The organism is Sphingomonas sp. F9_3S_D5_B_2 (assembly GCF_054263715.1).
In genome coordinates this window covers 958310-1013479 of sequence record NZ_JBSZFB010000001.1, presented here as the reverse complement: position 1 = coordinate 1013479, position 55170 = coordinate 958310, and the positions used below count along the sequence as shown (strand labels likewise).

Sequence of the window (55170 nt, the reverse complement as noted above, 5' to 3'; positions counted from 1 at the left end):
CGGCGGCATCGGCAGTTCGGTGATCCCGGCGCTTGCGGGTGCCGGCGTGGGCCGACTGACGATCATCGATGACGACATGGTCGAGGTCGGCAACCTGCACCGGCAGCCGTTATTTCGGGAGCGGGACGCCGGCTATTCCAAAGCTGACCTGGCGTTGCAGTTCGTACATCGTCTCAACCATCACGTCGAAGCCACTCCAGTGCAGGCGCGAATTGCGCCGGACAATGCATCACAGCTGCTCGCCGGTTACGATCTCGTCATCGACGGAACGGATAATTTCGCGACCCGGCTGGCAGTGAGCGATGCGTCCGTTGCACTGGGCATTCCACTGCTGTCGGCCGCCGCAGTGCAGTTCCAGGGACAGGTCGGGCTGTTCCGGGGCAAGCCGTGCTACCGATGCTTTGTCGGCGATGCATTCGACGCTGACGACTGCGACAATTGTGCCGAGCTTGGCGTCCTTGGCGCGCTGACCGCAACCGTCGGCAGCTTCGCGGCGCTGCTGGCGATCAACGCGATCGTTGGGGTGGGCGAGGACCAGGCGGGGCAGCTCCACCTGTTCGATGGCGAAAAGTTGAGCTGGCGTGCGATCCGCATCCCGCCGGATCCCGGCTGTCGAGCTTGCGGTTCAGCCTAGTGCTTCGGCGACCCGTTCGATCAGCCGGCGCGCGACCTCGTCCTTCGAAGCCTCCGGCCAATCCTCGGCCCCGTCGCCAGTAATCAGGTGCACGCGGTTGCGCGTACCACCCATGACATCGCCCGATACGTCGTTGGCGACGATCCAGTCGGCACGTTTGGTCTGACGCTTCGCCGTGGCATGCTCGACGACCTTGTCCGTTTCAGCAGCGAAGCCGATCAGCAGGCCGGGGCGCAACTCGCTCGCGCCAAGCTCGGCAAGGATGTCGCGGGTGGCCACGAAGCGCAGCTGAGGCGGACCTGCGCCCTTTTTCAGCTTGGTCGGGGAAGGCACCACCCGCCAGTCGGCGACCGCCGCAACGAGGATGGCTGCGTCCGCGGGAAGTGACGCCATGACGGCATCCGCCATCTGCTCGGCTGTCTCGACGCCAATGCGGGTCACTTGGGCGGGTGTGTCGAGCGAGACAGGCCCGGCCACAAGGGTTACGCGCGCGCCAAGCTGCGCGGCTGCTGCGGCGATCGCGAAGCCCTGTCGCCCCGACGAGCGGTTCGCGATCACCCGCACAGGATCGATCGGCTCATGCGTCGGCCCGGCGGTGACGAGGATGTGCTTGCCCTGGAGCCTCACTTGCCCGGCAGGAACCCGTTCGCCGTCAACCATTCGACGATCGCCTGCGGCTCTGGGAGGCGGCCGGGGCCGTACTCGCCGCACGCCATCTCGCCCTCTGCGGGTTCGATCACCTTGATGCCGTCGGCGAGGAGTTGCTGGACGTTGCGGCGGGTCGCGGCGTGCTGCCACATACGCACGTTCATCGCTGGGGCGACGATGACGGGCTTGTCGGTTGCAAGCAGGAGTGTGGTCGCGAGACCGTCCGCGATGCCGCCGGCCATCTTCGCGAGAAGATCAGCGGTGGCCGGACAGACCAGCACGACGTCCGCAGCACGCGACAGCTGGATGTGGCCGATCTCGACTTCGTCCTTGAGCTCCCACAGGGAGGTGTGGACCTGACTTTCCGCGAGCGTGCCGAGGCTCATGGCGGTGACGAAATGCTCGCCACCTTCGGTCAGGACCGGCGTGACCGAATGGCCTTCCTTCTTCAGCAGGCGGACCAGCTCGAGCGACTTGTACGCCGCAATCCCGCCGCCCATGATGAGGAGCACGCGTGTCATGGCTCAGCCTTGCCGCGCATCGGCCAGGAAGTCGAGAGCAGGCACAAAGGCGTGACCTGAGTGTTCAACAGCCATGATGCTCCGCAACTTCATCGAAGCCGCCGAGGAGCGGCTGATCGCCGTTGACGCGGCATCGCAGGAATTCTTCCAACCCTACACCGATGCCGCACCGATGAAGGTGCTGGACGTGGTCAGCAAGCTTGGCGACCAGCCGGAGCTTCGCGCCATCGCAAGTGCGATCGTGCTTGCCGGCGTGGCAGCGGACAGTGACCGCATGGTCCGCGCCGGAGCACGGATGTTGATCGCGCACGAGACGGCAACGCTGGCCAAGAAGGCTTTGAAAACGAACGTCGATCGTACGCGCCCGCGAAGTGCAGACACGCGCCGGCAGAAGAAGCCGCGCAAGGGGAAGCATACGACCAAGGAGCTGACGAGCTTTCCATCAGGGCATACCGCAGGCTCGATCGCCGTCGCTCGGGCCTTCTCTCGTGAGTATCCCGAGTATGGCGCGGCGGCGCTTGCTGTCGCGGGGCTGATCGGAGCCCTTCAGGTGCCTCGCTCGGCACATTACCCAAGCGATGTCGCGGCAGGACTGGCGATCGGACTGGCGGCGGAAGCGGCGACCAACTTCCTGTGGGATCTGGCGCGAATGAACGAACGCAGCCGCGGCAAGCGCTAGAGGAAGAGCGCCATAGCTGCGGCGCCGACAGCGAGCCCGCCGACACCCATTGCAACGTAGCCGCCCCAGTTGCGGTGCTCGATCACGGCGACCTCGGGCAGCGGCGGCGCGGGCGGGGCGGCGCCGAGCGGCGGGTAGTAATCGTCAATTCGTTCAATGAGCTCCGGGATTTTCTTGAATGCGCGCACCAGCTCGATCAGGCGGTCGGCATAATAGGCTTCGGGGCCAAGCTCGGATCGGATCCACTCGCGAAGGAATGGCTCGGCGGTCTCCCACATGTTGATGTCGGGGTCGAGCGCAGTGGCCACGCCTTCGTTCATCACCATGGTCTTTTGCAGCAGCAGCAGGTGCGGCTGCGTCGGCATGTCGAAATCGCGGGTGATCGAGAACAGGCTCTCGAGCATGCGGCCGACGGAGATGTCCTTGACGGGAAGGCCGCGGATCGGCTCGCCGGCGGCCCGGAGTGCGGTCGCGAATTCGTCGACATTGTGGTGGGCGGGGACGTACTGTGCCTCGAAGTGAATCTCGGCGACGCGGCGATAGTTGCCGGTGATCAGCCCGTAGAGGATCTCTGCGAGCCAAAGACGGGCGCGACGGTCGACGCGGCCCATGATGCCGAAGTCGATCGCGGCGATGCGCCCGTCCGGGAGTGCGAAGAGATTGCCGTGGTGAAGGTCGGCGTGGAAGAAGCCATCGATCACCGCCTGACGAAGGAACGCGCGGACGAGGATGGCGGCTAGCGTCTTGCAGTCCTGGCCGGCCTCGATCAGCGCCTCGCGATCGTTGAGCTTCACGCCATTCAGCCACTCGAGGGTGAGCACCCGGCGCGCGGTGCGGCGCCAGTCGATCTCGGGGATGTAGTAGCCGGGCTCGGCGACCATGTTCTCGCGAAGCTCGGAGGCCGAGGCGGCTTCGCGCTGGAGGTCGAGTTCGCGGGCGGTCCACTGCCGGAAGTGGGCGACGACCAGGCGCGGGCGGAGGCGTTGAGCCTCGCCGCCGTAGCGCTCGACGTGGGCGGCGGCCCATTCGTAAGTCTCGAGTGCTCGGGCGAATTCGTCCTCAATGCCCGGACGGAGCACCTTTACGGCGACTTCGCGGCCGTCAGTCGTGACGGCGTGATGGACCTGGGCGATCGAGGCGGCCCCGACCGGCTCTTCGTCGAAGCGGGCGAACAGGCTTTCCAGGGGCGCGCCGAAAGAGGTCTCGATGGTGTGGCGGATAGCGGCAAAGGGGGCCGGCGGCAGATCGTCCTGGAGCTGCGAGAGGTTGGCGGCGGCGCGCTCCCCCACGAGGTCCGGCCGCGTCGACAGCACCTGGCCGAGCTTCACTGCCGCTGGCCCGATCGCGACGAGCGCAGCAGCGTAGTCGGGCGTCGCCGGCCTGCGCGCGCCGAAGCGGGCGATGCGGGCGAGGCGGCGCACGGGCGCCGGAGTCATCGGGTCTTCCTCGATGCCCCGAAGCGCGCCGTGCCGCGCTAGCGTCCGGCCCCATTTCAGGAGCCGCCACAGGTGAGTGACGGAGGCCGTCAAACGAGGATGCCCCGGTTGGACCTGACGGGCTCGAGGCGCGCCATCAGATCTTCCACCCGCTCCAGATGCTCACCAGACCCCCCAGCATGGGCTCAACGGCGGCTCGGACGAAGCCCGTTTCGGCGATCAAGCGGCGGAAAGCTTCCGGCTTCGGGAAACGGCGGATGCTTTCGACCAGATAGCGATAGCTCTCCTCGTCGTCGGCGACGAACTTGCCGATGCGCGGGATGACGTTCGACGAATAGGCTTCGTATAGTTCGGCGAAGCCCGGCCAGTCGCTTGTCGAGAATTCCATGCAGTAGAAGCGTCCGCCTCGCTTGAGGATGCGGTGAGCCTCCCGCAGGGCGGCGGGGATGTCCGTCACGTTGCGGATGCCGAACACGATCGTGTAGCCGTCGAACGTCGCTTCGGAGAAGGTGAGCGCTTCAGCGTTCTCCACCTGCCATTGCAGGTTGCTGAGCTCGCGAGTTGCCGCGCGCTGCCTGCCGACCTCCAGCATATCGGCGTTGATGTCGGCCACGGTCACGTGAGCGCCCCTTGCGGCCATCCGGAAGGCGACGTCGCCGGTGCCGCCTGCCATATCGAGGATGTCCTCGCCGGCACGCGGCTTCACGCGGGCGACAAAGCGGTTCTTCCAAAGCCGGTGCATGCCGCCGGACATCAGGTCGTTCATCACGTCGTAGCGGCGCGCGACCGAGCTGAAGACCTCGCCGACGCGGCGGGTCTTTTCCTCGGGAGTGACGAGCCGATCGCCGAAATTCACTTGGGATTGCATGGCGCCGCGCTCTAGCGGGCTTGGGCGTCCTCCGCCATATCAGCCGCATGCCCGAGCTTCCCGAAGTCGAGACCACTGTTCAGGGCCTGGCGCGAGTGCTGGACGGGAAGCGGATTGCAAGGGTCGAGCTTCGGCGAGCCGATCTCAGGCGCGCCATGCCGGAGGACCTGGGGCAGCGGCTGACCGGCTGCCGCGTGGTCGGCCTTCGCCGCCGCGCCAAATACGGCCTGGTCGACACCGACCGCGGTGACACGCTGGTCTTCCACCTCGGCATGTCCGGCCGGTGGCGCGTCGATCCGACCGAGCTGGAGAAGCACGATCACTTCGTCATCGAGACGGAGGAAGGCCGCAGGGTCGCGCTCAACGATCCGCGTCGGTTCGGTTCGCTGGACCTCGTGCCTAGCGACGAACTCGACGCATGGCCGGCCTTCGCCGCGCTCGGGCCGGAGCCCCTCGAGATCAACGCGCAGGAACTGCGGGCGCGGCTTGCCGGCAGGAAGGCGCCGATCAAGGCGATGCTGCTCGACCAGGGCGTCATTGCCGGGCTGGGCAACATCTATGTCTGCGAGGCCCTGCACCGGTCCCGCATTCACCCGGCGCGGGCTGGGGGAAGCATTTCGCTGCCCCGCCTCGAACGACTGGCCACAGCAATCCGGGAAGTTCTTGCGGAGGCCATCAGCGCCGGCGGCTCCACGCTCCGCGACTTCGCCAGTCCGGATGGGGAACTCGGCTATTTCTCCAAGCTGTTCGCAGTGTATGACCGAGAAGGCGTTGCGTGCGCTTGTGGCGGCACCGTCAAGCGAATGGTCCAAGGTGGCCGCTCGACCTTCTATTGTCCTCGTTGCCAGCGCTAGCGGAATGGCCTCGGAAGTGTTGACGTTCCAGGCGGCTCAACATATGGGAACGCCCGTGCCGGCGCGGCCGTTTGGTTTCGCGCCGCTTTTTCATTGAGAACCGGGCTTCAAGGCTCGATCTGGATAACGAGGACTTTCATGGCGAATACGCCGCAAGCCAAGAAGCGCATCCGCCGGAACGATCGCCGGTCCGTCATCAACCATTCGCGTATCAGCCGCATCCGGACCTTCATCAAGGCCGTCGAGTCGGCGATCGCGTCGGGCGACAAGAGTCAGGCCGCCGAGGCGCTGAAGCTTGCCCAGCCCGAGCTGTTCCGCGGTGTCGCCCGCGGCGTGATCCCCAAGAACACGGCGTCGCGCAAGATGTCGCGCCTCTCCAAGCGTGTCGCTTCGCTCGGCTGATTGCCGCGCCAATTTGGGACAAAGAAACGGGCTGCCGGGCGACCGGTGGCCCGTTGTCATTTGAAACTGTTCAAAAAATGCAGCGAATCCGGCGATTCGCCGCGAGCGGATCTGGCGCGAGTTCCAGTAAATGGCAGTTTTGAGCCACTTTCAACGGCATTCCCTCGCTTTCCGCTGTCAAGGGCCATTATTTCATTTCTGTGAAAAACAGCACTTGAAAGCTGCCGCCCAGACTTTCAGAAACGTTCTTCCGGGGCGCGAAACCGCGCCGGGGGCAAGAGAGAAATGGAGCTTTTGACGCCGCGACTCGCAGTTCGGCGGATGGCGAAGTTTTGTCTCGTGCATGGGGGTTGATTGAAGGGAGGCGCTGGCCAGTGCAGGGCAGAGGGGCCAATTCGTCTGTTGATTTCGGGACGTCGCCGCAGGTGGCGCCGATCGAGGCTGCTTGGGAGTCGATCCGCAGCGGTCTCCGCCGCGATCTCGGTGCGCGCACGTTCGACGGCTGGCTAAAGCCGGCGGAGCTTGGCGGTTTCGATCCCGACACCGGCGCACTCGACGTCGTCATGCCGAGCCAGTTTATGGCGGACTGGGTCCGATCCCACTTCGGCGACCGGCTCGTGATGGCATGGAAGACCGTTCTTCCGATCGTACGCGATGTCCGGATCATCGCCACTGCGGATGCACCGCGGCCGGCACCGCTGCTGATCCTCGACGAAAGCCCGCTTCCGTCCGAGCGTGACCCGGCCGCTCCGAATTTCGACCCGCGCTACCGCTTCGAGACATTCATAGTCGGCAAGGCCAACGAGGTGGCGGCAACCGCGGCGCGGACGCTTGCGACGTCGCCGACGGTCGGGTTCAACCCGCTGTTCATCCACGGCGGCACAGGCCGCGGCAAGACGCACCTGCTGCACGCCATCGGGCACACGTTCTGCGCCCACAATCGTGGCTCTCGCGTGGTCTCGATGTCGGCCGAGAAGTTCATGGTCGAGTTCATCCGCGCCCTGAAAGAGAACGACACGATCGGCTTCAAGCAGCGTCTGCGGAACGCCGACCTGCTACTGATCGATGACGTCCAGTTCATCGCTGGCAAGGACTCCACCCAGGAAGAATTCTTCCACACCATGAACGAGATCATCGGTGCCGGACGACGGCTGGTGATCACGTCCGACCGTGCTCCGCAGGATCTGGATGGCATTGCCCCGCGCATCCTGTCGCGGCTGTCTTGGGGCCTCGTCGCCGACATCAACCCCGCCGACTACGAGCTTCGCTTCAACATCATCCTCGCCAAGCTGGAGGCGCTCCCGGGCGTCGAGATGCCGCGCAACGTCGTCGATTTCCTCGCCCGGCGCGTGACCTCGTCCATCCGTGAGCTCGAAGGCGCGCTCAACCGGATCGGCGCCTATGCGCTGATGACCGGGCGCACGATCGACGTTGCCTTCGTCGAGGAAGTGCTCGCCAACGTCCTTCGCGCCAACCAGCGCCGCATTTCGATCGACGAAATCCAGACTCAGGTCGCCGAGCACTACAGGATCCGCAAGGCGGAAATGACGTCCGCCCGGCGGGCCCGCGAAGTCGCCCGTCCGCGGCAAGTCGCGATGTACCTGTCCAAGCAACTGACGCCCAAGTCGCTGCCGGATATTGGCCGTCGTTTCGGCGGCCGCGATCACACGACGGTCATCCATGCCGTTCGCCAGATCGAGAAATTGCGCGCGAGCGACGCCGAACTCGACGCGGACATTCGCCTCCTAACCCGGCAGCTGGAAGGCTAAGCTAGCCCTTAAGCCATGCCAACGCGAACTTCAGGGCGGCCACGCCCCAGATGACCAGCGCGGCATCGAACAGCAGGGCGAATACTGCCGCAACCGCCGCGATGATCACCAGGATCCCGTCCCGGTAGATGAGGCCCAGCCCGAACAGCACGATCGCCAGCGCCGGAGCATTGTGAATCATCAGGATTGGTAGGGCGGCAACGAGCCCGAGCAGGAAGCAAGCGCTGCCGATGACGCGCATCGCGGCAGCGCCGGTCAATTGCGGCAGGCGCGGCTTTAAGACGCGCTCCACGCGTGCCTCGAACCAGCCCATCTTGTCGACGAGCCGCTGAAGCTCCTCTTTCGTGACGCCGCGCTGGTCCAGGCGGCGAGGAAACCACGGCGCCGGGCGCCCGAAGACCATCTGGGCCGAGACGAGCAGAATCGGCAGAGCGATGATCGTGCTGGTACCCGGCGGAAGTGGCATCACGTTGATCGCAGCGAAGATCAGCAGCAGCCCGCCCCACACCCGCGAGTGAAGCTGCCGGGCAAGCTCCGAGAAGCTGATCCGGTCGTCGCCGGCATCGGCTGCAATCTCCGCCAGCCGCTCCGACAGCGCGAGAGGGCGGCCTTCCGCCATTTGGGTCCGCTCTGTCGTCACGGACAAGCTAGCGGGTGAGGCCGACGGCCGACTTCGCGGCTGCGAGCACCGGCGCGCCGATCGCCTCCGCTCGTGCGGCGCCGTCAGCCAGAATGCGGTCGAGCTCGGCGGGGTCGCTGCGAAGACCGTCCAACCGGGCGCGAATGGGCGAAAGCAGGGCGACCAGCGCATCGGCAAGCACCGGCTTGAACGCACCGAATCCATGGCCTGCGAACCGGGAGAGCACCTGTTCGACGCTCTCGCCGCTGACCGCAGCCAGGATGCCGACGAGGTTCTGCGCCTCGGGCCGGCCGTCCAGTGCGTCCGGGTTGTCCGGCAGCGGCTCGGGATCTGTCTTGGCCTTGCGGATCTTCTGGGCGACGTCGTCGTCGCTGTCCGTCAGGTTGACCCGGCTCATGTCCGAAGGATCGGACTTCGACATTTTGGCGCGCCCGTCGCGAAGGCTCATCACGCGCGCCGCCGTGCCGCCGCCGATGAATGGCTCCGGGACCACGAACAGGTCGGTGTCGTAATCCGTGTTGAACTTCAGCGCGATGTCGCGGGTGAGCTCGATATGCTGCTTTTGATCTTCGCCCACAGGGACGTGGGTCGCCTGGTAGAGCAGGATGTCCGCTGCCTGCAGCACCGGGTAATCGAAAAGCGCGACCGACGCGCCCTCCCGGTTCTTGCCGGCCTTGTCCTTCCACTGCGTCATCCGGTTGAGCCAGCCTATGCGCGCAGTGCCGTTGAGGATCCAGCACAGCTCCGAATGCGCCGGCACGGCGCTTTGCGGAAACAGCACTGAGCGCTTGGGATCGATGCCGCTGGCGATCAGTGCCGCGGCCATCTCGCGCACGCTCGCGCGGCGCTCGTCGGGAACCATATACTCGGACAGGGAGTGCAGATCGGCAAGGAAGAAGAGGCATTCCGCTTCGTCCTGCATCCGCACCCAGCGCAGAATGGCGCCAAGCAGGTTGCCGAGGTGAAGCCCGCCTGTCGGCTGGATACCGGAAAGTACTCGTGTGGACGGCGTGGTGGTCATGCGTCGCGCGCGCCTCGTCTAATCAGGAGCTTGAGATCGTTGAGCACGAACGCGCCCGTCAAGAAGCAGGCGACCGCATAGACAACAGCGCCGCCGCCAACCAGCACCAGAAGCGCCGAATAGCGCTGCCAGAGGTGACCGGTCAGCCAGGGATCGAGCAAGCGATCGAACGCGAAGATCGCTGCCCCCATCAGCACGGCCGCGAGCGCAAGACGCGGGAGGCGGCGCTTCAACTGCGCGTCGGCAATGAAGTGGCCGCGCCTGCGAAGCGTCGCATAGAGCAGCCAAACGTTCGCAGTGGACGAGAGCGCGGTGGCAAGCGGCGGGCCGACGTGGCCGTAGCCGAACCGGCCCAGCAGCGGAATCAGGATGATGTTGGCGACCAAGTTCACGCCGACCGACTGAATGGCGTAGCGGACCGGGGTGCGGGTATCGTGCCGGGCGTAGTAGCCGGGCGTGAGCACCTTCACGAGAACGTAGGACGGCAAGCCGATCGAGAAGCCGGCAAGTGCCCACGAGCACTTGACCGTGTCGGTGGCGTCGAAATGACCATATTGGAAGAGCCCGCGGACGATCGGCTCGGCCGCGACGACGAGCGCCACCATGGCGGGCAGCGTCAGGAACAGCGCCAGTTCCATGCCGCGGTTCTGTGTGTCCATCGCCTTGGCGTCCTCGCCCGCGCTCAGCAAACGCGAGACGGTGGGGAGCAGGATGGTGCCGAGGCCGATCCCGATCATGCCGAGCGGCAGCTGGTTCACGCGGTCGGCGTAGTAGATGTAGGAGATTGAGCCTTCGCCGAGCAGGTAGCCGGAGAGGGCGGTCGAGACGACGAGGTTGAGCTGGACGGCTCCGGCACCGACCGCAGCGGGCAGAATCAGCTTCATGAGCCGCTTCAGCTCGGGGTCGAGGTGCGGCATGCGGGGGCGGAGCGACACGCCGGCGCTGCGGCAGGCGAGAAACAGCCAGCCCAGCTGCAGGACACCACCGACCGGCACCGCGATTGCCTGCGCTCGCGCCGTCTGGTCGGGCGCGCCGTGGAAAATCAGAAGGCCAAGGACCATCGCCACGTTGAGGAGGATGGGTGCCGCTGCGTTGATCCAGAACTTGTCGAGCGAGTTGAGGATTCCGCCGAGCAGCGACGCCAGGCAGATCAGCATCAGATAGGGGATCGTGATGCGGCTGAGCTGCACTGCGAACGCGAATTGTTCGTGCGTCGGGTGCTGCTTGTGAAAGCCGAGGCCCGAGAGGACCCAGGTCAGCGGCCATGCTGCGAGCAGCATCACGACCGTCATGGCCATCAGGAAGGCGAACAGAACGGAGAGCGCGCGCTCCGCGAAGTCGAGTGCTGCCGCACGCTCGCCGTTGCTCTCGGCGAGCTTGCGGTTGAACATCGGGATGAAGGCCGAAGAGAAGGCGCCCTCCGCGAAGAAGGCGCGGAACATGTTCGGCAGGCGGAACGCCACCAGGAAGGCGTCTGAGGCGAAGTTGGCGCCGACGTAGCGGGCCTGCAGCGAGTCGCGGACAAGCGCGAGGATGCGGCTGGCAAGGGTGAGCCCGCCGACCGATCCCAGCGAACGGGCGAGGTTCATCGGCTTAGTCGCGCGGGAAGCGTGAGCACGTCACACGTCCCGCGGTTCGTCCTCGCTTCACGCGTTGCCTAGCGGAGCCGCTCCGGGATCGCCGCCACCGAGCTGGCCCTGTGCCGCTTCGGCCTGGGCAACATAAGCGGCGGCGAAGTCGATCGGCTCGAGCAGGAGCGGGGGAGAGCCGGCATTCGTCACGGCTTCGGCGATGATCTGGCGCGCGAACGGGAAGAGGAGGCGCGGGGCTTCGATCAGAAGCACCGGTCCAAGCGCATCCTCGGGGATGTTGCGCGCGCCAAACAGACCCGAATAGGTGAGGTCGACGACGAAGTGGACGCCGCTTTCCGAACGCGCCGTCACCTCGATCTTGAGTCCGACTTCGTGGACGTCGTCAGAGAACTTCTGCGCGTTCAGGTTGAACTGGACGTCGAGGCTTGGCTGGGTCTGCCACTGGAAGACCTGCGGCGCGTTCGGATTCTCGATCGAGAGATCCTTTATGTATTGCGCCAGGACGCTGAACTCGGGAGCCGTCTCGGAAGCGCCTGAGCCGTTGCCGGCGGTTCCTGAATCCTGCTCAGCCATTCGTCGAAATCCTTTGCGAGTTTACGGGTCGTTTTTTGAGGAGCCGCGTGGAGCGGGCCGCGCCGGCGGGCGACTAGCAGTCGCACAAATGGGGCGCAATGGCGGGCTGGTGCGTTGGACCGATTGGAATCTTTGCGTCTCGCGCACTATGTTCGCTACAAGTATCGAGAGATTGGAAATCGAAGCTTGGCCGTGATCGTCATCCTCGCGCTGGTCGCCCTCTTCATCGGGCTGCGCCTATACAGCGTTCTCGGTGAGCGCACCGGGCACGAACAGCAGCCGATTCTGAAGCCCGCCGACTCCGACGCAAGGGTCGAGCCACGGCCTGCTCCGTCGGCAGTCCCGCAGACCGTTTCGCAGGATCCCGCCGACCTGGCATACCTGCCGACGGCGGGGCCTGGTGTTCGGGCTGTGCTTGCCGCCGACCCGACGTTCGACGTCGCCCGCTTCCTGGAAGGCGCCAAGGCTGCGTACCGGATGGTTCTCGAGGCCTTCTGGAAAGGCGATCTCGACGCGCTGCGGGGTCACGTCGATGCCCACGTTTACGAGACCTTCTCGGAGGCTGTCGAACAGCGCGGCAAGGACGGGCTGAAGCTGGACAACCGGCTAGTCGGCATTGACCAGGCAGTGATCGCCGAGGCTGCGCTCGAAAAGACGGTTGCCCTGCTGACCGTGCGGTTCGAGGCGGACATCGCCGCAATCACGCGCAACGCCGCCGGCGAGGTCGTTGCCGGCTCGCTCAGCGACGCGGTGCAGACCCGCGACCTGTGGACGTTCCGGCGCGACACATCTTCCCGGGATCCCAACTGGCTGCTGATCGAAACCGACGAGGAAGAGTGAGCTTCATCCGACGGGCGCTGACGCTCGCCTCAATCACCCTCCTGGCCGCCTGCGCAAAGACCGTGCAGGTGCCAACGTCACCACCGCCGGTCACTCCGCAGCCCCCGACGACGCAGCCGCCGCCCGTCGTGATCACGCCGCCGCCGCCGCCCAACGCGCGCGCCGCCGGGATCCGGCTGGTGGCTCCGCCAGCGGTCCTCGATGAATTGTCGGCCGCACGTGCGCTTTCGGCATTCCGGATCAGTTGCCCCGTTGTCGTGCGGCGGACGGACACGTCCGAGCTGAGCTTCGGTCCCGACTGGGCACAGGTCTGCACCGATGCGGCGACCGTCCTGCCCGGCGGCGCCGGAGCGTTCTTCCGCGATCGCTTCGACTGGGTCCAGGTCGCCGACGGCAAGGCGTTTGCGACCGGCTATTACGAGCCGACGATCCAGGGCTCGCGGACGCCGCTGCCCGGCTACACTCCGATCTACGGCGTCCCCGCGGACCTCGTGCGTTGCGCACGTCCCGACGGGACCACCGGGCGCGCGCGCTATGATGCGACCGGCCTATGCGTCCCCTATTTCAGCCGCGCCGAGATCGAGGACGGAGCACTTGCAAACCGTGGCGCCGAGATTGCCTGGGCAGCGGACCCGGTCGAACTGTTCTTCGTCGAGATCCAGGGGTCTGGTCGCGTGGTCTTCCCGGACGGAAGCAGCATGCGGATCGGCTATGCCGAGCAGAACGGGCTGCCGTACACCGCAGTCGGCAAGCTGCTGCGTGATCGCGGGATCCTGCCTGCAGGCGGCGCGGGGATGCAGGCTATCAAGGACTGGATCCGCGCCAACCCCGACCAGGGCCGAGCCCTGATGCGGGAGAACCACGCCTACATCTTTTTCAAGGTGCTGACGGGCCCCGGCCCGCTCGGTTCGATCAACGTCCCGCTGACTCCGCACGGCACGGTCGCCACTGACCCGAAGTTCGTGCCGCTTGGTGCGCCGGTCTTCCTCGCCATGGATCGTCCGGAGCCGAACGGCCTGTGGGTTGCGCAGGACGTGGGTGGGGCGATCAAGGGGTCGAACCGGTTCGACACCTTCTGGGGCGGCGGTCCCGAGGCGCAGGCGCTCGCCGGCGGCATGGCGGCGAAGGGGCAGGCACTGATCCTGCTGCCGAAGGGCGTCGCGGCGCGTGCGCTCGCTCGACCCTGACGAGGCGGAACTCTGGGCCAGGGTCACTGCGACGATCCGCCCGTTGTCACGCGAGCCGGTCAAACCTGGCGAGCCTGAACCGACTGCCTCTCCACCCCTTCCGCCCCAGTCGGCAGCGGTCAAATCCCGGCCTTCAAAGCCCAGGCCTGAGCCCCGCCCGCAGCCAGGCGCCACGCTCGATGGCACCTGGGATCGGCGGCTGCGCTCGGGCTCAGTGCAGCCAGATCGCACGCTCGACCTCCACGGCATGAACCTCGAGGGCGCCTGGTCGGCAATCGACCGGGCTTTGGAGCAGGCGATCTCGAACGCGGATCGGGTACTGCTCCTGATCACCGGTCACCATCGGCCGGGTGACGCGCCGGTTCAACGGGGGAAGATTCGGGCTGCCGTGCACGACTGGCTCGCCGTCTCCCGCCACGCGCCCCGAATTGCGGCCGTGAGGGGGGCTCATCCGCGGCACGGCGGCGGTGGCAGCCTGTACATAGTCCTGAGGCGCCGCTGACGCTTTCTTAACCCTGTCTGCGCTAATTCTTCGCTTCCGGCGAGCACTCGCCGTTGCCGGGGGCGCTGGACGACCAATGAGAGCAGGCACCGCCCAGAAAATCAGCAACGCGATTCTGTCGTGCGCTGCCGGCTTCGCCTCGTTCGTCTTCTCGCTGGCGGCCCTCCTATACATCACGGCCTTCGACCAGAAGATCATCGCCGCGCTGTTTGCCGGCGCCTTCTGCCTCCTCGTCAGCTACGTTGCCGCGGAACGGCCCAACAGCGACAGCGCGCGCGCCTTGGCAGCTCTTGGCGACCGGCTGCTAGCTGTAGAGGACGGGGACATGGTGTCGCCAGCTCCAGCGGTGCTTCGCCGCTCCATGCCCAAACTGGCGGCTGCGGTTGACTCCCTGTTCGCTGAGGTTCGTGCCTCGATCGAAAACGCGCACGCACTAGGCATGTACGATCCCGTCACGTCGCTTCCGAACCGGCTGCATTTCCGGTCCGAAGCGGACAAGCTTCTCGGCGATGCTCCCGAAGGAACCAGCTCGGCGATGCTGTTCGTCGACCTCGATCGGTTCAAGAGCGTCAACGACAGCCTCGGGCACGCCCGTGGCGATCAACTCCTGATCATGGTCGCGAACCGCTTGAGGGTGGTCGTGAACGCCGAATACACCGGAAGCGCCCGCATGCGCCCGCTACTCGCGCGTTTGGCAGGCGACGAATTCACCATGTTCTTCCCCGAGGTCGGCTCCATCGCCGAGATCGAGCGCATCGCGCGTCGCGTCGTGCTCGCGATCTCCGAGCCGTTCGAGCTCAGTTCGCACAGCATCGACATCGGCGCGTCCATCGGCATCGCCTGTGCCCCCGAGCACGGCGCCAGCATCGAATCGCTGATGCGGGCGGCCGACATCGCGATGTATCGAGCCAAGTCAGCGGGCGGCGGGCAGCATTGGATGTTCAACGACCAGCTCGCCGCGGAGCAGGAAGCCAAGGTTGCCACCGAGATGGCGCTGACGGAAGCGGTGCAGCGCGGCGAGTTCCAGCTCGTATTCCAGCCGCAGATGAGCCTCGTCACGGGCGAGACCAGCGGGGCCGAGGCGCTCCTGCGTTGGGACCACCCGCGCGACGGTCTGCGGATGCCCAGCACGTTCATTCCCGTGGCCGAGCGGACCGGTGTCATCGCGGAGATCGGCGACTGGGTGCTTGGCGAAGTCGCGTCGGTGCTCGGCAACTGGCATCGCAGCGGCTTCAACCAGCGCATTTCGTTCAACATCAGTCCGCGGCAGGTCGACCGCCCGGACTTCTTCGTTCGCTTGCGCCAGGCGTTTGCCGACGCTCGCGCGCCGCTGTCGCTGGTCGAGCTCGAATTCACCGAAAGCGCCGCGATGGAAGTGAGCGACGGCGTGCTCCAGGAAATCGGCAGCCTGCGGGCCGACGGCGCCACGATCGCGATCGACGATTTCGGCACCGGATACTCGAACCTGGCGCGGCTTCGCTCGATGCCGCTCGATCGGGTCAAGCTCGATCCGTCTTTGATCGCGGACATCGAGAACAACGACCGGGCCCGGGTCATCGTTCAGGCCGTCATCCACCTCATAAAGGGTGTCGAGTGCGAGATCGTGGCCGAAGCGGTGGAAACCGTTGCTCAGGCCGATCTGCTTCGCGCCATGGGCTGCGACGTCGTGCAGGGTTTCGTCTTCTCGCCGGCGATGACCGAGACGGAATTCCTGGCCTGGGTCGGAAGCGGCCGGCAAACGGCGAAGTCCGTCGCCTAGCAGAGCACCTTTCGAACAATCCGTTCGTAGATCCTCGACAGTTCTTCGATGTCGGCGACGGCCGCGCTTTCGTCCAGCTTGTGCATGGTCGCGTTCGGCAGTCCGAAGTCGACCACGGGGCAAAGCTGTATCAGAAACCTGCCATCGGACGTGCCGCCGCTAGTTGATAGCTCGGGCGTAACCCCCGTCTCCTCGCGGATCGCTTCGACCAGCACGTCGTAGAGCGCGCCCGGCGGCGTCAGGAAAGCCTCGCCTGAAATCCGGGCCCGCACCGTTGCCTCCGGTGCTTCACGTTTGGCGATCTCTTCCACGAGGCGCACCAGATCGGCGCCGCGCTGCAGATTGTTGAAGCGAATGTTGAGCTGCGCGGTAGCGGATCCCGGGATCACGTTGCTTGCGTCGGTCGGCGTAGAAACTGCCGTGAACTCCAGATTCGAGGCCGGGAACACCTCGGTGCCATCGTCGAGGTGCAGCGCGTCAAGGGCCGCGACGATGCGGGCGAGGGGCGGCACCGGGTTGCTCGCCCGATGAGGGTAGGCGACGTGGCCCTGAACGCCCGGCACCTCGATCCACATGTTGACCGAGCCGCGACGGCCGATCTTCACCGTGTCGCCGAGCCGATCCACGGAGGTCGGTTCGCCGATCAGGATCATGTCCGGCTTGATGGAGCGTTCGTTCAGCCAGTCGATGATGCGCGGCGTGCCGAACGTCGCATAACCTTCCTCGTCGCCGGTGATGAGTAGGGAGAGGGTGCCAGCGGTCTGCTCGACGCGCGAGACCGCGGCTACGAATGCGGCGATCGCACTCTTCATGTCGTTGGCGCCGCGGCCGATTAGCTGGCCGTCGATGACCTGCGCTTCGAACGGTCCGGCGGTCCATCCTTCTCCCGCGGGGACGACGTCGAGGTGCCCGGCGAACCCGAAGTGAGGTGAGCCGGAGCCTCGGATCGCGACCATGTTTTCCGTCGGCCCGTCCGGCGCTTCACCAAGTACCCAGCGGTGGATGGTGAAGCCGAGCGGCTGAAGTGCCGATTCGAGCAAGTCGAAGACCTCTCCGCGTGCGGGCGTCACACTGGGGCAGCGGATTAGCTCGGCGGCAAATGCCACCGGTTCGAGCAGGTTGGCCATCCCTCGGCCCTAGCAACCATTCTCAAGCTGGCAAGCGGAGGGAGCGGCTCCCTGGTGTGTTAGTGCAGCACAACGGGTTGGTCGTCTCTGGTCGCCGGTTTATCGAAATACAGCTTGCGGCAACGCTACAAATGTAGCACGCTACAAATGTAGCACGAGATCGAGCGTGCGGAATGAAACAGGGGAAACGTACAATGACCGTGTTGCCTAGGCTTCGTCTTTCGCTGCTCGCCGGCACAGCCACCATCCTCGCTGCGCCGCTCTCGGCGCAAACGCCGGTACCGACCAGCGATCCGGCCGTCGTGCCGCCGCCACAGGCGGCAAATGGCGTCACCAAGCGCGTCTACACGCCCGCCGACTTCGCCCGCTTCGCGCCGCGGACTGCCTATGACATGCTGATCCAGCTGCCGAGCTTCACGATCCGCGCCGCCGACCCGACGGAGCGCGGGCTCGGCCAGGCGACCGAGAACGTGTTGATCAACGGCGAGCGCATCAACAACAAGAATTACGCGGGGGGCGACGCGGGTGCGGTCGACGAACTGCACCGGATCCCCGCGAAAAACGTGGAGCGGGTCGAGATCGTCGATGCCGCAGCCCTCGGCATTGCCGGGCTGTCCGGCCAGGTCGCGAACTTCATCGTCAGGTCGGAGAAAAAGTCGAGCGGCCAGTTCGACTGGAATCCCCAGATTCGGGCGCACTACGCCAAGCCGAGATTCTTCCGCGGTTCGGTCAGCTACAGCGGAACGACTGGCCCCGTCGATTACACGCTTTCCGTACGGGACCAGGCAGGTCGCGGCGCCTACGGCGGACCGGTCCTGATTTACGATCGCAACCACGTGCTGATCGAGAGCCGGCACGAGACTTTGCACAACGAGTCAGACCTCGTGACCTTCCAGGGCAAGTTCAAACTGGACGGTCCCGGATCCTCGGTCGGCGACCTCACCCTCGCTTACACGCCCTACTGGAACCCGGGCTACCAGGCGGACCAGCGCTTCCTGGTGTCCGGCGAGACGGGCGGCCGCACCATCAAGACGACGCTGAAGGGCTGGTATTACGATGTGAACGCCGACTACGAGTTTGCTCTCGGGCCGGGCCGATTGAAGCTGATCGGCCTGCAACACCGGGACCACGAACCGCTCGTTCAGACGCAGATCGCGCATTTCTCCGGCCTGCCGGATCCTGATGGTGTCCGGTTCAGCCGCAACTCGGTCATCGAGGAAAGAATCGGCCGTGCCGAATATGGCTGGAAGGGCGGCAAAAACGACTGGCAGGTCTCGTTCGAGCGGGCCTTCAATTCGCTCGACCAGAAGGGCGGATTATTCATCCTCGACCCATCGGGAGACTTCAACGAAGTGCCATACCCTCAGGGCACCGGTCACGTGACGGAGGTCCGGTACGAGGGCATCGGTACCCTGAGCCGGCCGCTTGGGACCAAGCTCGACCTGCAGGTTGCGGCCGGCGCGGAAGCCTCGACGCTCGATCGCGTCGACGACGACCAGCCCGGGCGCAAGTTCTTCCGGCCGAAGGGAAGCATCTCGCTTGGCTGGCGACCGGTGGATGGCTGGGACGCAAGCCTGAAACTGCGCCGCCGCGTCGGGCAGATCAGCTTCTACGACTTCCTGTCGCAGCCCAAATTCTCAGAGGATCGCGAAAACGCCGGCAATCCCGACCTCGTCCCGCCGCAAAGCTGGGAAGTCGAAGGCGAGGTCGGCCATGAGCTTGGCAAATGGGGCAAGACGCGCCTGCGCGCCTGGGCACACAAGGTCGAAGACATCGTCGACGTGATTCCGCTCGCAGACCATACAGAAGGTGTCGGCAACCTGCCGCACGCAACCCTGTACGGAGCCGAGAGCACCAGCACCATCAACTTCGACCCGATCGGCTGGGTCGGCGCGAAGGTCGACGCCCAGCTCGGTTTCGAGAAGACCAGCGTGCGCGACCCGCTGACTGGCGAGAAGCGGCCGATCAGCGGCCTTCGCGATCGCTGGGCCAGCTTCAGCTTGCGCCACGACATCCCGCATACGCAGCTCGCCTGGGGAGCGGAGGCCAGCTACGAGCATTACACGCGCAGCTTCTACCTCACCGAGGTCTCGCGGAGTTGGGAGGGACCGGTGTTCCTCGACCTCTACGTCGAGGACAAGGATGTCATGGGCCTCGATGTCCGGGCCACCATTTCCAACGTTCTCAACGCTCGTCATCGCTGGGTGCGCAGGGTTTACCAGGACTGGCGTGACAACAGCCCGATCGCGTTCTTCCAGAACAACAACCAACTGATCGGGCCCATCTTCACCCTCCAGGTCAAAGGCAGCTTCTAGGCTTTCGCATCCGGCCTGCTATTCGGCAGGCCGGAACAGCGGGGGCGCCAATGCCGAAGATCGACCTGGATGCAATCGAGCAGACAAACCGGACCGGCTATCCGCCGCCGTTCAACGAGGCCGTTGCCGGCCGCTTCCAGCGGCGGCTGTCGCCGGCGACGCGGCTCACCGATTTCGGCGTGAGTCATGTCGTCCTGAAGCCGGGCGCATGGTCGTCGCAGCGGCACTGGCACGACGGCGAAGATGAGTTCGTGGTCGTCCTCGAAGGCGTAATCGTCCTGGTCGAGGACGAAGGCAGGACCGTTCTTCACGCCGGCGACCTCGCGGCGTTTCCGAAGGGCACCGGCAACGGACACCATCTTCGGAACGAGAGCGATCAGGATTGCGCGTTCGTCGTGTTCGGAGGCGGTGTCTGCACCGGCGGCGGCTATTCCGACATCGACATGCTGTTCACCGCGGAGGGCCGATACATCCGCAAGGACGGGACGCCCTACGACCAGTCGCGCGTCTGACGTCATTAAGGCGCCGTTTAACCGGAGAGGTCTAAGTACGTGGAGTGCCGGATTCGGCACGCTTTCCTCCCAATCGGGCTTCGGTCCGATACCTGGGCCGTCAGTCTCACGACCGGCGGCCCTTCTTTTGTCGGCAGCTGTCGCCTAAGGGCGCGGCCGATGTTCCCGTTCATTGCCAAGGCAGCCATTTCCGGCCTCGTCGCCGCGCTCGTAGCGGAGATCGCTCGCCGCTATCCGGGCTGGGGAGGGCTGGTCGCGTCCCTTCCTCTCACGTCCATTCTGGCAATGCTGTGGCTCTGGCGGGACACCGGCGACCGGCTTCGCGTCGCGGAGCTGTCGGGCTCGATCTTCTGGTTCATCCTGCCGTCGCTGCCGATGTTCCTTGCACTGCCCAAATTGCTGAGGAACGGCGTCGGCTTCTGGGTCAGCATGTCGGTGGTGATTGCAGGGACCCTGGCACTCTACGCATTGATGTTCTGGGCGGCGCCGAGACTGGGAATCAGGCTGTGACGCGCTCGGCTGTCGTCCTGCTCTCGGGCGGCCTCGACTCGATGGTCTGCGCCGCGCTTGCCCGGGAGGCGGGCTTCTCCGTCATTGGCCTGACGATCGACTACGGCCAGCGTCACCGGGTCGAGCTCGATTCGGCGCGTGTGATCGCCGCCGGACTTACCGATCGCCACATCGTCCTCCCCTTGGACCTTCGAGCTTTCGGCGGCTCGGCGCTGACGGCGGAGGTGGACGTTCCGAAGGGCGGGTTGGAGGAAGGCATTCCGGTCACCTACGTACCGGCACGCAATACGATCTTCCTCAGTCTGGCTCTCGGCCTTGCCGAAGCGAGCGGCTCTCGGGACATCTTCATCGGCGTCAACGCGCTCGACTATTCGGGCTACCCGGACTGCCGGCCCGAATTCATTGCCGGCTTCCAGGACCTCGCCGATGTTGCGACGAAGGCTGGAGTAGAAGGCGGTTGCTTCACCATCCACGCACCGCTTCAGCACATGACCAAGGCCGACATTGCGCGCGAGGCACAGAGGCTCGGCCTCGACGCGGGGCTAAGCCATAGCTGCTACGATCCGCTGCCGGACGGCCGTCACTGCGGCGAGTGCGATGCGTGCCGCCTCCGTTCGAAAGGATTCGCGGAGGCCGGGATCGCGGATCCCACGGCCTACGCGTGACCTACGCCGTCAAGGAGACCTTCCTGACGCTTCAGGGAGAGGGAATGCAGGCGGGAAGCCGAGCCGTCTTCCTGCGCTTCGCGGGCTGCAACCTCTGGTCCGGACGGGAGCAGGACCGGGCGGGCGCGCAGTGCCGCTTCTGCGATACGGATTTCGTTGGAACGGACGGGCCGGGCGGCGGCAAGTTCACGACCGCAGCTGCGCTCGCCGATCACGCGGAACGTATCTGGGGTCCGGGTCGCGAGCGGCGGCAGGTCGTGATCACCGGTGGCGAGCCGATGCTGCAACTTGACGATGCGCTTGTTTCCGAACTGCACGGTCGCGGATTTCGGGTGGCGATCGAGACCAACGGCACCTTGCCGGTGATTTCGGGCGTCGACTGGATTTGCGTCAGTCCGAAAGCCGGCACCGACGTGGTGCAGCGCTCGGGCAATGAACTGAAGCTCGTGTGGCCCCAGGCGGGTATCGACCCGGCAGCTCTCGAAGACTGGAGCTTCGACCATTTCCTGGTGCAGCCGATGGACTGCTTGGAGCGAAGGCATGCGCTCGACGCGGCAATTGCGCTCGCAATGGAGCGGCCGCGATGGCGGCTCTCCATCCAGGCCCACAAGGTCGTGGGCCTGGCCTGAGCTTCACTCCGCGTTCGTTGCCGCGGTGTCGTTGGTCGGCTTGGCTGCAGGAGGAGCCGTTTTCTTCGCGGGCTGATGCGCAGGGGCCTTGGCGGGCGCGGCCGTGTTCGGAGCGTCGCTGTTCAGATCGTCGACCGCATCGTTGAGGTCCGTGTAGTTCACGTCGGCCGCCATATTTGCATCTGCGCCGGTCACGGCATCGATGGCTGTGACGTCATTGGACACGACGTTCTCGGCCGAGAGATTCTCGTCGGCGTTGGTGGTGTTGTCGGCCTGGTCGTTGTTGCGGCAAGCGGCGAGCGCGAGAGCTGCGCCGGCAATCAGGATCAAAGTGCGCATCGGCCTTGCTCCGGAGCTAAAAAAAGGGGCTGCCGGCAAATACCGGCAGCCCCTTGATACGCCAACGCCTCCCGCAAGGGGAGGCGTCGAAATTACATCGCGTTGTTTGCAGCGGCGTCCGCGTTGTTCGCAGCAGCGTTCGCAGTGTCGGCAGCGGCATTGGCCGTGTCGGCAGCGTTCGTCGCATTCATATCCGTCGCGTTCATTGCGTTCAGATCGGTAGCGTTCATGTCGGTCGTCGTAGCATTCATGTCCGTCGTCGTCAGATTCTCGTCGACGTTCATGGTGTTGTTGGCGTTGTCGTTGCTGCTGCAAGCTGCAACCGCCAGGGCCGCACCAGCGACCAGGATAAGAGCACGCATTCAAGACTCCCTAATTATTGCGATCTGCACCGGTAGACCCGCGTCGCAAATCGCGCGCACAATAGTCTGAAGGGCGAGTTTGCATCAAGAGACTTTGCGCTGTTCGCCCAAAGTCCTGCGAAACTGCGAAAAATTGCCCTCCAGAGCTGCATCAACACCTCGCATCGACGTTTGTTTCCCAAGTTGGGCGAGGCTGGTGACTCCGAATTCGGAGATTCCGCACGGAACGATGCCGCCGAAATGCGACAGGTCGGGCGCGACGTTGATCGAAAATCCGTGCAGCGTGACCCAACGTTTCACGCGCACCCCAAGCGCTCCAATCTTCGCTTCGTCAGCGCCGTCCCCGACCCAGATACCGATGCGGCCCGGCGCCCGGTGCGCCGAGACGCCAAGCTCCCCGAGCGAGTCGATCATCCACCCTTCGAGACTCTGGACGAAGCGGCGGATGTCCTTCCCCCGTTTTTCGAGGTCGAGCATCACGTAACCGACGCGCTGCCCCGGGCCGTGATAGGTGTAGCGGCCTCCGCGCCCGGCATCGAAGACAGGGAAGTTCAGCGGGTTGAACAGCTCGGCAGGGTCGGCGCTGGTTCCCGCGGTGAAGAGGGGCGGGTGCTCGACAAGCCAAACGCATTCGCGCTCGCCTCGTTCGCGAATTGCCGCAGCGCGCTGCTCCATGAAGGCAAGCGCCTCCGGGTACGGCACGAGCCCGTCCGACGTGCGCCATTCTACATCGTTGTCAATAGTCACCCCTCCGACATGGCTTCGGCGCCTCGGCCCGGCAAGCGCCGTTGCGCGACGCAGCACGGCTCCGCATAAGACGCGGCGAAATAGCGGGGGCACGAATGGCCAAATTGTCGATTTCACAAGCCTGGGACGAAACGCGGGCCGTGCTGGCACGAGACGGCAAACTGATCGGGACCGTTGCGCTTGCATTGTTCGTCCTCCCCGGGCTGGTCCTGGGCGTGGTGACCCCGGCCAAGCCGCAGCCTGGAGCCTGGATGCTGGTCGGCTTCGTGGCGGTCGTGGTGACGCTGGTCGGGCAGCTGGCCATCATCCGGCTGTCTATCGAGCCGCATGTCTCCGTGGCCGAAGCGATCGGCCACGGCGCCCGCCGACTGCTGCCCTACATTCTTTCGATCCTCATGTGGGCGGTGCCGTTCCTGCTACTTGGCTCTTTGCTGTCGACGATGGTTGGCAAGGACGTGGAGCATCCCAACGGCGGTGCCGTGCTCGGATTGGCCGTCCTGACAGCGATCGGCGTGTTCGTCGGCGTGCGGCTGGTCCTTGCGGCTGCTGTCGCAAGCGCCGAGCCGGTCGGCCCCTTGGCCATCCTGCGCCGCAGCTGGGATCTCACGAGAGGCAATTGGTGGCGGCTCTTCGCGTTCCTGATCCTGTTCGTCGGCGCCGCGTTCGTGTTGATCATTGCGGCAGGGACCATGATGGGACTGATTGCCAGGGCAGTGTTCGGCGACGTTTCGGCGCTGAGCGTCGGTGGGCTGCTGCTCGCAATCGTCGCGCAGCTCGTCAGCGCATTCGTGTCGGTGATCCTGTTCGTGATGCTGGCGCGGATTTACGCTCAGCGTGCCGGTCGCGCCGAAGCTGAAGTCGGAGTGCCGAGCAGCGGGATCTGAGGCGCGCAGTCGGGGGGCAGAAACCCGAGCAGGCGCGGATCGGTGAACCGTTCAACGGCCCGCATGTGAGGCGTGAAGCCGGCCCGCCGGTACGCCGCCAGAGCCGCCGGGTGATCCAGCGAACAGGTGTGCACGTGCACCCGGTCGACCCCTTCGCGCCACGCCAGCCGCACCGCTTCCCCTAGCAGCCACTTGCCGTGGCCCTTGCCCGACAACTCCGGCACCAGACCGACGAACGCGAGCTCGCAAGCACCGGCTTCCCTTAGGTCGAGTTCGAGCATACCGGCGGCCCGGCCCTGGGCATCGACCACCTTGAACAACTCCACCTTAGGGTCGCGGATGATCGCGGCGAGCTTTGCGTCGTCCATGATGAGTCGCGAAAACCAAAGCCATGGCGCGCCCACCAGGCGGAAGAGGGCGCGATAATCTGCGAGATCCGGGCGCTCGACGCGCAACAATGACAATTCGGACGGCGGCACCTCGATGGCAGAAGGGCGCGCCATCTTCAGATATGTGACCACGGCCGCCAGCTCACCGTCGGCAAGCGCCTGATAGCTCATTTCCAGCGTGCCACCGGCGGCAGGCTCATCAGGATTGCGTCGATATTGCCGCCGGTCTTCAGGCCGAACAGGGTGCCGCGGTCGTAGAGTAGGTTGAATTCCACGTAGCGCCCGCGGAACGTCAGCAGACGATCCAGGTCCTGCTCGCCAAACGGCGTATCCTTTCGCTTGCGGACGATTTGAGGGAAGATGTCGAGGAATGCCTCGCCGACGTCGCGTGTGAAGGAGAAGTTCTCCTCGAACGTCGGGCCCTGACCGGGCTCGTGGCAGTCGAGGTGGTCGTAGAAAATTCCTCCCACGCCGCGGGCAACACCGCGATGAGGGATGAAGAAATACTCCTCCGCCCATTTCGAAAAGCGCGGGTAGAAAGTCGGGTCGTGGGCGGCGCAGGCCGCTCGCAGCCGCGCGTGGAAGGCTTCGGTGTCCTCCGCAATGGCAATCGCCGGGTTGAGATCCGCGCCGCCGCCGAACCAGCGCTTGGTCGTGGTCAGGAAGCGGGTGTTCATGTGCACGGCGGGCACGTGCGGGTTCGCCATGTGGGCGACGAGGCTGATGCCGGTAGCAAAGAACGCGGGGTCCTCGGCGGCCCCGGGGATGCTGCGCGCGAACTCGGGGGAGAACTCGCCGCCAACGGTGGAGACGTTGACGCCGACCTTGTCGAATACTTTGCCGGTCATCTGCCCGCGAACGCCGCCGCCGCCAGGCGCGCCGGAAGGGTCGGTGCGTTCCCAGGGGATGTACTCGAACGTCGCGTCGGATCCGGCTTGCGCCTCGATCTCCTGGAACGCCGCGCAGATGCGATCCCGGAGGGACTCGAACCAGTCGCGCGCCGCTTGCTGCTGTTCGTCGAGAAGCTTCATGCGGCGGGCTCAATGCGAAGCTCGGCGCTCCTGCGCAAGGCCGGCGCAGTCTCTCGAAGTGTGATGAGAAACGGCAAGACCAGCACGGCAACAAGAGCGATCATCATACCGGGAGCGGAGGGCGTCCCGGTGCGCCCGACCAGCAACTGCGCGACATAGGGCGTCAGGCCGCCGAAGATCGCCGTTGCGCCGGTTGCGCCGAGCGCCAGGCCGGTGAGCCGCCCTTCGCCGCGGAATTGCTCGGCCGTGGCGACTGCGCCGACCGCGCTCACTGCTCCGGCCACTGCGGCAAGGATGACGGCGCCGATCAGGGCGTAGGCGCGCTGTCCGCCGGCCATCAATGAGAACATGGTGATCGGCAGGAGCGCGCTTGCGGCGCAGAGGATGAGCAGGACCGGCTTGCGGCCGACTCGATCCGACAAAAGGCCTGTGACGGGCGTTACCAGGATCACGACCACGGCCGCTCCGGTGGATATCCAGAGCGAATCGCGCTCGGTCAGCGCTCCGACGGCGGTCAGGAACGCCGGAACGTAGGTGATCCCGACGTAGTAGGTGATCGACCCGAGTGCCGAGATCGCGAAGGCGCGCAGAATGCCGAGGCGCTGGTTGGCGAGTGAGTGGCGAAGCGGGTTGCGGGGGACGGTCCCCGCGTCCTGCTGTCGGACGAACTCAGGCGATTCGTGCATCGCGGACCGCGCCACGCCGACGCTTCCGGCAAGTGCTGCCCCGAACAGGAACGGGATTCGCCAGCCCCAGCTTTCGAGCGCCGCATTGCCGAGCATCGACACGGTCAGCGCTGAAACTCCGACCGCCAGCAGTCCGCCGAGCTCGCTCGCAGCTGCTGCCGACGACGTGACGAGGCCGCGCCGCTCCGGGCGGGAGCCTTCGAGCAGGTACGCGACGACGCCCGTATACTCCCCACCGACCGCGAACCCCATCACGCAGCGAACGAGCAGGAGGAGCCATCCCGCGAGCGGCCCGGCCTGCGCGCGCGTCGGCAGCAGCGCCAGGGCAAGCATCGCCGCGGTCATCAGCGCAACCGACAGCAGCATCATCCGCCGGCGGCCATAACGGTCGCCGATGTAGCCGAAGACGACGGCGCCGAACGGGCGCATCAGGTAAGCAATGGCAAAGCCGCCGAGAGTAGTCAGGAGCGATTGGCCGCCGCCGCCGAAGAACACGCGGGAAAGGACGGTGGCGAAGTAGAGGTAGAGCGTGAAATCGTACCATTCCACGATCGTCGAGAAGGCCGCGATTGCGGTCGACGCTCGCGACACCCCTACGTGAGCGGGTTGCGTGGGGTTTGCTGCGCTGCAGGCGGCCATGTGGTCATCTAGACGACCCAAGCCGCTTTGCGACAGCCGTCGCGTTGCTCAGCTCTGTTCGTTGCAGAACCCGACTACGTCATCGAACAGTGCCGAGCGGCTCCGGAAGGGCAGCGCGAAGAAACCGATGGTCGCGATATGGTCGAGCTGCGGGTAAACTTTCGCCCGCGCGTCCACGCCGGCGCTCCTGAGCCGGTCAGCCAGCCGCTCGCTGCTTGCCGGCAGTACGACCGCGTCGCGACCGCCATGGAGCAGGAGGGCCGGGGGACTCGAGGGACTGGCGAGGTTCATAGGCTGCGCCTCTTCCGCGGGCCCACGAGGCCCGAACGCATCGATGGTGATCCCGTTGGGCGCGCCGAACACGTAGGGCCCGGCAATGCCGACCCAAGCCCGAACTTTGTCGTGATCGGGTCCGAGCCATTGCGGATCTAGGGCGAGCATCGACGCATTGTATGCGCCGGCGGAATGGCCGATCAGGGTGATGCTGCCCGCCGCGCCGCCATGCGCCTCCGCATTGGCGAGAAGCCAGCGAGCCGCCGCGGCGCAATCCTCGAGGAACAGGGGAAAGCGTGCTTCCGGCACGAGGCGATAGTCTGCGATGCCGACGACGAAGCCCTGCGCCGCGAGCGCCCTGCCGACGAACTCATATCCTTCTCGGAAGCCCGACCGCCACGATCCGCCGTAGAAGAACAGGATGAGGGGAAGGTGCCCGGCGCTACGCTGGATCGGCGCGAACAGGCTGAGCTTCTGCCGCTCGTGCGGGCCGTATGCCAGGCCGCCCGCGACCCGTGCGCTCGCCGCGTCCTTGGGCACGAACTTGCCGAACGTCGCTAGTGGTGACTTGAAGACCGAAGGCATGGACTCACGCGGGGCTGGAAGCTTGGCTGGCCACAACGGGCGGGCCGACCAGAAGTTCGGCTATTCGGCCCCTTCACATCGCCGAAACCGCTCGCTATCAGGCGCGCCAATCGCTCTCGGGCACCCGGGGGCGGCGTCGCATACGTGCCTTCCGGCACGAGACTGCAAATCGCGTCAAAAGGGAAAGCATGGCCACCAAGGCATCGTCCGCTGAGGGTTCGCAGGACACAGCCGTGACTGTCGGCGACGGCGATGAGGGCATTCGCCGGCGCGATTATCTCAAGATTGGCGCAGTAGCGTTCGCCGGCGTCGGCGGCCTTGCCACGATCGCGCCGTTGCTGGTGCAGATGGCGCCGTCGGCCGACGTGCTGGCAATGGCCACGACCGAAGTCGACATCTCCAAGATCCAGCCCGGTCAGGGCGTCAAGGTCAGCTGGCGCAAGCAGCCGGTGTTCATCCGGAACCTGACGCCCAAGGAAATCGCCGAAGCGAATGCAGTGCCGGTTTCCTCGCTCCGCGACCCGGAATCGCTGGCGCAGCGCACCAAGCCTGGCAAGACGAACTGGCTGATTACGCTTGGCGTCTGCACGCACCTCGGCTGCGTGCCGCTGGGCATTGGCGAAGGCGAGAACCGGGGGCCCTACGGCGGCTACTTCTGCCCCTGCCACGGTTCCATGTACGATACCGCCGCGCGCATCCGTCAGGGACCGGCGCCAAAGAATCTCGTCGTCCCTGAATACAAGTTCAGTGGTCCGACCACCGTGCAGATCGGCTGAGGGGCTAAGAGCAGATGAGTTTTTCCTGGGCCAAGGCCTACGAACCCAAGCACCCGCTCGCGCGCTGGTTCGACGAGCGCCTGCCGCTTCCGCGCCTCGTCTACGGCGCCATCGGCGGCGGCTATCCGGTGCCGCGCAACCTCAACTACTGGTGGAATTTCGGCGTTCTGTCGGGGATCTTCCTGACAATCCAGATCGTCACCGGCATCGTCCTTGCGATGCACTATTACGCCACCACCGATGGCGCCTTCCGCTCGGTCAACCAACTCATCATGCGCGACGTCAATGCGGGCTGGCTGCTCCGCTACGCGCACATGAACGGCGCCAGCTTCTTCTTCCTCGTGACCTACATCCACATCTTCCGCGGACTATACTTCGGTTCGTACAAGGCGCCGCGCGAGCTGGTGTGGATGCTCGGCCTCGTCATTTACCTGCTGATGATGGCGACCGGCTTCATGGGCTACGTGCTTCCCTGGGGCCAGATGAGCTACTGGGGCGCGCAGGTCATTACCGGCTTCTTCTCTTCGTTCCCCGTCATCGGCGAGCCGCTGCGGATATTCCTGTTGGGCGGCTATGCACCGGACCAGGCGGCTCTCACCCGCTTCTTCTCGCTTCACTATCTGCTGCCGTTCGTGATCGCGGGTGTCGTGATCCTACACATCTGGGCGCTGCACATCCCCGGATCGAGCAATCCCACGGGCGTCGACGTCAAGGACGAGCGCGACACGCTTCCCTTCCATCCGTTCTACACGGCCAAGGACGGCTGGTTCGCCGCCGCCTTCTTGCTGTTCTATGCGGTGGTGACCTATTTCGCGCCGAACTACCTGGGGCACCCGGACAACTACATCCCGGCCAATCCCCTCGCGACGCCGGCACACATCGTTCCCGAATGGTACTTCTGGCCGTTCTACGCGATCCTGCGCTCCTTCACCGCGGACTTCATTCTGTCGGCGAAGCTGTGGGGCGTGCTGGCGATGTTCGGCTCGATCCTGCTGCTGTTTTTCCTGCCGTGGCTCGACAAGTCGCCGGTCCGGTCAGGGTCGTACCGACCGGTCTTCAAGCGCTTCTTCTGGCTGCTCGTCGTCGACGTGCTCATTCTCGGCTACGTCGGCGGAGCGCCGATCACGCCGCTGAATGCCGCGCTCGGTCAGATCGCGTCGGCTTATTACTTCATCCATTTTTTGATCATCCTGCCGCTCGTGTCGGCATTCGAAACGCCGATGCCGCTGCCGAACTCGGTCTCCGAGAGCGTTCTGCACGGTGAAGCGGCGGAATCCGCTCCGGCCGGCTCGGCGCCGCGTCCAGGATCAGTAGCAACGGCGACGGCCGAGTAGGGGGACGGGCAGTCACATGCTTCTTCGTTGGATTCTCGGCCTCATTGGCGCGGTCTTCGCCTTCGTCCTGCTGATTTCGTTGTTCAGCGGGATCAAGACCTTCGTCCAGAACCCGCCCGCACCGCTTGCGGCCGAGGAGTTCCACAGGGAACCCAAGGCACTGCACTTCGCCAGCGATGGCCCGTTCGGCAAGTTCGACAAGCGCCAGCTGCAGCGCGGCTTCCAGGTCTACAAGGAAGTCTGCTCGGCCTGCCACAGCCTGAGCCTGGTGTCGTTCCGCGACCTCAAGGGCCTCGGCTACAGCGACGCCGAAGTGAAGGCTATCGCCAGCCAGTGGCAGCAGGAGGTCCCCAGCATCAACCCGGATACGGGTGAGCCGGCCGGCCGCAAGGCGCTTGCGTCCGACAACTTTCCGTCGCCCTATCCGAACGAGACCGCCGCGCGCGCTGCGAACAACAATGCGCTGCCGCCGGACCTTTCGCTGATCACCAAGGCGCGTGAAGGCGGGGCAGCCTATGTCTACTCGCTGCTGACCGGCTGGGCGAACCAGCAGGGCTACAGGAACGAGAAGGGCGAGGAGCTCCTCAAGAAGTTCCCGGACGCCAAGACCCCGCCGGGGCTGCACTTCAACCCGTATTTCGCGAACCTCAACATCGCGATGCCGCCGCCGCTGACGGCAACCGGACAGGTCACCTATGCGGACGGTACCAAGCCGACCGTGGACCAGATGGCCCGTGACGTCGCTGCGTTCCTCGTCTGGACGGGTGAGCCGAACCTCGAGAACCGCCACGCTGCGGGGACCGCGGTCGCCATCTTCCTCCTCCTCGCGTCCATCCTCGGCTACCTCGCGTACCGTCAGGTCTGGGCTGACGCGAAGCGCAAGGTGCGGGTCACCGGACCACTCACGGCCGAGAACCAGGCGAAGAACAGAAGCGCCAAGGCCAAGCAGGGCGTCGCCGGCTAGCCAGAAGAAACAGCAATTGAGATTCGACCGCCGGCGTGCTCCAAAGCGCGTCGGCGGTGGTCGTTTTGACGCGCTGCCGATTGGGGGAGGGGATATGCGGGTTCTCGGCTGGGTATTGCTCACTTCGGCAGCGCTGACGGCAAGCGCCACATCGGCTGCCCCCAGCGATACGGCGCGGATCATCGATGAAGGCATGAACCGCAGTCAGGTCATGCTCAACGCGCATGAACTGATGGACGGCATCGGCCCGCGCCTGACCAACTCCCCGAGCATCCGCCGCGCAGAGCAGTGGGCGACGGCCAAGCTGAGTGGCTACGGCCTTGCCAATGTGCACAAAGAAGCCTTCGACTTCGGGCGCGGCTGGGAGATCGTGGATTCCACCGTCCGCATGGTCTCGCCGCGCACGATCACCCTCACCGCAATCCCGATCGCGTGGAGCCCGCCGACGAACGGCACGCTGCGTGCACCCGTGATCGTCGCGCCGATGAGCGGTATCGAGCATTTCGCCGCCTATCGCGGCAAACTCGCCGGCAAGATCGTCCTGGTCAGCCTGCCCGGCGAAGGCAGCGAGCCCTCGGAAGCCGAGTTCAAGCGCCTGGAGGCGAGCGACATCGCCAAGCTCGACGACTACAAGCAACCGACCTTCGACCCGGCCGCTCTCGACAGAACTGTGAAGCGCGTCGGCTTCGCCAAGCAGCTCGACGACTTCCTCGCGCAGGAGGGAGCGGTGGGCTGGGCCCGCATCTCCTATCGGGACGGCAAGCTCGTGTCCGGCGAAGGCTACATGCACGCCGTGGGCCAATCGCCCAAACTGCCCGCGGTCGAGATTGCCGCCGAGGATTATCGTCGTCTCGCCCGGATCGCCAAGGTGGACCAGGCGCCCATCCTCGAGATCCGCAGCGACGTCCGCTACGTCGACGACGACCGCGAGGGTCACAACATCATCGCGGACATTCCCGGAACGGACCCGAGGGCCGGCTACGTAATGGCCGGCGCGCACTTCGACAGCTGGGTGGCGGGAGACGGTGCGTCGGACAATGGCGCGGGCAGCGTGGTGGTCATGGAGGCCGCGCGCATCCTTCGCCAGCTCGGCAGCCGGCCCAAGCGCACTATCCGCTTCGCGCTTTGGGAAGGCGAGGAGCAGGGCCTGTTCGGCTCGCTTGCCTACGTCGATCGGCACATCGCCCACCGGCCGTTCACGATCGGCGAGAATGGCTTCGAGAACTACATGAAGTGGCGGACAGCATTCCCGGTTACGCCGTTGGCCGACTACAATTCGCTGAAAGCCTATTTCAACATCGACAACGGCTCGGGCAAGCTGCGCGGCATCTATTCGGAGGGTAATTCCGAAGCGGTACCCTTGCTCAAGACGTGGCTCGCGCCGTTCGACAGCATGGGCGCGTCGGCCGTCGTTGCCGGACCCACGACCGGCACCGATCATGAGCATTTCAACGAGGTTGCGGTCCCGGGTTACCAGTTCATCCAGGATCCGCTCGACTACGGCAGTCGCGTGCACCACTCGGACATCGACACGCTCGACCACATGAAGGCTGCGGACCTGAAGCAGGCGTCCGTCGTGCTTGCCGGGGTGCTGCTTGCGGCTGCGAACAGCGACAAGGAACTGCCGCGCATGCCGCTGCCGAACCAGCCACTGCTCAGCGATCCGTTCAAGTACGAGTATCCCGAGCCGAGGTAGGGTGCAGCTCGGCTGCGCGAATTCATTTACCGTTCACGTGTCGAAGCGCTCACCGGGGCATTAACTCCGGCGTAATGGAGACTCGACATGCGCGTACCAAAGCTTCGTCTGGCCGCTCTTGCCATCGTAAGCGGCATTTCCCTCGGCGCCTGCACCGACATGTACAGCCCCTATGGTGGCGGTTACGGTTATAGCGGCGTCAGCGTCGGCCTGGGCTACGGCGGCGGGTACGGCGGCTACGATCCCTATTACAGCGGCTACGGCTATGGCGGCTATTACGGCGGCTCGCCGTTCGGCTGGTACGATGACTTCTATTACCCCGGCACGGGCATCTACGTCTACGACAGCTACCGCCGTCCGCATGTTTGGAACGACCGGCAGCGCCACCACTGGACGCAGAATGGCGGCAGCTGGCATCACCGCAATGGCGGCACGTGGCAGAACCACAACAGTGGAACCTGGTCGAACAACAGGACGACCAATACCCGCCAGAACTGGAGCGGTTTCGACCGTCGCCAGTCCACGACCGACCGCGGGTCACGCTCGGGTCATTGGTCGCACGGACGCCACTAAGCCGGCAGATCGTCGCTCCGGCGTCGAATCAGTACGATTGAGGTAAAGGTCAGGACGGCGGCACCGTCCTGTTTGCTGACAATTGTCTCCGTGCGGAATGAGCCCATCTCTGGGCGGCTTCTCGACGGCGTTTTCTCGACGATCTTGCCGCGCACGTGCAGCGTGTCACCGGGATATACCGGTTTGCGCCACCGCAACTCGTCGATACCTGGGGAGCCGAGACCCGCCTGCTGGTGCTCGACCGAGTAGCGGGCGAGCACGGCCATGGTCATGGCACAGGTATGCCATCCGCTCGCGGCCAGGCGGCCGAAGTGCGTCCTGGCGGCTTCCTCGTCCGAGAGGTGAAATGGCTGCGGGTCGTACTTGCGCGCGAACTCCAGTACTTCTTCGCGCGTGACCTCATAGGTGCCGAAGTCGGTCTCCGTTCCCACCACCAGGTCTTCGAAATAGATCATGCGCTGGCGCATAACGGCGGCGGCGGGTTGGCGCGAGTGGGAAGCCCGCGCTAGCAAGGTGCGGATGGCAACCCAGGCGACCACCAGCGTGCGGCTGCACCCGCGCCTCGTCGAGGCGGCGATGGCGCTCAATGAAAACCGCCTCGATGTCGCCGAGCGGATCCTCAAGCCGCACCTGAAGGACGACCCCTACGATGTGGCGGCGATGCGCATGCTTGCGGAGCTTGCAGCCCGCATCGGACGCTGGCGGGATTCGGAGGCGCTGCTTCGTCGCGCGGTGGAGATCGCGCCGGGCTTTACGGCAGCGCGGGCGAACCTCGCCCTGGTGCTCGGTCGGACCGGCAGGCCGGCAGAAGCGCTCGAGTTGCTCGGCGATATCTTCGAAGCTGAACCTGAGGAGGTAGGTCACTGGAACCTCAAGGCGGCGACTCTCGGCCGCATCGGCGATTTCGACGAGGCAATCGCACTCTATGAGCAGGTGCTCGAGCGTGCTCCGATGCAGCCGCGGGTGTGGCTGAGCTACGGTCATATGCTGAAGACTGTGGGGCGGCAGGCGGATGGCATTGCGGCCTACCGCCGGGCGCTCGCAATCAAGCCTTCGCTTGGCGAAGCCTGGTGGAGCCTCGCTAACCTGAAGACCGTGAAGTTCGACGAGAGCGACGTCGCCGCCATGAATGCGGCTCTGGCCAGCCTCGGCCTCGAAGATGACGACCGGCTGCATCTTCACTTCGCGCTGGGCAAGGCGATGCACGATGCCCGTCGTGCGGACGACGCCTTCGTTCATTACGCTGCAGGGAATGCATTGCGGCTGAAGCAGCAGCCATATCGCGCCGGCGAAATCCGCAACTTCGTGGATCGCTGCATTTCCATCTTCACCGCGGAGGCGTTCGCCGAGCGGGCAGGGGGCTGCGAGGCTCCGGACCCGATTTTCATCGTCGGGATGCCGCGGGCCGGCTCGACGCTCGTCGAACAGATCCTCGCCAGCCATAGTCTCGTCGAAGGCACGTCAGAGCTGCCGGACATCCCGGTACTCGCGGGGAAGGGTGGGGGTTACCCGGGCGGGACCCTGAACCTCACCCCTGACGAACGCCGCGACCTGGGAGAGGAATATCTCCGCCGGACCAGCGTTCAACGCCGCACGAACCGGCCGTTCTTCATCGACAAGCTGCCCAACAACTGGCTGTTCGTGCCGTTCATCCAGCTGGTCCTCCCGAACGCGAAGATCATCGATGTGCGGCGGCATCCGATGGCCTGCTGCCTGTCCAACTTCCGCCAGCACTTCGCGCGCGGCCAGGCGTTCACCTACGACCTTGACGATGTCGCCAAGTACTACGCCGACTACGTGCGCCTGATGGCGCACGTGGACGCCGTGCTGCCGGGGCGCGTGCACCGGGTCGTTTACGAGCGACTGGTCGACGACACCGAGGCCGAAGTGCGCGAACTTCTGCAACATTGCGGCCTACCCTTCGAACCCGCATGTCTCGAGTTTCACAAGACCAACCGTGCTGTCCGCACTGCAAGTTCCGAGCAGGTGCGTCAGCCCATCTATCGAGAGGCTACGGCCGAGTGGCAGCCGTATGAGCGCCACCTTGGTCCGCTCAAGCGGGCGCTCGGCCCAGTGCTCGAGGCGTATCCGGCGGCGCCAGCGGCCTTCGCGCAAAGATAGCATCGCAAATCGTCGCGGAACCATCACGGCCGAGTTGACAAGCACTCGATGCTAGTGTCGCATTGCACCCACATATCCGAATGGGGGCATTCGATGACTAACCGTACGTGCCGGACGTTTGTACTCGGTCTGCTCGCGTCCACCGCACTTGCAACGCCAGCAGTGGCGCAGGTCGCTCCGACGGGGCAGTCTCCCGCTCCCGGGACCAACGCCACTGACGTTTCGGCTCCGCCCCCGGCGGTTCAGCAGGCGCAGGACGGCAATGCGCCGGACCAGACCGAGATCATCGTCACTGCGCAGAAGCGTGAGGAAAGCCTCCAGAACGTGCCGATCAGCGTCCAGGCGATCGGCACGCGTCGCCTCGACCAGCTCAACATCTCGAACTTTGAGGATTACACCAAGCAACTTCCGTCCGTGTCATTCCTGACGACGCAGCCCGGCGCGACGACGGTCTACATGCGCGGCGTGTCGGCCGCCGGCGGAACGAACGCGGAAGGCAATCACTCCGGGCCTCTGCCCCAGGTCGGTACCTATTTGGACGAGCAGCCGGTCACGACGATCGGTGGAACGCTCGACGTGCACATCTACGACGTCGCCCGGATCGAAAGCCTGTCGGGCCCCCAGGGGACGCTGTACGGTGCCTCGAGCGAAGCGGGCACGATACGCATCATCACCAACAAGCCGGAGCTGAATGTCTCTTCCGGGCGGCTCGACGCGGAGGTGAACACGGTTGCGCACGGCGGCATGGGCGGAAAGCTCGAGGGCATGCTCAACCTGCCGCTTGGCCCGAGGATCGCGTTCCGCGGAGTGGCATTCTACCAGCGGGACGCCGGGTTCATCGACAACATCCACGGCGAGCGCACCTATTACATCAACAGCGGTTCGATTCCCGACGTGACGGTGACCAACACGGGGCTGGAAAAGAACAACTTTAATGCGATCGACACCTATGGCGGCCGCGCCGCGCTGAAGGTCGACCTGAACGAGAATTGGACGGTTACGCCGACCTTCATGTACCAGAAGACCAGAGCGAACGGGGTCTTCTACTACGACCCCCAACTCGGCGACCTGAAGATTGACCGCTTCCGCAAGGAGCCGACGCGCGACCGCTTCTGGCAGGCTGCGCTAACCGTCCAGGGCAAGATCGCGAACTTCGACGTCACCTACGCTGGCGCGTACATGGACCGGCCGAATTCCGGCGTGAACGATTACGCCGACTACACGGATGCATATGACCGGCTGTACTCGTCCTATGGTGGCCTTGGTTATTTCTACCTGCAGGACTCTGCCGGCGAGCCGCTGAACAACCCGCAGCAGTACATTCGGTACACCAACCATTTCCGCAAGATGAGCCACGAGTTGCGCATCGCGTCGCCGGCGGACCAACCTTTCCGGGTGATCGCCGGCGCGTTCTACCAGCGGCAGACCAACTTCATCCACCAGGACTACAAGATCGATCAGCTCGCGCCCGAGCTTTCGGTGAACGGCTTTCCGGGGACCTTGTGGCTGACGCAGCAGAAGCGCGCCGACCGCGACTATGCGGCGTTCGGCGAGGCGAGCTTCGACGTTACGCCCACCGTCACGCTGACAGCCGGCGGGCGCGTCTTTAGGTACGACAACAGCCTGATCGGTTTCTTCGGTTTCGGCCGTGATCCGAATGGGCCGCCTTATAACGCGGCGGGCAGCTCACGGACCGGTGTTGCCGCTTGCTACACGGAAGATGGCACTACGGTCCGCGACGCCACCGGCGCCGACGTTCTGCCGCCAGTGGTCTCGGGGAGCCCATGTACGAACTTGGGCGTGTTCGAAGACGGCACGGTCCGTCCCAAGCACGCCAAAGGCCATGGCTTCACCCATCGCCTGAATGCGCAGTGGAAGCCCCACCAGGGTCTGATGCTTTATGCCACCTGGTCGCGCGGCTTCCGTCCGGGCGGCATCAATCGGCGCGCCGACGTTGCCTCGTACGATCCCGATTACCTGACCAATTATGAGGTGGGCTGGAAAACGACGCTTGGCCCCGTTCGCTGGAACGGCGCGCTCTTCCACGAGCGCTGGAACAAGTTCCAGTTCGCCTTCCTAGGCGCCAACAGTTTCACGGAAATTCACAATGCCAGGAACGCGACGATCAACGGCCTGGAGACCGATGTCAGCTACGTCCACGGAGGGCTGACGCTCAACGGGGCGGCTGCCTACACGGACGCGAAGACGAAGGGGAACATCTGCACTTTCTCGACCGACCCGGATCCTGACTGCGCTGGCGCCGGTGATTTCGTGGCCGCGCCAAGCGGAACGCGGCTTCCAATCACGCCGAAGCTGAAGGCGACCGCGACGGCCCGGTACACCTGGCCGGCTTGGGCTGACGTGAAGGCCCACGTGCAAGGCTCGGTGACCTATCGCGGCTCGGCGCCATCGTCGCTGCGCACCTCCATCGCGCTCGTCGGCACGGGCGAGCACGTGAACCCGAACGTCTTCCAGGGCTATCTTCGCTCATCCACGCTGTTCGACGCTTTCGCGGGCCTCGATTTCGAAAGGTGGAACGTCGAAGCGTTTGTGACCAACCTGTTCGACAAGCGTGACGATCTCAGCAGGACGACCGCGTGCGGGAGTTGCACGCGCGTACTCGTCGTTCCGGGACGGCCACGGATGATTGGAATCCGAACAGGCGTGAAGTTTTAGTCTGCTCGGCGCCGGCTCCGCCGCAACTCGCGGCGAAGTCCGGCTTTGAGCAGCGGATGAACCCCGACCGTGCCTCTGGCGCCTGGCGTCTGTTGTTTCCCGCTGCGCTGGTGGCGCTAGCGGGCATCTGGCTCGTCATGCTCCTGTTCGGCCGCGGCCCGCTCGACCGGAATGTCTACGAAGCGCTTTATGCGGGGCACGTTCCCGCGCTGGCGCTGGTAGCGCATGCGATCACCGCATTGGGTGAGCCGACCGTGCTGATCGGCGCGGGGGTCATCGTTGCCGGGTGGCTTTGGTGGCGCAAGCAAGGTCGGCTCGCGCTGACGCTCATGCTCGTGATCATGATCGGCAGGGCGCTGAGCGAAGCGCAGAAGTACTGGATTGGCCGCACGCGGCCCGACCTCGAAGCGCATCTGGTCGTGGTGAAGACGTCATCATTCCCGAGTGGTCATTCGACCAGCTCGATGATCTTCTATCTGGCAATGGCGCTGGCACTCACGCCGGACCTGCGGTGGCGGCGCATCGCTGTCGCGGGCGCAATCGCGCTCTCCATTCTGATTGGGCTCAGCCGCGTGATGCTCGGCGTGCACTGGCCAAGCGACGTCATCGGTGGCTGGTCGTTTGGACTGCTTTGGGTGCTGCTGACCCTGCGGCGCGCGGAACGGCTGCTGGCGGTGCCTGCTAGACGTTGAACCGGAAGAGCATCACGTCGCCATCCTGGACGACATATTCCTTGCCTTCCGAGCGAAGCTTGCCCGCGTCCCGGGCGCCGGCTTCACCCCCGAACTTCACGAAGTCGTCGTAGGCGATCGTCTCCGCACGGATGAACCCGCGCTCGAAGTCGCTGTGGATCGCGCCGGCAGCTTCGGGAGCCTTGGCGCCGTTGCGGACGGTCCAGGCCCGGCTTTCCTTGGGCCCGGCGGTGAAAAAGGTGATCAGGCCGAGAAGCTCGTAGCCCGCCTTGATCACCCGAGTAAGTCCGGTCTCGTGCAGCCCGAGGTCCGCGAGAAACGCCTCGCGCTCCTCGCCGGGCAGGGTGGCGATCTCCGCTTCGATCGCTGCTGACACCACAACGGCGCGCGCATTTTCCTGGGCTGCCTTGTCGAAAACGCGCTGCGACAGGGCATTGCCTTCGGCTGCATCCCCTTCGTCGACGTTGCAGACGTAAAGGACGGGCTTGGCCGTCAGAAGCTGGGCATGCTGCAGCGCCTTGGCCTCTTCGACATCCTTGGGTTGCGTGAGCCGGGCGGGCTTGGAGGCACGCAGCAGCTCGAGTGCCTGGCTGAGGACGCTCGCCTCGATTTTGGCTTCCTTGTCGCCCTGCTGTGCCTTCTTGGCGAGGTTCGGCACCCGCCGCTCAAGGCTGTCGAGGTCGGCAAGCATCAGTTCCGTCTCGACCGTCTCCGCGTCGGCGACCGGATCGACGCGGCCCTCGACATGGGTGACATCGCCGCCCTCGAAGCAGCGCAGCACGTGGACGATGGCATCGACTTCGCGGATGTTGGCGAGGAACTGGTTGCCCAAGCCCTCGCCCTGAGAAGCGCCGCGGACCAGGCCTGCGATGTCCACGAACTCGATCTGCGTCTCGATTTCCTGGGCCGACTTGGCGATGCGCGCGATCTCGTCGAGCCGCGTATCCGGCACTGCGACGCGGCCGACGTTCGGCTCGATCGTGCAGAACGGATAGTTTGCGGCCTGCGCCGCCGCCGTCTCCGTCAGCGCGTTGAAAAGGGTCGATTTGCCGACGTTCGGCAGTCCGACAATGCCGCAGCGAAAGCCCATGATGTTCCTGAAACTGGGGGGAGTGTGCCGCCCTTTAGGCGAAGTTGAACGAGATGCTCAACCGCTCGCCGCGTCCGGTGCCTGGAAGGACCTCGTGGCGCAGCCAGCTTTCCCACATCAGGAGCAGGCCGGGCCTGGGCTCGACCGCGACGAACGTGCCGGGGCGGGTGGGAGCGGCCATCATCATCGGCAGGCGCGGATCTTCGAAACGAATGGCGCCCGAGCCTGCTGGGACCTCGACATAGAGCGTTCCCGAAATGATGCTGTGCGGGTGGATGTGCCCATTATGATGTCCACCGCCTTTCAACAGATTCACCCACAGGCTGTCTAGCCGCGGTTTGCGGGCGAGATCGAAAGCGAACTCATTCGCGACAGCAGCGGCGTGGCGAGTCAGCAGCTTGGCAAGTTCTGAGAAGACAGGGTCGCGTCGCGGAAGATCGTCCAAGGAGGCGTAGCTGGTGTATCCTGCATACCGGTGCTCCCGGCACCAGCGACGCCCGGCCTCGTCATCGTCGGCCAGGCTGCGGATGGAGTGAGCGACTTCGCCGAGCAGTTCGGCATCCTCGATGACAGCCTCGTAGAGCAACGTCGCGAAAAGGCTTCGTGTCATTGCTGCAGCCTCAGCCCGACTTCGCTCATGAAGCGCGCGTCGTCGCCGTTTGCCAGCCATTCGGCCTCGGCAGCGACGGCGGCGAGCAGGTCGGAGAGGGCCTCCATCTCCGACTTGGCGTAATTGCCGAGTACGTGGGGCGTCACCAGGTCCTTTCGCCCGGGGCCGGGGTGCCCGATTCCGATCCGCACCCGCCGGAAGTCCGGCCCGAGTGCCGCATCGATCGACCGCAAACCGTTATGCCCGGCAAGGCCGCCGCCCGTCCGGACCTTCACTTTCATCGGCGACAGGTCCAACTCGTCATGGAAGACGGTGAGCGCCTCTTCATCGAGCTTGTAGAACCGAAGCGCTTGCTGAACCGCGTCGCCGCTGTCGTTCATGAAGGTCTGCGGCTTCTGGAGCAGCACGCGGTGACGGCCGATCCGTCCCTCGGCGATGACACTGCGGAATTTCTTCTGCCACGGGCCGAAGTCGTGCACTTCGGCGATCACGTCGGCTGCCATGAAGCCGACGTTGTGGCGCTGCAGGGCATATTTGGTGCCCGGGTTCCCGAGGCCGACCCAGAGTTGCATGGCGCTGCCCTAGCCTGTGCTTCGCGCAAAAAGAAACCGCCCGCCGGTTAGGGCGAGCGGTTCTTGTATCCGGGCAGAGGCGGCGTGCTTAGCGCTCGCCGCTCTCCTCCTGGGCTGCCTCGTCGGTCTCGCCCGCTTCGGCGCCACCGTCGACCGTTGGGACTTCGCCGGCCGGCGCAGTCTCTTCCTCTTCGGACTTCATTGCCGACGGAGCGACAAGGGTCGCGATCGTGAAGTCGCGATCGTCGATCGCAGCGGTGCTGCCCTCGGGCAGCGTAATGTTGCTGATGTGGATGGAATCCCCGATGTCGAGACCTTCGAGGGAGATGTGAATCTCTTCCGGGATCGATGCAGCGTCGCAATGGAGTTCGAGCTCGTGCTGGACGACATTGAGGACGCCCCCGCGCTTCAGGCCAGGCGAAGCATCTTCGTTGTCGAAGCGAACCGGCACGTTGACGGTCACCTTGGTATGCTCGCCGATACGCAGGAAGTCGACGTGGATCGGTCGACTCGAGACCGGGTGGAAATCGACTGCCTTCGGCAGCGTGCGGTGCACCTTGCCGCCGAGATCGATCATGATGACCGAGTTCATGAAGTGGCCGCTCGAGAGAATCTTGCTCAGCAGCTTCTCTTCCACGTGAATCGAAAGGGGTTCTCTCTTTTCGCCGTAAACCACGGCGGGTACCCGTCCATCGCGGCGCAGTGCTCGGGAGGCTCCCTTGCCAGCCCGGTCGCGCGCCTCGGCGGGCAGCGTCAGCTGTTCGCTCATTTCGCTAATCTCCGAATGATAAAATGACCCCGCCACGCCTCCAGGGATGACCATGGCTTGGGGAGCGCGCCTGCTAGTGCAGGACGGGCCGAAACGCAAGTTGGGCTCAGTTGAGCCTGCTGGACTCGATCCCGTGTTCCGCAAGGCGGACGAGAACGCTGTCCTTGCCGGCGAGATGGCCGGCGCCGACGGCGACGAAGACCGTGCCGGGCGTTTGCATGCGCGCTGCGATCCAGTCCGCCCAGCGGGCATTCCGTTCGGTGAACATCATCCGATAAGTCTCCGGCGAGCCACGGCGGAGCTGGTCGAGCATGCGCACGAATACCGTCTGGTCGCCGCGCTTCCAGGCCGTTTGCATGTCGCTCATTGCGTTGGAGAGATCGTTGAGCGGCCCGCCGGCGCTCACGGGAGCTGCAGGAGCTTGCGGGACGGTGGGCGCTGCGGACGGCATCCGCTCGAACATGCGAAGCTGCAAATCCAGTGTTTCGAGCCCCTCGACCTGCTTGCCTTCGGCCTCGGCCACGTGCCGAAGGACCATGTCGGCGCCGTTCGCCACGTTCATGCCCCGGGACTTGCCGGCCGACAGCGCCAGCCGCGTCGTCGCGAGGAAGGATGCGGAAGGCGCGGCGGAATAGTTGAACATCGGCCGCCTAACCGCGGTCGGAAGCGGGGCCAGCGCATTGCCGTCGGGCACAATCGTTTCGAGCACCAGTTCCTGGGAGCTGTCGAACGCGGTGCGCAGATTGCCGCTGAACCAATCGGACTGTCCGTCGAGCGCGTGGAAAGTCCCGAACAGGTAGATCGTCGTGTCCCGGTCACGCACGACGAACATCGCCGGAGTTGCGTCGACAGGATCTGACGCCGTGACAGGGAGGGCCCCGGACAGTGATGCGGCAAGCAGCAGATTGATCATGCTGAACCTCCGGCAAATGGGGTGCGGAGGAGGCGATGAACGGAACGCCGGCGGCCGAAACGCAGCTCACCCGTGGCGAGGAACACCTCGCGAAGCGCTCATTCGCATCGTGCCCCCCGACCCGATAGCTCTACCTAAGGGCTACCGCGGGCGACCGAGAAGTCTAGCGATTTCAGAGCGCGGCCGATTTTTCTCGTGGATGAAACGCTGCGCCCGGGGGACTATTGTATGCGGCGGACCTTGAGGCCGTCACGCTCGAGCAGGTCCACGACCGAGTCCTTGCCGGCGAGGTGACCGGCACCGACAGCGACCATCACCGACCCGGGCTTCTGCATCCGTTGCTCGATCCAGCGGCTCCAGTTGGCATTGCGGCGTTTGAGCAGCGCGTCACGCAGCTCGGGGGAGGCGGCGAGGTCGTGATTGAACGTCCGTGCAATGGCGTTGACGTCGCCGCGCTGCCAGGCGTTCAGCATGCCCTGAAACTCGGTCTTGGTGTCGGCCGGGCTCTCGATCGCTCCCAGCAGCAGCGTTCGTTGCGCCTTCTCAGGCAGCCTGTCGAAGAAGCTGAGTTGCTCGGCATTGGTCTCGAGCTGGCCGATCGTGTTGCCCTTGGTGGTGAAGGCGCTCTTCAGCACAGGCTCCACGCCAAGCCCGTTCTTGAGGCCCATGTCGCGGAACTGGTTGCCAAGCAGCATGAAGGCCGCAGCCCAGGTTTCCATCCGGTCGAAGGCGGCGCGCGGGATTCCGCTCTTGACGATCGCGGCATCCAGGGCGGCGCGCTTCGATGGCGGGACCCGTTGGGAAATCGGCGGAACACCGGGCGAGACAGCCATCTGCATCAAGGTCGAGACCAGCGCCTGCGGGTTCTTCTCGTCGATCAGGGTTTCGACGACCAGCTCCTGCGCGTTGGTGACCGCCTTGTCGAGCGCGGGTGTCTGCCACTGGTAGTTTTCGGGCAGCAGGTGGATCGTGCCGAACAGGTAGACGGTAGTATCGGCATCGGAGACGCTCCACAGCGCCGGCGCCTGCTTCGCGGCGGCGGCCTGAGGGCTCAGCGCGGCGCCGGTTGCAGTCGCAATGCCCAGCGCTCCAAGCAGGCGGCGCCCCAGTCTCTTCAACATGCTTTTTCTGTCCTTACTGCAGCTCGAACTACCATGTAGGAAGTTCGCGCTGAACCGCCACTTGCCCGATACTGCGGCATCCGCCAAAGCCGCCGCGCATGGCGCAAGGGCGGCTCAACTTCCAGGACCTGATCCTCACGCTGCACCGGTATTGGGCGCGGCAGGGCTGCGTCCTGCTCCAACCCTACGACCTGGAGATGGGAGCGGGGACGTTCCACCCGGCGACAGTCCTGCGGGCGCTCGGGCCGAAGCCGTGGAAAGCCGCTTACGTGCAGCCTTGCCGTCGCCCGACTGACGGCCGCTACGGCGAGAATCCGAACCGCCTCGGAGCCTACTACCAGTACCAGGTCATCATGAAGCCGAGCCCTGCCAATCTGCAGGAGCATTACCTGGGCAGCCTCGCCGAGATCGGTGTCGATCCGCTGAAGCACGATATTCGCTTTGTCGAGGACGACTGGGAGAGTCCGACGCTGGGCGCCTGGGGCCTCGGCTGGGAAGTCTGGTGCGACGGAATGGAGGTGACCCAGTTCACCTATTTCCAGCAAGTCGGCGGCTTCGAGTGCCGGCCGGTGACGGGGGAACTGACGTACGGGCTCGAACGGCTCGCAATGTACATCCAGGGCGTCGACAATGTGTTCGACCTCGCCTTCAACGACGAGGGCGTGACTTACGGCGACGTGTTCCGCGAGAACGAAGTGGAGATGTCGACTTACAATTTCGAAGTAGCGAACACGGATGCGCTGTTCGACGCGTTCCGGAAGGCTGCCTCGGAGTGCGAGCGCTGCCTGGAGGCGAACCTGCCAATCCCTGCCTATGAGCAGGCGATCAAGGCCAGCCACGTGTTCAATACGTTGCAGGCCCGGGGCGTGATCAGCGTTGCCGAGCGGCAGGCCTATATCGGCCGCGTCCGCGATCTTGCGAAAGCCGCGTGCGCGGCTTGGCTGGATCGGGCCGCCTGATGGCCGACTTCCTGCTCGAGCTGCTGTCGGAGGAAATTCCGGCGCGCATGCAGGCGCGGGCTCGCAACGAGCTTGCTCGGTTGTTCGCCGAGAGCACGCAGGCTGCCGGGCTGAGCACCGGGCCCATCGACACGCATTCGACGCCGCGGCGGTTGGCGCTGATCGCGCGAAACGTTGCCGAAGCGACCGCAGCGGCAAGCGAGGAGATCAAGGGACCCCGAACCTCGGCGCCTTCACAGGCGCTCGAAGGCTTCTTGCGAAAGACGGGCCTCACCCGCGACCAACTCGAGGATCGCGATGGCGTACTGTTCGCCGTGATCGAGCGTGCCGGCCGCTCTGCCGGGGACGTCCTTGCAGAGACGATCCGTCGCATCGTCGCTGATTTCCCCTGGCCGAAGTCGATGCGCTGGGGATCGGGATCGCTGCGTTGGGTGCGCCCTCTCCAGGGCATCATCGCCATGCTCGGGGAGGAGATCGTTCCCGTCGAGATTGAAGGCGTTGCGGCGGGCGCGACGACGGTCGGGCATCGTTTCCACCACCCCGGCATCATCACCGTGGGGGGCGCGTCCGACTATGCCGAGAAGCTGCGCGCCTGCCACGTCATCGTCGATCAGGACGAGCGTGAGCGACTGGTGCGCGAAGGCGCCGAGGCTTCGGCTGGCCAAGCCGGACTGCGGTTGCTCTGTGATGAAGGCCTGGTTGTCGAGAACGCCGGGCTGACCGAATGGCCGGTGCCGCTGCTCGGGCAGTTCGACCCCGAGTTCCTGGATGTTCCGCGTGAGGTGATCGTCCTCACCATGCGCACCAACCAGAAGTATTTCGCGTGCACCAACGATCAGGGACTGCTCGCGCCCGCGTTCGTCTGTGTGGCCAACGTCGACGCGAGTGACGGCGGAGAAGCGATCGTGGAGGGCAACCGCCGTGTGCTCGCCGCGCGTCTGTCGGATGCTCGGTTCTTCTGGGAGCAGGACCTTAAGATCCCACTCGAGGAGCAGGCGAGAAAGCTCGACCAGATCGTGTTCCACGAGAAGCTCGGCACCGTCGCTGACAAGGTCGAGCGGGTGGCCAAGCTGGCTCGTTGGCTAATTGAGAGTGGCGTCGTGAATGCCGACGCTGATCAGGCTGATCGCGCTGCGCGACTTGCCAAGGCCGACCTCGTCACGGGCATGGTCGGCGAGTTTCCTGAGTTGCAGGGCGTGATCGGCGGTTACCTGGCTGAGGCACAGAGCGAACCCAAGGCCGTCGCCGACGCGATCCGGGACCATTACAAGCCGGTTGGGCAGGCGGACGAAGTGCCAACGGATCCCGTCACCATTGCGATCGCCCTGGCGGACAAGATGGACAGCCTCGTCGGCTTTTTCCAGTTCGATGAGAAGCCGACCGGGTCGAAGGACCCATTCGCGCTCCGCCGTGCCGCACTTGGCGTTCTGAGCCTGCTTCTCGAGAACAACCTGCGGGTGTCCATGCGAGACCTGATCACTGCTGCCGCGCACAGTGGCGGAACGGATGCAGGCCGAGACATTGCAAGTTTTCTAATCGAGCGGCTCAAAGTGCAGCAGCGCGAGGCGGGGATCGGTCACGACATGATCGACGCTGTCGTGGCGGTCGAAACAGGTGGGGACAACGTGCGCATGGTAAACCGCGTGAAGGCGCTTCAGGACTTCGTCGAAACGGACGAGGGCAGGGACCTGCTCGCCGCCTACAAGCGCGCCGCGAACATCCTGCGCAAGGAGAGCTGGTCCGGGCCGCAGGTGATGACCTCCCGCGAAGAGCAGGGCATTCCCCAGACGGGCGAGGAAGACCCGCTGGTGCTGGTCGAGGAGCCGGGGCTCGCCGAGGCCATTGCAGAAATGGCGTCGGGCTCGGCCGGAGCGGACCTGCCGCAGGAGCAGGCGCTTATTGCCGCCCTCGACCAGGCAGAGCCGAAAGCTTCAGCGGCGATTGAAGCCGAGGACTTCACGGCAGCAATGGCCGCGCTGGCGTCACTGCGGGCGCCGATTGATGATTTCTTCGATCATGTGACCGTCAACGATCCGGACCGGGTCAAGCGTGAGCAGCGGCTCAACCTGCTGTTGCGGTTCCGCGACGCTGTGAATCGCGTGGCGGACTTCTCCAAGATCGAAGGCTGACTAGAGCGGACGGTCGTCGGCGGGGTCGCGGCCGCTTCTGATCGCTGCCCCGCGAAGCGAGTCACGCTCGCGCCATTCCTTTTCTTGCGTGGCCCAATGGGTCTCGCGCTCGGCGTGCGTCTTTTCTAGCTCGCGCCGGCGATCGACCTCTGCGTCGTAGCGGCTCTTCCACTTGCGGCGGCCGCCGGCAGTCAGAAAGACGCCGATGAGGAGGCCCAGCAGGAAAACCAGGCCGGCAATGATCCAGACGTTTGGATCGGACGTAATCGTCATTTCGCGTCTCCAACAACAGCGGAAGCGCGGGGATTACGCACCGGGGCGGCTCATCGTTCCGCCCCGGTGACGTCGGTCTTAGCTGCTGAGGAAGCTGTCGTGGATCGAACAGGCCGCTGGCCCGAGGATGACGACGAACAGCGTCGGGAGAATGAAGAGGATCAGCGGCACGGTCATGATCGCGGGCAGGCGCGCGGCCTTTTCCTCGGCGCGCATCATGCGCTCGTTGCGGAACTCGGCCGAGAGGACGCGCAGCGCAGATGCGAGCGGAGTGCCGTACTTCTCGGTCTGGATCATGGTCGTGACGACACCGCGCACCGCGTCGAGGTCGACGCGAGCGGCAAGGTTCTCGAATGCCTGGCGGCGCTCGTTGAGGAAGCCGAGCTCAATCGCGGTCAACCCGAACTCGTCGCCGAGTTCCGGATAGGCCTTGCCGAGCTCCTTGGCGACGCGGCCGAATGCAGCATCGACGGTCAAGCCGGCTTCGGCGCAGATAACGAGCAGGTCGAGCGCGTCGGGGAGGCCCTTGCGGACCGCGTGACTGCGCTTCTTGACCTTGTTCGACAACCACAGATCCGGCGCCTTGTAGCTCAGCAGCAGGGTGCCGGCGACGAGTGCGTAGCGCTTGAACCAGCCCCATTCCGGGAAATAGTTGAAAACGTAGATGAGCAGCACCGCGGCAAGGCCCAGCACCAGCGGCATGACGAAGCGCGCGAAGATGATGAAGAAGGCGAGGTCCTTGGTGCGGATACCGGCCTGCATCAGGCGCAGCTGAGTCTTCTTGATCTGGTCGTCCTGCAGCATCTTGAAGCTGGACAGGATCGACCGCACGCGATCGGCGGCCTCGTTCGTATTGGTCAGCTTCTTGCGCTTGTTGGTCGAGGCGACGATGCCGGCCTTGAGCTGCTCGCGGCGCTCGTTGAGCGCTTTGACGCGGCGGGCCATCGGGTCCTTGACGGTGGTCGCCGCGTAGATCGCGATCAGCACCGCGAAGGTCGCGACGGCGCTGAGGCACGTCGCGATCCAGATCACGTCGAACCCGAGAAGGGTAGGGCCTGTTGGGGGCGCCGGATTCATGTTCGTCAGTCCCCCGTCAGATCTCGAAGTTGACCATTTTGGCCATGATGAATGCGCCACAGCTCATCCACACCAGCCCGCCCATGCCCGCGACCATCAGCCGCTGATCTGCGAAGAAGCCGCTCATGTAGTGCGGGTTGATGATGTACACGAGCGTGAACACCACGAACGGCAGCGAGCCGACGATGTAGGCCGAAGCCTTCGATTCCGAGCTCATGGCGCGGATCTTCAGCTTCATCTGGGCACGCTTGCGAAGGACGTCCGCCAGGTTCGACAGCGTCTCGGCGAGGTTACCACCGGTCTCGCGCTGGATCGCCAGCGTGATTACGAAGAACTGGAACTCCGGCGTGCCGAGCCGGTCGGCAGTGTCCTGGAGCGCTGCTTCCATGGTGCGGCCGATCTTCATCTTGTCGGCGACCAGGCGGAACTCGAGGCCGACAGGGCCCGGGATTTCGCTGGCGACAATGCCAAGCGTCTCGGTGATCGGAAGGCCGGAGCGCAGACCGCGAACCATCAGCTCGATCGCATCCGGGAAGTTGGTCGTGAATTTATTGACCCGGCGCTTGATCATCTTGCCGATGATGAAGTGAGGGCCTCCGACGCCAAAGAACACGCCGACGAAGAATGACAGGATGAATGGCGCTCCGCGGAGCATCAGCAAGGCCATCAGGAACACGCCGATGCCCAGGCAGATCATGCCATATTTGCTGAGCGGGATGTTCTTGCCGGTCATCTCCAGCCGCTTGCGAAGAAGCGCCGGCTTCGGGATCAGGGTCGAGGCATAGCCTTCGATGCGGCTCGTGCGCTGCGCCAGCAGGCGCCGGATCTGGGCCTGGGCGTTGCCGGCGATGATGTCGCCGTGGCGCTCCTTGACCAGCTCCATGCGCCGCTTGAGCGCCTTCGACGCGGACGGGCCGCGGAATGCGCTGAGCACGAGCAACAGCGTACCGAAGCCGCCGAAAGTGATGAGCCAGAAGAGCATCCGTGCCTTCGCCTCTCGATTGGCGCGAGCGGGAGCGGGGGTTACCCGCTCCTGCCGCTAACTTGCTTACGCTGCCTTTGCTTTCGGCTTGGACAGCATGGACTTCAGGTTTCCGACCAGCGACTTGCCGGGAGCAGCAGCGTCCTTCGCCGCCTGGGCGAGGCCCGCTCCTTCTTCGCTGGCATGGTTGAGGACCATGTTGGAAAGCTGGTTGAACGGCGCCGTGAACTTGCCGCCGGCGACTTCCGCCATCGGCTTGCCGAGCTTCGCCGCTTGCGCGGCGATCTTGCCGTCGACCGGGAACACGATGTCCACCGGACGCTCGATCGACTGCTCGAAGTCCTTGCGACTGATTTCCAGAGCGCCGCCCGAGGGCACGCGATTGGCAATCACGACAACCTTGGTCTGCGGAGCGTTCGACTTGAGCCATGCGAGCACCCGGATGGTGTCGCGGGTGGCAGCGAGCGTCAGCTCGGCAACGACGACTGCAACGTGCGCGTCGTGGACCATGTGCGGATACTGGATCAGCATGTGGCGCGGCAGGTCGAGAACGGTCGACTCAAAGGCGTTCCGCATCTCTTCCTGAAGCTGGAAGAACGCGGTTCCGTCCGTCACCAGGGGCTGGTGGATCGGCGCTTCCGCCGACAGCACCGACAAGCGCTCGTTGGCGCGAACCATTGCACGCTCAATAAACAGGCCGTCGATGCGGCTCGGGTTCTCGATGGCGTCGGTCAGGCCGCGGCCCGGCTCGAGGTCGAGCGCCAGAGCGCCGGTGCCGAAGTGAACGTCGAGGTCGAGAAGGGCGGTCGAACGCCGCGCCCGCTCACCGAGCAGCCATGCCAGCGAAGTCGCCATCGTCGAAGCGCCGACGCCGCCACGAACGCCGATCACTGCCGACATCACGTGCGGCTTGTCCGCCTGAGCTTCGCCCCGGGGACCCGACAGGATCATCTGCGCATGCGCAAAGGTGTCACGCAGCTGATCGACCGTGAACGGCTTCAGCAGGTAATCGTGGATGCCGCTCGCGACAAGGTCGCGGTAGAGACGAACGTCGTTCACAGCGCCGGCCGCGATGACGATCGTGCCCGGCTCGCAAACCTCGGCGAGGGCGTTGATGTCGTTCAGCGGGTCGGCCGATTCCGACAGGTCCACGAACAGGATGTTCGGGCTTGCCGAGACGGACAGGGACTGAACCGCGTTGCGCAGCCCGCCCTTGTTCACCTTTTCCGGCGACCAGCCGTGCTCGACCGCAACCGGCCGCAGCATGTCGGCAGTCGCATCGTCGCAGACGAAAGCAGTGAACGGGTCACGCAAACCGGCGCGTCCCTGGAACGGAGCGTTCATCACTTAGATCCCTTCGTGTTGACGTCCAGGAGGCCCTTACTCCCCGTGGGCGGCGTCGAGCGATACAGCTGCACGGCCTTCGCACCCGTCATGGCGTCAGCGACGCCGGTGCCTTCCTGACCGTGAACCAGGTCCTCCGGATTGGCGACCATCATCGCCAAGTCGGAATTCACGCCACAACCGAAGTTCGAGAGAGAACGGTTGTTGAAATCGGGGGACGATGGCCGGCTCCAGTTCGGGCAGTTGGCCACAATCGCGCGGCGCCGCGAGACGACGACGCGGACTGCGCCGGGCTGCACCATGCCGGCAGTCACCGGGGCGCCAGCCTGGACCATCATCCCGTAGTTGCCGGCAACGGCCGCAACCTGTTCGCGGGCGACATAAGCGTCCGCGCCATCCACGTAGATCGAGTCGCCGTAGCCGAGGCCGAGACCCTGGAACCAGGAGTTCAGCCGTTCGGGCTCACCTGGAGCAAGGGTGCCGCCGGGCGCCGCTGCATCGAACACGTAGTCCGCTGCAGTGACCACCGGCTGGTTGACCGATTCGACGCCGCGATCCGCGAGGTCATGCGGCGTATAGCCGCAGCCGCCGGTCGCGATCGACGCGAGAACGAGAGTGGCGATCCTGATACGCATCTTTCTGTCCTTCCTGAGCGGGCAGGTCACAGCTTGAAGCCGGGCGCGGGGGCTGCTGCTGCAGCTCCTGCGATTCCTGGCATCGGAGCTACGGCGACATTGGGCGTCCCGCTGACACCGGTGAAAGTCTGGCCCTCGAGCACCTGCTGCGGATCCGTCGGGGCACGGTAACCGTCCGTGGGAAGTGGCAGGCGGCCGGACACCGGGCGCACCAGGTACGGCGTGACGACGATCACCAGCTCGGTCTCGTTGCGCTGGAAGCTCGACGACCGGAACAAAGTGCCCAGGATCGGCAGGTCACCAAGGAACGGAGCCTTGTTGATGCTGTTCGAAGTGTGGTTCTGAAGCAGTCCGCCGATCATGAACGACTGGCCCGAGCCGAGCTCGACCGTCGTTTCCGCGCGGCGGGTGGTCAGGGCAGGGACCTGCACTTCGCCGATCTTCACCGATCCGGCGTCGCTCAGTTCGCTGACTTCCGGGCGGACACGCATCGAAATGCGGCCGTCCGCAAGCACCACCGGCGTGAAGGCGAGGCCCACGCCATATTGCTTGTACTCGACGCTGACGGAGCCGAGGCCCTGCGAGATCGGGACCGGGAACTCGCCGCCGGCAAGGAAGCTCGCCGTTTCGCCGGAGAGTGCGGTCAGAGTTGGCTCTGCAAGCGTGGAAACCAGGCCGTCGGTCTGCGCCAGATCGAGCGAGCTGAGCAGGTCGAGCCCGAGCACGTGGCCAGCAAAGCCGAGAGACGTTGCCCCCGCTGCGCCCTTGAAACTGTTTGCGCTTCCCGAGGTGCCGAGGGTCAGGCCACTACCCTGCGCAATGCCGAACGAAAATCCGCCGGTTGTGTCGCGCGACAGCAAGTTGACGCCGACCTTTTTGAGCAGCGACCGGTTAACTTCCGCGATGCGCACCTTCAGCGTGACCTGCAGCGGCGTCGCGACCTTGAGCCGGTTGACCGGCTGGATGTCGAGCGCGTCGCCCTGCTTCTTGCCCGGGTTCAGCAGCCCGAGAACCAGCGCCTCCGCCTGTGCCGCGTCTTCCGGCGAGGCGACGGTGCCGTTCAGCACTGCGACCTGCCCGACGGGCGTAACCGTGATGTTGGTGTCCGGCATTGCCGCGTGCAGCACCTCGTTGATGGAGCTGACGTTCTGGCTGACGTGCACATTAGCGCCGTAAACCACCGAACCGTCGGCTGCCGTGGCGATGATCGTCGCCTGGCCGAAGCCCTTGCCGAACAGGTTCATCTGGCGCGGGCTGTTGACGAAGACGTCTGCAACACCGGGGTTCGACGTCCAGACGCTTGCAACGCTGCGGGGCAGGTTGAGCATCTGGCCTTCGCCGATCGAGAGCAGGACTTGGTTCGTCGGCCGGTAGGCGCCTGACGTATACGCCAGGGGCTGGGCCTTGGCCGGGGCCGGTGCAGCCGTCACGCAAAGCGCGAGGGCAACTCCAGTCAGGGCCGTGCCGAGCTTGGCCCGGCGGATGATGGCTTGAGTCTTCATGTTATCGAGCTCCAACCGGAACAACGGTGACGTCATTGCCACGAGCGATGCGGACGACAGGTCCAACAGGGGTCGGGGCGCCTGAGTAGGACGGACCGCGGCTTCCAGCAGGCCCACTCGGTGCCGAGCTCTGGGCGCTGCTGTCCGGAGTCCGGGCAGGGACCGTCCGCCGCTGGAAGCGGGAGACGTCTCCACCGGTCGTGAAGGTCGGGTTGCTGTCGAGCGGCCGATTGGCTGCTGCAAGGAGCATCTGACGCTCCTGCGCGGGGTTCATGCCGGCCGGCACCTTTATGTCACCGGCCGCAACCGCACGCTCAAGCTCCGACGTGTCGTCGGCGATCGAGCGCAGCGAGAGGGACAGCGTGCCAAGGCTCTGGGCAACCGAGATCTTCTCGGCGATCTTGGGCGTGACTTCCATGGTCACGTTCGAGAAGGTGCGAACCACGGTTTTGCCTTCGGCGTCCTTGTCGGTGATGCGCTGGTCGGTCGCGAGGACACGGATGTTGCGCACGATCGTCTCGGAAACCTTGAGGGGAGGGCCGTCACCACCACCGGAGACCTGCTGCGTCAGTACCATGTCGACGTGGTCGCCAGGGAAGACGAAGCCGGCGACGCCGGTCGACGAGTTCACCGGTACGGTGACTGCACGCATTCCCGGGCCAAGCGCCGCGGCGAGGAAGCCACGGTCCTGCGGTCCGACAACGGCGCCGCGAGTCAGGGGCTGGCCGGCTGTGATCTGATAGCGGACAACCGTGCCCAGCAGCTGCTGGAGGTTGGCGTCAGGCTGGCCTTCCGTATAGTAGGCGCCCTGCATGAGCTCCTTCGGCCAGGGCTGCCAGCTGAGGCTCTCCGCGTCGATGATGGTACCGACCGGAAGCGCCTTCTTGGCGACCAGGATCTTCGGCCCAACGGGGACGGCAGGCGCCGCGGCGGCCTGCTGGGCTCCCGCGCCGGCAAACATGTTCTTGGCCATCACTGCGGTGATCACCGCGATGACCAATGCTCCAACGAGCAGAGCAACCTTCTTCACATCCATGGCGCGATCGCCTCCCCCAGTCGGGCATTCATTGCAGCGTCACTCATCAGGCAAATTGGTTAAGAAACCGTTGGGCGAGAATGGCCAAACCGCCGATAGCGATGGCGACGCCGTACGGAATCTGCGGACGGCCCGTCCGGCGCCGCATGCGATGCAGCACCAGCAAGCCAATCGTCAGCAATCCTCCGGCCAGTGACATCAAGACGAGAAAGCGCAGCGTTGAAGCGGGCGAGAACCACAGCGCCAGCGCCGCGGCGAGCTTGACGTCACCGCCGCCCATCATGCCGGCGTAGAAGGCGGCCGCGAGCAGGGCGAACACTCCGGCACCAAGGGCTAGCTGGATCGCGACGCCGGGCCACAAGGGCAGCGCAATCGACAGCCAATAGACTGGCGCAAGCAGCGCGACGGTCAGGTTCAGCCGGTTGGAGATGGTGAACGTGCGCACGTCGATGACTGCCGCGACCACCAGGATCGCTGCGAGCGCGATAAGCAGAATGTCGGTTAATGCGCCGTTGAACATGACGTGCACCACTAGACGGCGCGGCTTTCCAATTCGTAACCGCGGTCCCGATGACTCACTTCGATGTCGCAATCGTCGGCGGCGGAATTGCCGGCGCCAGCCTAGGCGCCCGGATCGCGTCCGCCGTCCGCACCGTCATCTTCGAGGCGGAGGAGAATTGCGCAACGCATGCCACCGGGCGTTCGGCGGCGTTCTGGCTGGCACATTACGGCGGAACCCCGATCATCCCACTGAGCATTGCTTCACGACCTCTTCTCGAGAGCGGCTGGCCGGCCGGCGATCACTCGTTTCTGAGGCAGCGCGGGTGCCTTACCATTGCGCGCGAAGGGATGGACCTGCGCGACGCCCTCAGCGTCGCGTCCGACAGAGCGCCGCGGCGGGGGCATCTGCGACGGCGCGAACTCGAAGGTGCGCTGCCGGGCCTTTTGCCTGGGTGGGACTTCGGCCTGCACGACCCGAGTTGCGCAGATATCGATGTCGCCGGTCTCCACAATGCTTGCCTGGCCAGCTTCGGACGTGCCGGCGGGCGCCTGGTTCGCTCTGCTCCTTTGCGGCGGGCCGAGCGGCGCGACGGCCGTTGGCACATCGAAGCAGGTGCGGATCGCTTCAGCGCCGACGTGCTGGTCGATGCAGCCGGCGCCTGGGCGGACGACGTGGCGGCTCGCTGCGGAGTCGCTCCCCTTGATATCCGGCCGTATCGCCGAACGATCGTGCAGTTGCGCATGGGCAGGTCGGGCCTGCGTGATCTGCCGCTGGTCATCGATGCCCTGGGCCGCTTTTACTTCAAGGGCGAGGGGGACAATCGCCTGTGGGTCAGCCCGCATGACGAGACTGCGGCAGAGCCGTGCGATGCCGTTCCGGAAGAAATCGACGTGGCCACCGCCATCGATCAGCTGCAGTCCGTCGTGGATTGGCCCATCGAAGCTGTCGAGCATAAATGGGCGGGGTTACGGAGCTTCACCCCGTCGCGAGTGCCCGCCTACGGGTTCGACAGCGACGTTCCGGGATTCTTCTGGTGTGCGGGGCAGGGGGGCTTCGGAATCCAAACCGCGCCTGCCGCCTCGGCGCTCGCCGCAGCGCTCCTCATCGGAACGGAGCCCGAGCCGTTCGTCGCGGACATTGACCCCGCCGTCTACGCCCCACAGCAGCTGGGCTAACGAAGCTTGTCGGCCTCAGCGCAGGCGAGAG

At 65.1% G+C, this 55170-nt stretch carries 56 protein-coding genes and 1 pseudogene (2 of these 57 only partly in view); 26 read left to right on the top strand and 31 right to left on the bottom strand.

Annotated elements, in window-relative coordinates:
• Positions 1 to 634: the 3' portion of a HesA/MoeB/ThiF family protein gene (locus tag ACUXST_RS04955; RefSeq protein WP_458388824.1), read on the top strand. The gene continues 113 nt to the left of window position 1, outside the view; only the last 634 of its 747 coding nucleotides appear in the window; its start codon lies beyond the left edge, outside the window; the stop codon is at positions 632 to 634.
• On the opposite strand, the pseudogene coaBC reads toward ACUXST_RS04955, so the two are convergent.
• Positions 626 to 1803, bottom strand: a pseudogene (gene coaBC / locus ACUXST_RS04950) (bifunctional phosphopantothenoylcysteine decarboxylase/phosphopantothenate--cysteine ligase CoaBC). The gene ACUXST_RS04955 and the pseudogene coaBC sit on opposite strands and share 9 nt — an antisense overlap.
• Positions 1804 to 1879: 76 nt before the next feature.
• Here coaBC and ACUXST_RS04945 point away from each other — a divergent pair.
• Entirely contained in the window at positions 1880 to 2482 is a 603-nt protein-coding gene (locus tag ACUXST_RS04945) for a phosphatase PAP2 family protein (RefSeq protein WP_458388823.1), read from the top strand.
• Here the strand turns inward: ACUXST_RS04945 and ubiB are convergent.
• The gene (gene ubiB, locus ACUXST_RS04940) at positions 2479 to 4011 is read right to left on the bottom strand and encodes a 2-polyprenylphenol 6-hydroxylase (protein ID WP_458388822.1); all 1533 of its coding nucleotides are present in this window, start codon (positions 4009 to 4011) and stop codon (positions 2479 to 2481) included. The two genes, ACUXST_RS04945 and ubiB, sit on opposite strands and share 4 nt — an antisense overlap.
• Before the next feature lie 43 nt (positions 4012 to 4054).
• Complete coding sequence (locus ACUXST_RS04935) at positions 4055 to 4786, bottom strand: class I SAM-dependent methyltransferase (RefSeq protein WP_458388821.1); 732 nt, start codon at positions 4784 to 4786, stop codon at positions 4055 to 4057.
• Between the two features lie 47 nt (positions 4787 to 4833).
• On the opposite strand from ACUXST_RS04935, the gene mutM reads away from it, so the two are divergent.
• From mutM to dnaA, 3 genes are all read left to right on the top strand, one after another.
• Entirely contained in the window at positions 4834 to 5640 is an 807-nt protein-coding gene (mutM, locus tag ACUXST_RS04930; protein ID WP_458389014.1) for a bifunctional DNA-formamidopyrimidine glycosylase/DNA-(apurinic or apyrimidinic site) lyase, read from the top strand.
• A 138-nt stretch (positions 5641 to 5778) separates the two neighbouring features.
• Entirely contained in the window at positions 5779 to 6042 is a 264-nt protein-coding gene (gene rpsT / locus ACUXST_RS04925) for a 30S ribosomal protein S20 (protein ID WP_458388820.1), read from the top strand.
• 374 nt (positions 6043 to 6416) lie between these two features.
• The gene (gene dnaA / locus ACUXST_RS04920; RefSeq protein WP_458388819.1) at positions 6417 to 7811 is read left to right on the top strand and encodes a chromosomal replication initiator protein DnaA; all 1395 of its coding nucleotides are present in this window, start codon (positions 6417 to 6419) and stop codon (positions 7809 to 7811) included.
• Position 7812: 1 nt separating this feature from the next.
• On the opposite strand, the gene ACUXST_RS04915 is transcribed toward dnaA, so the two are convergent.
• From ACUXST_RS04915 to secB, 4 genes are read right to left on the bottom strand one after another with little or no spacing between them, the layout of a single operon-like run.
• On the bottom strand, positions 7813 to 8430 hold the full coding sequence (locus ACUXST_RS04915; RefSeq protein WP_458388818.1) for an exopolysaccharide biosynthesis protein: 618 nt from the start codon (positions 8428 to 8430) through the stop codon (positions 7813 to 7815).
• A 28-nt stretch (positions 8431 to 8458) separates the two neighbouring features.
• Positions 8459 to 9472, bottom strand: coding sequence for a tryptophan--tRNA ligase (gene trpS, locus ACUXST_RS04910; RefSeq protein ID WP_458388817.1), 1014 nt, complete (start codon positions 9470 to 9472; stop codon positions 8459 to 8461).
• Positions 9469 to 11061 (bottom strand): murein biosynthesis integral membrane protein MurJ, encoded by a 1593-nt coding sequence (gene murJ / locus ACUXST_RS04905; protein WP_458388816.1) that lies wholly within the window; start codon positions 11059 to 11061, stop codon positions 9469 to 9471. Before murJ ends, trpS begins: the two co-directional genes overlap by 4 nt.
• A gap of 57 nt (positions 11062 to 11118) precedes the next feature.
• Positions 11119 to 11637, bottom strand: a complete 519-nt coding sequence (gene secB, locus ACUXST_RS04900; protein ID WP_458388815.1) for a protein-export chaperone SecB — start codon at positions 11635 to 11637, stop codon at positions 11119 to 11121.
• A gap of 186 nt (positions 11638 to 11823) precedes the next feature.
• On the opposite strand from secB, the gene ACUXST_RS04895 reads away from it, so the two are divergent.
• From ACUXST_RS04895 to ACUXST_RS04880, 4 genes are all read left to right on the top strand, one after another.
• On the top strand, positions 11824 to 12477 hold the full coding sequence (locus tag ACUXST_RS04895; protein WP_458388814.1) for a Tim44/TimA family putative adaptor protein: 654 nt from the start codon (positions 11824 to 11826) through the stop codon (positions 12475 to 12477).
• Entirely contained in the window at positions 12474 to 13664 is a 1191-nt protein-coding gene (gene mltA / locus ACUXST_RS04890) for a murein transglycosylase A (RefSeq protein WP_458388813.1), read from the top strand. Before ACUXST_RS04895 ends, mltA begins: the two co-directional genes overlap by 4 nt.
• A gap of 214 nt (positions 13665 to 13878) precedes the next feature.
• Positions 13879 to 14166: a Smr/MutS family protein gene (locus ACUXST_RS04885; protein WP_458388812.1), complete on the top strand. Its 288-nt coding sequence runs from the start codon at positions 13879 to 13881 to the stop codon at positions 14164 to 14166.
• 76 nt (positions 14167 to 14242) lie between these two features.
• Positions 14243 to 15925, top strand: coding sequence for a putative bifunctional diguanylate cyclase/phosphodiesterase (locus ACUXST_RS04880; protein ID WP_458388811.1), 1683 nt, complete (start codon positions 14243 to 14245; stop codon positions 15923 to 15925).
• Here ACUXST_RS04880 and dapE read toward each other — a convergent pair.
• Positions 15922 to 17052, bottom strand: coding sequence for a succinyl-diaminopimelate desuccinylase (gene dapE, locus ACUXST_RS04875; RefSeq protein ID WP_458388810.1), 1131 nt, complete (start codon positions 17050 to 17052; stop codon positions 15922 to 15924). The genes ACUXST_RS04880 and dapE overlap by 4 nt on opposite strands.
• A gap of 194 nt (positions 17053 to 17246) precedes the next feature.
• Here dapE and ACUXST_RS04870 point away from each other — a divergent pair, with 194 nt between their 5' ends.
• The 5 genes from ACUXST_RS04870 (at position 17247) to queE (ending at position 21683) form a co-directional block, all read left to right on the top strand.
• The gene (locus ACUXST_RS04870; RefSeq protein WP_458388809.1) at positions 17247 to 19367 is read left to right on the top strand and encodes a TonB-dependent receptor plug domain-containing protein; all 2121 of its coding nucleotides are present in this window, start codon (positions 17247 to 17249) and stop codon (positions 19365 to 19367) included.
• Between the two features lie 50 nt (positions 19368 to 19417).
• Positions 19418 to 19879, top strand: a complete 462-nt coding sequence (locus tag ACUXST_RS04865; RefSeq protein ID WP_458388808.1) for a cupin domain-containing protein — start codon at positions 19418 to 19420, stop codon at positions 19877 to 19879.
• Positions 19880 to 20038: 159 nt separating this feature from the next.
• A complete protein-coding gene (locus tag ACUXST_RS04860) occupies positions 20039 to 20389 on the top strand; it encodes a DUF3147 family protein (protein WP_458388807.1) in 351 nt (116 codons plus the stop codon).
• Positions 20386 to 21054 carry a 7-cyano-7-deazaguanine synthase QueC gene (queC, locus tag ACUXST_RS04855; RefSeq protein WP_458388806.1) on the top strand — a complete coding sequence of 223 codons (669 nt, stop codon included), beginning with the start codon at positions 20386 to 20388 and terminating at the stop codon, positions 21052 to 21054. The genes ACUXST_RS04860 and queC overlap by 4 nt, the downstream gene beginning before the upstream one ends.
• Complete coding sequence (queE, locus tag ACUXST_RS04850; protein ID WP_458388805.1) at positions 21051 to 21683, top strand: 7-carboxy-7-deazaguanine synthase; 633 nt, start codon at positions 21051 to 21053, stop codon at positions 21681 to 21683. The genes queC and queE overlap by 4 nt, the downstream gene beginning before the upstream one ends.
• Positions 21684 to 21686: 3 nt before the next feature.
• On the opposite strand, the gene ACUXST_RS04845 is transcribed toward queE, so the two are convergent.
• The 3 genes from ACUXST_RS04845 to lipB all read right to left on the bottom strand — a co-directional run bounded on the left by ACUXST_RS04845 (position 21687) and on the right by lipB (position 23131).
• Positions 21687 to 22022, bottom strand: coding sequence for a hypothetical protein (locus ACUXST_RS04845; RefSeq protein WP_458388804.1), 336 nt, complete (start codon positions 22020 to 22022; stop codon positions 21687 to 21689).
• Positions 22023 to 22114: 92 nt separating this feature from the next.
• Entirely contained in the window at positions 22115 to 22384 is a 270-nt protein-coding gene (locus ACUXST_RS04840; RefSeq protein ID WP_458388803.1) for a hypothetical protein, read from the bottom strand.
• Between the two features lie 84 nt (positions 22385 to 22468).
• Entirely contained in the window at positions 22469 to 23131 is a 663-nt protein-coding gene (gene lipB / locus ACUXST_RS04835) for a lipoyl(octanoyl) transferase LipB (RefSeq protein WP_458388802.1), read from the bottom strand.
• A gap of 95 nt (positions 23132 to 23226) precedes the next feature.
• On the opposite strand from lipB, the gene ACUXST_RS04830 reads away from it, so the two are divergent.
• On the top strand, positions 23227 to 24015 hold the full coding sequence (locus ACUXST_RS04830) for a glycerophosphoryl diester phosphodiesterase membrane domain-containing protein (protein ID WP_458388801.1): 789 nt from the start codon (positions 23227 to 23229) through the stop codon (positions 24013 to 24015).
• On the opposite strand, the gene ACUXST_RS04825 is transcribed toward ACUXST_RS04830, so the two are convergent.
• The 4 genes from ACUXST_RS04825 to ACUXST_RS04810 are packed head-to-tail and all read right to left on the bottom strand — an operon-like array spanning position 23961 to position 27618.
• Entirely contained in the window at positions 23961 to 24575 is a 615-nt protein-coding gene (locus ACUXST_RS04825; protein ID WP_458388800.1) for a GNAT family N-acetyltransferase, read from the bottom strand. The two genes, ACUXST_RS04830 and ACUXST_RS04825, sit on opposite strands and share 55 nt — an antisense overlap.
• Complete coding sequence (gene hemF / locus ACUXST_RS04820; RefSeq protein ID WP_458388799.1) at positions 24572 to 25435, bottom strand: oxygen-dependent coproporphyrinogen oxidase; 864 nt, start codon at positions 25433 to 25435, stop codon at positions 24572 to 24574. Before hemF ends, ACUXST_RS04825 begins: the two co-directional genes overlap by 4 nt.
• On the bottom strand, positions 25432 to 26760 hold the full coding sequence (locus ACUXST_RS04815) for an MFS transporter (RefSeq protein ID WP_458388798.1): 1329 nt from the start codon (positions 26758 to 26760) through the stop codon (positions 25432 to 25434). Before ACUXST_RS04815 ends, hemF begins: the two co-directional genes overlap by 4 nt.
• 48 nt (positions 26761 to 26808) lie before the next feature.
• Positions 26809 to 27618 carry an alpha/beta hydrolase gene (locus tag ACUXST_RS04810; protein WP_458388797.1) on the bottom strand — a complete coding sequence of 270 codons (810 nt, stop codon included), beginning with the start codon at positions 27616 to 27618 and terminating at the stop codon, positions 26809 to 26811.
• A 188-nt stretch (positions 27619 to 27806) separates the two neighbouring features.
• Between ACUXST_RS04810 and petA the strand changes: the two genes are divergently transcribed.
• The 5 genes from petA to ACUXST_RS04785 all read left to right on the top strand — a co-directional run bounded on the left by petA (position 27807) and on the right by ACUXST_RS04785 (position 32961).
• Positions 27807 to 28394, top strand: a complete 588-nt coding sequence (gene petA / locus ACUXST_RS04805; RefSeq protein WP_458388796.1) for a ubiquinol-cytochrome c reductase iron-sulfur subunit — start codon at positions 27807 to 27809, stop codon at positions 28392 to 28394.
• Between the two features lie 14 nt (positions 28395 to 28408).
• Positions 28409 to 29728, top strand: coding sequence for a cytochrome b (locus ACUXST_RS04800; protein ID WP_458388795.1), 1320 nt, complete (start codon positions 28409 to 28411; stop codon positions 29726 to 29728).
• Between the two features lie 16 nt (positions 29729 to 29744).
• The gene (locus ACUXST_RS04795) at positions 29745 to 30692 is read left to right on the top strand and encodes a cytochrome c1 (RefSeq protein ID WP_458388794.1); all 948 of its coding nucleotides are present in this window, start codon (positions 29745 to 29747) and stop codon (positions 30690 to 30692) included.
• 94 nt (positions 30693 to 30786) lie between these two features.
• Positions 30787 to 32388: a M20/M25/M40 family metallo-hydrolase gene (locus tag ACUXST_RS04790; protein ID WP_458388793.1), complete on the top strand. Its 1602-nt coding sequence runs from the start codon at positions 30787 to 30789 to the stop codon at positions 32386 to 32388.
• Between the two features lie 87 nt (positions 32389 to 32475).
• Entirely contained in the window at positions 32476 to 32961 is a 486-nt protein-coding gene (locus ACUXST_RS04785; protein WP_458388792.1) for a hypothetical protein, read from the top strand.
• Here the strand turns inward: ACUXST_RS04785 and ACUXST_RS04780 are convergent.
• Positions 32958 to 33416, bottom strand: a complete 459-nt coding sequence (locus tag ACUXST_RS04780; RefSeq protein ID WP_458388791.1) for a MaoC family dehydratase — start codon at positions 33414 to 33416, stop codon at positions 32958 to 32960. The two genes, ACUXST_RS04785 and ACUXST_RS04780, sit on opposite strands and share 4 nt — an antisense overlap.
• A gap of 64 nt (positions 33417 to 33480) precedes the next feature.
• On the opposite strand from ACUXST_RS04780, the gene ACUXST_RS04775 reads away from it, so the two are divergent.
• The 3 genes from ACUXST_RS04775 to ACUXST_RS04765 all read left to right on the top strand — a co-directional run bounded on the left by ACUXST_RS04775 (position 33481) and on the right by ACUXST_RS04765 (position 38450).
• Positions 33481 to 35082: a sulfotransferase gene (locus ACUXST_RS04775; RefSeq protein WP_458389013.1), complete on the top strand. Its 1602-nt coding sequence runs from the start codon at positions 33481 to 33483 to the stop codon at positions 35080 to 35082.
• Between the two features lie 93 nt (positions 35083 to 35175).
• Positions 35176 to 37758 carry a TonB-dependent receptor gene (locus ACUXST_RS04770; protein ID WP_458388790.1) on the top strand — a complete coding sequence of 861 codons (2583 nt, stop codon included), beginning with the start codon at positions 35176 to 35178 and terminating at the stop codon, positions 37756 to 37758.
• 56 nt (positions 37759 to 37814) lie between these two features.
• A complete protein-coding gene (locus ACUXST_RS04765) occupies positions 37815 to 38450 on the top strand; it encodes a phosphatase PAP2 family protein (RefSeq protein WP_458388789.1) in 636 nt (211 codons plus the stop codon).
• Here the strand turns inward: ACUXST_RS04765 and ychF are convergent.
• The 6 genes from ychF to ACUXST_RS04735 all read right to left on the bottom strand — a co-directional run bounded on the left by ychF (position 38440) and on the right by ACUXST_RS04735 (position 43525).
• Positions 38440 to 39540, bottom strand: a complete 1101-nt coding sequence (gene ychF / locus ACUXST_RS04760; protein ID WP_458388788.1) for a redox-regulated ATPase YchF — start codon at positions 39538 to 39540, stop codon at positions 38440 to 38442. The two genes, ACUXST_RS04765 and ychF, sit on opposite strands and share 11 nt — an antisense overlap.
• A gap of 34 nt (positions 39541 to 39574) precedes the next feature.
• Positions 39575 to 40150, bottom strand: a complete 576-nt coding sequence (locus ACUXST_RS04755; protein WP_458388787.1) for a TIGR02466 family protein — start codon at positions 40148 to 40150, stop codon at positions 39575 to 39577.
• Positions 40147 to 40722: an aminoacyl-tRNA hydrolase gene (pth, locus tag ACUXST_RS04750; RefSeq protein ID WP_458388786.1), complete on the bottom strand. Its 576-nt coding sequence runs from the start codon at positions 40720 to 40722 to the stop codon at positions 40147 to 40149. Before pth ends, ACUXST_RS04755 begins: the two co-directional genes overlap by 4 nt.
• An 88-nt stretch (positions 40723 to 40810) precedes the next feature.
• Positions 40811 to 41491 (bottom strand): 50S ribosomal protein L25/general stress protein Ctc, encoded by a 681-nt coding sequence (locus ACUXST_RS04745; RefSeq protein ID WP_458388785.1) that lies wholly within the window; start codon positions 41489 to 41491, stop codon positions 40811 to 40813.
• A gap of 106 nt (positions 41492 to 41597) precedes the next feature.
• Positions 41598 to 42404: a TraB/GumN family protein gene (locus ACUXST_RS04740; RefSeq protein WP_458388784.1), complete on the bottom strand. Its 807-nt coding sequence runs from the start codon at positions 42402 to 42404 to the stop codon at positions 41598 to 41600.
• Positions 42405 to 42625: 221 nt separating this feature from the next.
• The gene (locus ACUXST_RS04735; protein ID WP_458388783.1) at positions 42626 to 43525 is read right to left on the bottom strand and encodes a TraB/GumN family protein; all 900 of its coding nucleotides are present in this window, start codon (positions 43523 to 43525) and stop codon (positions 42626 to 42628) included.
• 98 nt (positions 43526 to 43623) lie between these two features.
• Here ACUXST_RS04735 and ACUXST_RS04730 point away from each other — a divergent pair, with 98 nt between their 5' ends.
• Both ACUXST_RS04730 and glyS read left to right on the top strand, forming a co-directional pair.
• Entirely contained in the window at positions 43624 to 44484 is an 861-nt protein-coding gene (locus tag ACUXST_RS04730) for a glycine--tRNA ligase subunit alpha (RefSeq protein WP_458388782.1), read from the top strand.
• Positions 44484 to 46613 (top strand): glycine--tRNA ligase subunit beta, encoded by a 2130-nt coding sequence (glyS, locus tag ACUXST_RS04725; RefSeq protein WP_458388781.1) that lies wholly within the window; start codon positions 44484 to 44486, stop codon positions 46611 to 46613. The genes ACUXST_RS04730 and glyS overlap by 1 nt, the downstream gene beginning before the upstream one ends.
• Here the strand turns inward: glyS and ACUXST_RS04720 are convergent, their stop codons facing one another.
• The 8 genes from ACUXST_RS04720 to ACUXST_RS04685 form a co-directional block, all read right to left on the bottom strand.
• Positions 46614 to 46886 (bottom strand): hypothetical protein, encoded by a 273-nt coding sequence (locus ACUXST_RS04720; protein ID WP_458388780.1) that lies wholly within the window; start codon positions 46884 to 46886, stop codon positions 46614 to 46616.
• A gap of 78 nt (positions 46887 to 46964) precedes the next feature.
• Positions 46965 to 47963 (bottom strand): type II secretion system F family protein, encoded by a 999-nt coding sequence (locus ACUXST_RS04715; protein ID WP_458388779.1) that lies wholly within the window; start codon positions 47961 to 47963, stop codon positions 46965 to 46967.
• A 16-nt stretch (positions 47964 to 47979) separates the two neighbouring features.
• Positions 47980 to 48945 (bottom strand): type II secretion system F family protein, encoded by a 966-nt coding sequence (locus ACUXST_RS04710; protein ID WP_458388778.1) that lies wholly within the window; start codon positions 48943 to 48945, stop codon positions 47980 to 47982.
• A 66-nt stretch (positions 48946 to 49011) separates the two neighbouring features.
• Entirely contained in the window at positions 49012 to 50289 is a 1278-nt protein-coding gene (locus ACUXST_RS04705) for a pilus assembly protein CpaE (protein WP_458388777.1), read from the bottom strand.
• Positions 50289 to 50924 (bottom strand): CpaD family pilus assembly lipoprotein, encoded by a 636-nt coding sequence (locus tag ACUXST_RS04700; protein ID WP_458388776.1) that lies wholly within the window; start codon positions 50922 to 50924, stop codon positions 50289 to 50291. The genes ACUXST_RS04705 and ACUXST_RS04700 overlap by 1 nt, the downstream gene beginning before the upstream one ends.
• A 26-nt stretch (positions 50925 to 50950) precedes the next feature.
• Positions 50951 to 52426 carry a type II and III secretion system protein family protein gene (locus ACUXST_RS04695; protein ID WP_458388775.1) on the bottom strand — a complete coding sequence of 492 codons (1476 nt, stop codon included), beginning with the start codon at positions 52424 to 52426 and terminating at the stop codon, positions 50951 to 50953.
• Between the two features lies 1 nt (position 52427).
• On the bottom strand, positions 52428 to 53462 hold the full coding sequence (gene cpaB / locus ACUXST_RS04690) for a Flp pilus assembly protein CpaB (protein ID WP_458388774.1): 1035 nt from the start codon (positions 53460 to 53462) through the stop codon (positions 52428 to 52430).
• Positions 53463 to 53508: 46 nt separating this feature from the next.
• Entirely contained in the window at positions 53509 to 53982 is a 474-nt protein-coding gene (locus tag ACUXST_RS04685; protein WP_458388773.1) for an A24 family peptidase, read from the bottom strand.
• Positions 53983 to 54032: 50 nt separating this feature from the next.
• On the opposite strand from ACUXST_RS04685, the gene ACUXST_RS04680 reads away from it, so the two are divergent.
• Complete coding sequence (locus tag ACUXST_RS04680) at positions 54033 to 55139, top strand: NAD(P)/FAD-dependent oxidoreductase (protein WP_458388772.1); 1107 nt, start codon at positions 54033 to 54035, stop codon at positions 55137 to 55139.
• Here ACUXST_RS04680 and rnhA read toward each other — a convergent pair.
• On the bottom strand, positions 55136 to 55170 hold the 3' end of the coding sequence (gene rnhA / locus ACUXST_RS04675; protein ID WP_458388771.1) for a ribonuclease HI. 409 nt of this gene lie beyond the right edge of the window; 35 of the gene's 444 nt are visible here — the last part of the coding sequence; the start codon falls outside the window, past its right edge; it ends in the stop codon at positions 55136 to 55138. The genes ACUXST_RS04680 and rnhA overlap by 4 nt on opposite strands.

Coding starts and splice junctions, on each gene's coding strand:
- ACUXST_RS04945 (WP_458388823.1), top strand. CDS start 1,880: ATGCTCCGCAACTTCATCGAAGCCGCCGAGGAGCGGCTGATCGCCGTT.
- ACUXST_RS04935 (WP_458388821.1), bottom strand. CDS start 4,786: ATGCAATCCCAAGTGAATTTCGGCGATCGGCTCGTCACTCCCGAGGAA.
- mutM (WP_458389014.1), top strand. CDS start 4,834: ATGCCCGAGCTTCCCGAAGTCGAGACCACTGTTCAGGGCCTGGCGCGA.
- rpsT (WP_458388820.1), top strand. CDS start 5,779: ATGGCGAATACGCCGCAAGCCAAGAAGCGCATCCGCCGGAACGATCGC.
- ACUXST_RS04915 (WP_458388818.1), bottom strand. CDS start 8,430: ATGGCGGAAGGCCGCCCTCTCGCGCTGTCGGAGCGGCTGGCGGAGATT.
- trpS (WP_458388817.1), bottom strand. CDS start 9,472: ATGACCACCACGCCGTCCACACGAGTACTTTCCGGTATCCAGCCGACA.
- murJ (WP_458388816.1), bottom strand. CDS start 11,061: ATGAACCTCGCCCGTTCGCTGGGATCGGTCGGCGGGCTCACCCTTGCC.
- secB (WP_458388815.1), bottom strand. CDS start 11,637: ATGGCTGAGCAGGATTCAGGAACCGCCGGCAACGGCTCAGGCGCTTCC.
- ACUXST_RS04880 (WP_458388811.1), top strand. CDS start 14,243: ATGAGAGCAGGCACCGCCCAGAAAATCAGCAACGCGATTCTGTCGTGC.
- dapE (WP_458388810.1), bottom strand. CDS start 17,052: ATGGCCAACCTGCTCGAACCGGTGGCATTTGCCGCCGAGCTAATCCGC.
- ACUXST_RS04870 (WP_458388809.1), top strand. CDS start 17,247: ATGACCGTGTTGCCTAGGCTTCGTCTTTCGCTGCTCGCCGGCACAGCC.
- ACUXST_RS04865 (WP_458388808.1), top strand. CDS start 19,418: ATGCCGAAGATCGACCTGGATGCAATCGAGCAGACAAACCGGACCGGC.
- ACUXST_RS04860 (WP_458388807.1), top strand. CDS start 20,039: ATGTTCCCGTTCATTGCCAAGGCAGCCATTTCCGGCCTCGTCGCCGCG.
- ACUXST_RS04845 (WP_458388804.1), bottom strand. CDS start 22,022: ATGCGCACTTTGATCCTGATTGCCGGCGCAGCTCTCGCGCTCGCCGCT.
- ACUXST_RS04840 (WP_458388803.1), bottom strand. CDS start 22,384: ATGCGTGCTCTTATCCTGGTCGCTGGTGCGGCCCTGGCGGTTGCAGCT.
- ACUXST_RS04830 (WP_458388801.1), top strand. CDS start 23,227: ATGGCCAAATTGTCGATTTCACAAGCCTGGGACGAAACGCGGGCCGTG.
- ACUXST_RS04825 (WP_458388800.1), bottom strand. CDS start 24,575: ATGAGCTATCAGGCGCTTGCCGACGGTGAGCTGGCGGCCGTGGTCACA.
- hemF (WP_458388799.1), bottom strand. CDS start 25,435: ATGAAGCTTCTCGACGAACAGCAGCAAGCGGCGCGCGACTGGTTCGAG.
- ACUXST_RS04815 (WP_458388798.1), bottom strand. CDS start 26,760: ATGGCCGCCTGCAGCGCAGCAAACCCCACGCAACCCGCTCACGTAGGG.
- ACUXST_RS04810 (WP_458388797.1), bottom strand. CDS start 27,618: ATGCCTTCGGTCTTCAAGTCACCACTAGCGACGTTCGGCAAGTTCGTG.
- petA (WP_458388796.1), top strand. CDS start 27,807: ATGGCCACCAAGGCATCGTCCGCTGAGGGTTCGCAGGACACAGCCGTG.
- ACUXST_RS04800 (WP_458388795.1), top strand. CDS start 28,409: ATGAGTTTTTCCTGGGCCAAGGCCTACGAACCCAAGCACCCGCTCGCG.
- ACUXST_RS04795 (WP_458388794.1), top strand. CDS start 29,745: ATGCTTCTTCGTTGGATTCTCGGCCTCATTGGCGCGGTCTTCGCCTTC.
- ACUXST_RS04790 (WP_458388793.1), top strand. CDS start 30,787: ATGCGGGTTCTCGGCTGGGTATTGCTCACTTCGGCAGCGCTGACGGCA.
- ACUXST_RS04785 (WP_458388792.1), top strand. CDS start 32,476: ATGCGCGTACCAAAGCTTCGTCTGGCCGCTCTTGCCATCGTAAGCGGC.
- ACUXST_RS04780 (WP_458388791.1), bottom strand. CDS start 33,416: ATGATCTATTTCGAAGACCTGGTGGTGGGAACGGAGACCGACTTCGGC.
- ACUXST_RS04775 (WP_458389013.1), top strand. CDS start 33,481: ATGGCAACCCAGGCGACCACCAGCGTGCGGCTGCACCCGCGCCTCGTC.
- ACUXST_RS04770 (WP_458388790.1), top strand. CDS start 35,176: ATGACTAACCGTACGTGCCGGACGTTTGTACTCGGTCTGCTCGCGTCC.
- ACUXST_RS04765 (WP_458388789.1), top strand. CDS start 37,815: ATGAACCCCGACCGTGCCTCTGGCGCCTGGCGTCTGTTGTTTCCCGCT.
- ychF (WP_458388788.1), bottom strand. CDS start 39,540: ATGGGCTTTCGCTGCGGCATTGTCGGACTGCCGAACGTCGGCAAATCG.
- ACUXST_RS04755 (WP_458388787.1), bottom strand. CDS start 40,150: ATGACACGAAGCCTTTTCGCGACGTTGCTCTACGAGGCTGTCATCGAG.
- pth (WP_458388786.1), bottom strand. CDS start 40,722: ATGCAACTCTGGGTCGGCCTCGGGAACCCGGGCACCAAATATGCCCTG.
- ACUXST_RS04745 (WP_458388785.1), bottom strand. CDS start 41,491: ATGAGCGAACAGCTGACGCTGCCCGCCGAGGCGCGCGACCGGGCTGGC.
- ACUXST_RS04740 (WP_458388784.1), bottom strand. CDS start 42,404: ATGATCAATCTGCTGCTTGCCGCATCACTGTCCGGGGCCCTCCCTGTC.
- ACUXST_RS04735 (WP_458388783.1), bottom strand. CDS start 43,525: ATGTTGAAGAGACTGGGGCGCCGCCTGCTTGGAGCGCTGGGCATTGCG.
- ACUXST_RS04730 (WP_458388782.1), top strand. CDS start 43,624: ATGGCGCAAGGGCGGCTCAACTTCCAGGACCTGATCCTCACGCTGCAC.
- glyS (WP_458388781.1), top strand. CDS start 44,484: ATGGCCGACTTCCTGCTCGAGCTGCTGTCGGAGGAAATTCCGGCGCGC.
- ACUXST_RS04720 (WP_458388780.1), bottom strand. CDS start 46,886: ATGACGATTACGTCCGATCCAAACGTCTGGATCATTGCCGGCCTGGTT.
- ACUXST_RS04715 (WP_458388779.1), bottom strand. CDS start 47,963: ATGAATCCGGCGCCCCCAACAGGCCCTACCCTTCTCGGGTTCGACGTG.
- ACUXST_RS04710 (WP_458388778.1), bottom strand. CDS start 48,945: ATGCTCTTCTGGCTCATCACTTTCGGCGGCTTCGGTACGCTGTTGCTC.
- ACUXST_RS04705 (WP_458388777.1), bottom strand. CDS start 50,289: ATGAACGCTCCGTTCCAGGGACGCGCCGGTTTGCGTGACCCGTTCACT.
- ACUXST_RS04700 (WP_458388776.1), bottom strand. CDS start 50,924: ATGCGTATCAGGATCGCCACTCTCGTTCTCGCGTCGATCGCGACCGGC.
- ACUXST_RS04695 (WP_458388775.1), bottom strand. CDS start 52,426: ATGAAGACTCAAGCCATCATCCGCCGGGCCAAGCTCGGCACGGCCCTG.
- cpaB (WP_458388774.1), bottom strand. CDS start 53,462: ATGGATGTGAAGAAGGTTGCTCTGCTCGTTGGAGCATTGGTCATCGCG.
- ACUXST_RS04685 (WP_458388773.1), bottom strand. CDS start 53,982: ATGTTCAACGGCGCATTAACCGACATTCTGCTTATCGCGCTCGCAGCG.
- ACUXST_RS04680 (WP_458388772.1), top strand. CDS start 54,033: ATGACTCACTTCGATGTCGCAATCGTCGGCGGCGGAATTGCCGGCGCC.